Source organism: Nitrosococcus watsonii C-113 (assembly GCF_000143085.1).
Taxonomy (GTDB): domain Bacteria; phylum Pseudomonadota; class Gammaproteobacteria; order Nitrosococcales; family Nitrosococcaceae; genus Nitrosococcus; species Nitrosococcus watsonii.
Window position 1 is genome coordinate 2673179 of sequence record NC_014315.1, and the last position, 55612, is coordinate 2728790.

Annotated in this window: 65 protein-coding genes and 1 pseudogene (2 of these 66 cut by a window edge); 30 read left to right on the forward strand and 36 right to left on the reverse strand. The window is 50.3% G+C overall.

Features of this window, described 5'->3' with window-relative positions:
* Window positions 1-1118, reverse strand: partial view of an IMP dehydrogenase gene (gene guaB / locus NWAT_RS12110; protein ID WP_013221348.1) — the 5' portion only. The gene continues 343 nt to the left of window position 1, outside the view; 1118 of the gene's 1461 nt are visible here — the first part of the coding sequence; the start codon lies at window positions 1116-1118; its stop codon lies off the left edge, out of view.
* 85 nt (window positions 1119-1203) lie between these two features.
* On the opposite strand from guaB, the gene xseA reads away from it, so the two are divergent.
* Window positions 1204-2562, forward strand: coding sequence for an exodeoxyribonuclease VII large subunit (gene xseA / locus NWAT_RS12115; RefSeq protein ID WP_013221349.1), 1359 nt, complete (start codon window positions 1204-1206; stop codon window positions 2560-2562).
* A 163-nt stretch (window positions 2563-2725) separates the two neighbouring features.
* On the opposite strand, the gene NWAT_RS17805 is transcribed toward xseA, so the two are convergent.
* The 8 genes from NWAT_RS17805 to NWAT_RS12150 all read right to left on the reverse strand — a co-directional run bounded on the left by NWAT_RS17805 (window position 2726) and on the right by NWAT_RS12150 (window position 8743).
* Window positions 2726-2857 (reverse strand): hypothetical protein, encoded by a 132-nt coding sequence (locus tag NWAT_RS17805; protein WP_013221350.1) that lies wholly within the window; start codon window positions 2855-2857, stop codon window positions 2726-2728.
* Window positions 2858-3186: 329 nt separating this feature from the next.
* Window positions 3187-4461 carry a tetratricopeptide repeat protein gene (locus NWAT_RS12120; protein WP_013221351.1) on the reverse strand — a complete coding sequence of 425 codons (1275 nt, stop codon included), beginning with the start codon at window positions 4459-4461 and terminating at the stop codon, window positions 3187-3189.
* 26 nt (window positions 4462-4487) lie between these two features.
* The gene (locus NWAT_RS12125; protein ID WP_013221352.1) at window positions 4488-5141 is read right to left on the reverse strand and encodes an energy transducer TonB; all 654 of its coding nucleotides are present in this window, start codon (window positions 5139-5141) and stop codon (window positions 4488-4490) included.
* Window positions 5138-5548 (reverse strand): ExbD/TolR family protein, encoded by a 411-nt coding sequence (locus NWAT_RS12130; RefSeq protein ID WP_013221353.1) that lies wholly within the window; start codon window positions 5546-5548, stop codon window positions 5138-5140. The genes NWAT_RS12125 and NWAT_RS12130 overlap by 4 nt, the downstream gene beginning before the upstream one ends.
* A 5-nt stretch (window positions 5549-5553) precedes the next feature.
* Window positions 5554-6078, reverse strand: coding sequence for a MotA/TolQ/ExbB proton channel family protein (locus NWAT_RS12135; protein WP_013221354.1), 525 nt, complete (start codon window positions 6076-6078; stop codon window positions 5554-5556).
* Window positions 6062-7507, reverse strand: a complete 1446-nt coding sequence (locus NWAT_RS12140; RefSeq protein WP_013221355.1) for a MotA/TolQ/ExbB proton channel family protein — start codon at window positions 7505-7507, stop codon at window positions 6062-6064. Before NWAT_RS12140 ends, NWAT_RS12135 begins: the two co-directional genes overlap by 17 nt.
* Entirely contained in the window at window positions 7504-8280 is a 777-nt protein-coding gene (locus tag NWAT_RS12145; RefSeq protein WP_013221356.1) for a DUF3450 domain-containing protein, read from the reverse strand. Before NWAT_RS12145 ends, NWAT_RS12140 begins: the two co-directional genes overlap by 4 nt.
* Window positions 8281-8578: 298 nt before the next feature.
* Entirely contained in the window at window positions 8579-8743 is a 165-nt protein-coding gene (locus NWAT_RS12150) for a rubredoxin (RefSeq protein WP_002812546.1), read from the reverse strand.
* Window positions 8744-8893: 150 nt separating this feature from the next.
* Between NWAT_RS12150 and thiE the strand changes: the two genes are divergently transcribed.
* From thiE to NWAT_RS12185, 7 genes are all read left to right on the forward strand, one after another.
* Entirely contained in the window at window positions 8894-9547 is a 654-nt protein-coding gene (thiE, locus tag NWAT_RS12155) for a thiamine phosphate synthase (protein WP_013221357.1), read from the forward strand.
* An 18-nt stretch (window positions 9548-9565) separates the two neighbouring features.
* A complete protein-coding gene (gene trxA, locus NWAT_RS12160; RefSeq protein WP_013221358.1) occupies window positions 9566-10429 on the forward strand; it encodes a thioredoxin in 864 nt (287 codons plus the stop codon).
* Window positions 10430-10487: 58 nt separating this feature from the next.
* Entirely contained in the window at window positions 10488-12194 is a 1707-nt protein-coding gene (locus NWAT_RS12165) for a mechanosensitive ion channel family protein (RefSeq protein WP_013221359.1), read from the forward strand.
* Between the two features lie 31 nt (window positions 12195-12225).
* Window positions 12226-12555 carry a DMT family transporter gene (locus NWAT_RS12170; protein ID WP_013221360.1) on the forward strand — a complete coding sequence of 110 codons (330 nt, stop codon included), beginning with the start codon at window positions 12226-12228 and terminating at the stop codon, window positions 12553-12555.
* Between the two features lie 169 nt (window positions 12556-12724).
* Window positions 12725-14017, forward strand: a complete 1293-nt coding sequence (gene hemL / locus NWAT_RS12175) for a glutamate-1-semialdehyde 2,1-aminomutase (protein WP_013221361.1) — start codon at window positions 12725-12727, stop codon at window positions 14015-14017.
* Between the two features lie 114 nt (window positions 14018-14131).
* Window positions 14132-16285, forward strand: a complete 2154-nt coding sequence (gene uvrD, locus NWAT_RS12180) for a DNA helicase II (RefSeq protein WP_013221362.1) — start codon at window positions 14132-14134, stop codon at window positions 16283-16285.
* 88 nt (window positions 16286-16373) lie between these two features.
* Window positions 16374-17468, forward strand: a complete 1095-nt coding sequence (locus NWAT_RS12185) for a TRAP transporter substrate-binding protein (protein WP_232420121.1) — start codon at window positions 16374-16376, stop codon at window positions 17466-17468.
* Between the two features lie 44 nt (window positions 17469-17512).
* Here NWAT_RS12185 and NWAT_RS12190 read toward each other — a convergent pair whose 3' ends face one another.
* A complete protein-coding gene (locus NWAT_RS12190) occupies window positions 17513-18127 on the reverse strand; it encodes a tetratricopeptide repeat protein (RefSeq protein ID WP_041351006.1) in 615 nt (204 codons plus the stop codon).
* Window positions 18128-18243: 116 nt separating this feature from the next.
* Between NWAT_RS12190 and NWAT_RS12195 the strand changes: the two genes are divergently transcribed.
* The 3 genes from NWAT_RS12195 to NWAT_RS12205 all read left to right on the forward strand — a co-directional run bounded on the left by NWAT_RS12195 (window position 18244) and on the right by NWAT_RS12205 (window position 20909).
* On the forward strand, window positions 18244-19050 hold the full coding sequence (locus tag NWAT_RS12195) for a hypothetical protein (RefSeq protein ID WP_013221365.1): 807 nt from the start codon (window positions 18244-18246) through the stop codon (window positions 19048-19050).
* Between the two features lie 176 nt (window positions 19051-19226).
* Entirely contained in the window at window positions 19227-20123 is an 897-nt protein-coding gene (locus tag NWAT_RS12200; protein WP_013221366.1) for a cation diffusion facilitator family transporter, read from the forward strand.
* Between the two features lie 144 nt (window positions 20124-20267).
* The gene (locus tag NWAT_RS12205; RefSeq protein WP_232420122.1) at window positions 20268-20909 is read left to right on the forward strand and encodes a metallophosphoesterase; all 642 of its coding nucleotides are present in this window, start codon (window positions 20268-20270) and stop codon (window positions 20907-20909) included.
* A 41-nt stretch (window positions 20910-20950) separates the two neighbouring features.
* On the opposite strand, the gene NWAT_RS12210 is transcribed toward NWAT_RS12205, so the two are convergent.
* A complete protein-coding gene (locus tag NWAT_RS12210) occupies window positions 20951-21808 on the reverse strand; it encodes a sulfurtransferase (protein ID WP_013221368.1) in 858 nt (285 codons plus the stop codon).
* A gap of 213 nt (window positions 21809-22021) precedes the next feature.
* Between NWAT_RS12210 and NWAT_RS12215 the strand changes: the two genes are divergently transcribed.
* The 4 genes from NWAT_RS12215 to NWAT_RS12230 are packed head-to-tail and all read left to right on the forward strand — an operon-like array spanning window position 22022 to window position 25423.
* Window positions 22022-22597: an ATP-dependent zinc protease family protein gene (locus NWAT_RS12215; protein WP_013221369.1), complete on the forward strand. Its 576-nt coding sequence runs from the start codon at window positions 22022-22024 to the stop codon at window positions 22595-22597.
* Between the two features lie 58 nt (window positions 22598-22655).
* The gene (gene pgeF / locus NWAT_RS12220; protein WP_013221370.1) at window positions 22656-23405 is read left to right on the forward strand and encodes a peptidoglycan editing factor PgeF; all 750 of its coding nucleotides are present in this window, start codon (window positions 22656-22658) and stop codon (window positions 23403-23405) included.
* 45 nt (window positions 23406-23450) lie between these two features.
* Window positions 23451-24359, forward strand: coding sequence for a glycosyltransferase family 9 protein (locus NWAT_RS12225; RefSeq protein WP_013221371.1), 909 nt, complete (start codon window positions 23451-23453; stop codon window positions 24357-24359).
* Window positions 24356-25423: a glycosyltransferase gene (locus NWAT_RS12230; RefSeq protein ID WP_013221372.1), complete on the forward strand. Its 1068-nt coding sequence runs from the start codon at window positions 24356-24358 to the stop codon at window positions 25421-25423. The genes NWAT_RS12225 and NWAT_RS12230 overlap by 4 nt, the downstream gene beginning before the upstream one ends.
* Window positions 25424-25451: 28 nt before the next feature.
* On the opposite strand, the gene NWAT_RS12235 is transcribed toward NWAT_RS12230, so the two are convergent.
* From NWAT_RS12235 to NWAT_RS12250, 6 genes are all read right to left on the reverse strand, one after another.
* Window positions 25452-26078, reverse strand: coding sequence for a glycosyltransferase family 9 protein (locus tag NWAT_RS12235; protein ID WP_232420123.1), 627 nt, complete (start codon window positions 26076-26078; stop codon window positions 25452-25454).
* Between the two features lie 384 nt (window positions 26079-26462).
* Window positions 26463-26741: an IS630 transposase-related protein gene (locus NWAT_RS18095; RefSeq protein WP_013221373.1), complete on the reverse strand. Its 279-nt coding sequence runs from the start codon at window positions 26739-26741 to the stop codon at window positions 26463-26465.
* Window positions 26728-26928 (reverse strand): IS3 family transposase, encoded by a 201-nt coding sequence (locus NWAT_RS18100; protein ID WP_013221374.1) that lies wholly within the window; start codon window positions 26926-26928, stop codon window positions 26728-26730. Before NWAT_RS18100 ends, NWAT_RS18095 begins: the two co-directional genes overlap by 14 nt.
* A 9-nt stretch (window positions 26929-26937) precedes the next feature.
* The gene (locus NWAT_RS16775; protein WP_157679914.1) at window positions 26938-27150 is read right to left on the reverse strand and encodes a hypothetical protein; all 213 of its coding nucleotides are present in this window, start codon (window positions 27148-27150) and stop codon (window positions 26938-26940) included.
* 192 nt (window positions 27151-27342) lie between these two features.
* Window positions 27343-27660: a hypothetical protein gene (locus NWAT_RS16780; RefSeq protein ID WP_157679916.1), complete on the reverse strand. Its 318-nt coding sequence runs from the start codon at window positions 27658-27660 to the stop codon at window positions 27343-27345.
* Window positions 27661-27736: 76 nt separating this feature from the next.
* The gene (locus NWAT_RS12250; protein WP_013221375.1) at window positions 27737-28405 is read right to left on the reverse strand and encodes a class I SAM-dependent methyltransferase; all 669 of its coding nucleotides are present in this window, start codon (window positions 28403-28405) and stop codon (window positions 27737-27739) included.
* 210 nt (window positions 28406-28615) lie between these two features.
* Between NWAT_RS12250 and NWAT_RS12255 the strand changes: the two genes are divergently transcribed.
* Window positions 28616-29011: a glycosyltransferase family 4 protein gene (locus tag NWAT_RS12255; RefSeq protein WP_232420267.1), complete on the forward strand. Its 396-nt coding sequence runs from the start codon at window positions 28616-28618 to the stop codon at window positions 29009-29011.
* 28 nt (window positions 29012-29039) lie between these two features.
* On the opposite strand, the gene NWAT_RS12260 is transcribed toward NWAT_RS12255, so the two are convergent.
* The 13 genes and pseudogenes from NWAT_RS12260 to NWAT_RS12310 form a co-directional block, all read right to left on the reverse strand.
* Complete coding sequence (locus NWAT_RS12260; protein ID WP_013221376.1) at window positions 29040-30035, reverse strand: glycosyltransferase family 9 protein; 996 nt, start codon at window positions 30033-30035, stop codon at window positions 29040-29042.
* A gap of 120 nt (window positions 30036-30155) precedes the next feature.
* Entirely contained in the window at window positions 30156-30410 is a 255-nt protein-coding gene (locus NWAT_RS12265) for a helix-turn-helix domain-containing protein (protein WP_013221377.1), read from the reverse strand.
* Between the two features lies 1 nt (window position 30411).
* Entirely contained in the window at window positions 30412-30693 is a 282-nt protein-coding gene (locus NWAT_RS16295; protein WP_013221378.1) for a type II toxin-antitoxin system mRNA interferase toxin, RelE/StbE family, read from the reverse strand.
* Window positions 30694-30832: 139 nt separating this feature from the next.
* Window positions 30833-31174 (reverse strand): addiction module antidote protein, encoded by a 342-nt coding sequence (locus NWAT_RS12270; protein ID WP_013221379.1) that lies wholly within the window; start codon window positions 31172-31174, stop codon window positions 30833-30835.
* 54 nt (window positions 31175-31228) lie between these two features.
* Window positions 31229-31345: a hypothetical protein gene (locus NWAT_RS18105; protein WP_269724285.1), complete on the reverse strand. Its 117-nt coding sequence runs from the start codon at window positions 31343-31345 to the stop codon at window positions 31229-31231.
* A gap of 4 nt (window positions 31346-31349) precedes the next feature.
* A complete protein-coding gene (locus NWAT_RS18110) occupies window positions 31350-31475 on the reverse strand; it encodes a hypothetical protein (protein WP_269724288.1) in 126 nt (41 codons plus the stop codon).
* Between the two features lie 57 nt (window positions 31476-31532).
* Window positions 31533-31829, reverse strand: a pseudogene (locus tag NWAT_RS12280) (integrase core domain-containing protein); the annotation flags it as partial.
* A complete protein-coding gene (locus NWAT_RS12285) occupies window positions 31748-31966 on the reverse strand; it encodes a hypothetical protein (protein WP_083781439.1) in 219 nt (72 codons plus the stop codon). The pseudogene NWAT_RS12280 and the gene NWAT_RS12285, both read right to left, overlap by 82 nt.
* A gap of 67 nt (window positions 31967-32033) precedes the next feature.
* A complete protein-coding gene (locus NWAT_RS12290) occupies window positions 32034-32693 on the reverse strand; it encodes a hypothetical protein (protein ID WP_157679918.1) in 660 nt (219 codons plus the stop codon).
* Window positions 32648-35923, reverse strand: a complete 3276-nt coding sequence (locus tag NWAT_RS12295) for an AAA family ATPase (protein WP_013221381.1) — start codon at window positions 35921-35923, stop codon at window positions 32648-32650. Before NWAT_RS12295 ends, NWAT_RS12290 begins: the two co-directional genes overlap by 46 nt.
* 11 nt (window positions 35924-35934) lie before the next feature.
* Window positions 35935-37191: an exonuclease SbcCD subunit D C-terminal domain-containing protein gene (locus NWAT_RS12300; RefSeq protein WP_013221382.1), complete on the reverse strand. Its 1257-nt coding sequence runs from the start codon at window positions 37189-37191 to the stop codon at window positions 35935-35937.
* A gap of 158 nt (window positions 37192-37349) precedes the next feature.
* Window positions 37350-37814: a hypothetical protein gene (locus tag NWAT_RS12305; RefSeq protein WP_013221383.1), complete on the reverse strand. Its 465-nt coding sequence runs from the start codon at window positions 37812-37814 to the stop codon at window positions 37350-37352.
* Window positions 37811-38122, reverse strand: a complete 312-nt coding sequence (locus NWAT_RS12310) for a nucleotidyltransferase domain-containing protein (RefSeq protein WP_013221384.1) — start codon at window positions 38120-38122, stop codon at window positions 37811-37813. The genes NWAT_RS12305 and NWAT_RS12310 overlap by 4 nt, the downstream gene beginning before the upstream one ends.
* Before the next feature lie 213 nt (window positions 38123-38335).
* Between NWAT_RS12310 and NWAT_RS12315 the strand changes: the two genes are divergently transcribed.
* Entirely contained in the window at window positions 38336-38686 is a 351-nt protein-coding gene (locus NWAT_RS12315) for a nucleotidyltransferase family protein (RefSeq protein ID WP_013221385.1), read from the forward strand.
* The gene (locus NWAT_RS12320; RefSeq protein ID WP_013221386.1) at window positions 38674-39090 is read left to right on the forward strand and encodes a nucleotidyltransferase substrate binding protein; all 417 of its coding nucleotides are present in this window, start codon (window positions 38674-38676) and stop codon (window positions 39088-39090) included. Before NWAT_RS12315 ends, NWAT_RS12320 begins: the two co-directional genes overlap by 13 nt.
* A 28-nt stretch (window positions 39091-39118) precedes the next feature.
* On the opposite strand, the gene NWAT_RS12325 is transcribed toward NWAT_RS12320, so the two are convergent.
* Complete coding sequence (locus NWAT_RS12325; RefSeq protein ID WP_013221387.1) at window positions 39119-40417, reverse strand: TerD family protein; 1299 nt, start codon at window positions 40415-40417, stop codon at window positions 39119-39121.
* Between the two features lie 203 nt (window positions 40418-40620).
* Between NWAT_RS12325 and NWAT_RS17575 the strand changes: the two genes are divergently transcribed.
* The 6 genes from NWAT_RS17575 to NWAT_RS12355 all read left to right on the forward strand — a co-directional run bounded on the left by NWAT_RS17575 (window position 40621) and on the right by NWAT_RS12355 (window position 46820).
* On the forward strand, window positions 40621-40737 hold the full coding sequence (locus tag NWAT_RS17575) for an AbrB/MazE/SpoVT family DNA-binding domain-containing protein (protein ID WP_232420125.1): 117 nt from the start codon (window positions 40621-40623) through the stop codon (window positions 40735-40737).
* A gap of 303 nt (window positions 40738-41040) precedes the next feature.
* Window positions 41041-41292 (forward strand): type II toxin-antitoxin system VapC family toxin, encoded by a 252-nt coding sequence (locus NWAT_RS17580; RefSeq protein WP_232420126.1) that lies wholly within the window; start codon window positions 41041-41043, stop codon window positions 41290-41292.
* A gap of 357 nt (window positions 41293-41649) precedes the next feature.
* Window positions 41650-42867: a glycosyltransferase family 4 protein gene (locus NWAT_RS12340; RefSeq protein ID WP_013221389.1), complete on the forward strand. Its 1218-nt coding sequence runs from the start codon at window positions 41650-41652 to the stop codon at window positions 42865-42867.
* A 15-nt stretch (window positions 42868-42882) separates the two neighbouring features.
* Window positions 42883-44811 carry an asparagine synthase (glutamine-hydrolyzing) gene (gene asnB, locus NWAT_RS12345; protein WP_013221390.1) on the forward strand — a complete coding sequence of 643 codons (1929 nt, stop codon included), beginning with the start codon at window positions 42883-42885 and terminating at the stop codon, window positions 44809-44811.
* Window positions 44798-45931, forward strand: a complete 1134-nt coding sequence (locus tag NWAT_RS12350; protein ID WP_013221391.1) for a glycosyltransferase — start codon at window positions 44798-44800, stop codon at window positions 45929-45931. Before asnB ends, NWAT_RS12350 begins: the two co-directional genes overlap by 14 nt.
* Before the next feature lie 4 nt (window positions 45932-45935).
* On the forward strand, window positions 45936-46820 hold the full coding sequence (locus NWAT_RS12355; RefSeq protein WP_013221392.1) for a lysylphosphatidylglycerol synthase domain-containing protein: 885 nt from the start codon (window positions 45936-45938) through the stop codon (window positions 46818-46820).
* An 87-nt stretch (window positions 46821-46907) separates the two neighbouring features.
* Here the strand turns inward: NWAT_RS12355 and NWAT_RS12360 are convergent, their stop codons facing one another.
* The 5 genes from NWAT_RS12360 to NWAT_RS12380 form a co-directional block, all read right to left on the reverse strand.
* Complete coding sequence (locus tag NWAT_RS12360; RefSeq protein WP_013221393.1) at window positions 46908-47633, reverse strand: TylF/MycF/NovP-related O-methyltransferase; 726 nt, start codon at window positions 47631-47633, stop codon at window positions 46908-46910.
* A gap of 89 nt (window positions 47634-47722) precedes the next feature.
* Entirely contained in the window at window positions 47723-48490 is a 768-nt protein-coding gene (locus tag NWAT_RS15740; RefSeq protein WP_013221394.1) for a class I SAM-dependent methyltransferase, read from the reverse strand.
* 59 nt (window positions 48491-48549) lie between these two features.
* The gene (locus NWAT_RS12370; protein WP_013221395.1) at window positions 48550-49419 is read right to left on the reverse strand and encodes a glycosyltransferase family 2 protein; all 870 of its coding nucleotides are present in this window, start codon (window positions 49417-49419) and stop codon (window positions 48550-48552) included.
* Between the two features lie 87 nt (window positions 49420-49506).
* On the reverse strand, window positions 49507-51456 hold the full coding sequence (locus NWAT_RS12375; protein ID WP_013221396.1) for a tetratricopeptide repeat protein: 1950 nt from the start codon (window positions 51454-51456) through the stop codon (window positions 49507-49509).
* Between the two features lie 106 nt (window positions 51457-51562).
* Window positions 51563-51991 (reverse strand): pilin, encoded by a 429-nt coding sequence (locus NWAT_RS12380; RefSeq protein ID WP_013221397.1) that lies wholly within the window; start codon window positions 51989-51991, stop codon window positions 51563-51565.
* 446 nt (window positions 51992-52437) lie between these two features.
* On the opposite strand from NWAT_RS12380, the gene NWAT_RS12385 reads away from it, so the two are divergent.
* From NWAT_RS12385 to NWAT_RS12410, 6 genes are all read left to right on the forward strand, one after another.
* Window positions 52438-52686, forward strand: a complete 249-nt coding sequence (locus NWAT_RS12385) for a type II toxin-antitoxin system ParD family antitoxin (protein ID WP_013221398.1) — start codon at window positions 52438-52440, stop codon at window positions 52684-52686.
* Window positions 52686-52982 carry a type II toxin-antitoxin system RelE/ParE family toxin gene (locus tag NWAT_RS12390; protein ID WP_013221399.1) on the forward strand — a complete coding sequence of 99 codons (297 nt, stop codon included), beginning with the start codon at window positions 52686-52688 and terminating at the stop codon, window positions 52980-52982. The genes NWAT_RS12385 and NWAT_RS12390 overlap by 1 nt, the downstream gene beginning before the upstream one ends.
* Before the next feature lie 423 nt (window positions 52983-53405).
* On the forward strand, window positions 53406-53783 hold the full coding sequence (locus NWAT_RS17590) for a hypothetical protein (protein WP_232420127.1): 378 nt from the start codon (window positions 53406-53408) through the stop codon (window positions 53781-53783).
* Window positions 53732-54229 carry a helicase-related protein gene (locus tag NWAT_RS12400; protein ID WP_041350739.1) on the forward strand — a complete coding sequence of 166 codons (498 nt, stop codon included), beginning with the start codon at window positions 53732-53734 and terminating at the stop codon, window positions 54227-54229. Before NWAT_RS17590 ends, NWAT_RS12400 begins: the two co-directional genes overlap by 52 nt.
* A gap of 43 nt (window positions 54230-54272) precedes the next feature.
* Window positions 54273-54848: a transposase gene (locus NWAT_RS12405; RefSeq protein ID WP_013221400.1), complete on the forward strand. Its 576-nt coding sequence runs from the start codon at window positions 54273-54275 to the stop codon at window positions 54846-54848.
* Window positions 54812-55612, forward strand: the 5' portion of a protein-coding gene (locus NWAT_RS12410) for a TDT family transporter (RefSeq protein WP_013221401.1). The gene runs 354 nt beyond the window's last position; the window shows 801 of its 1155 coding nt (coding positions 1-801); its start codon is at window positions 54812-54814; the stop codon falls past the right edge of the window. Before NWAT_RS12405 ends, NWAT_RS12410 begins: the two co-directional genes overlap by 37 nt.

Genomic DNA, 55612 nt, shown 5'->3' on the forward strand with positions numbered 1-55612 from the left:
TCCACCTCTCCCGGCGCCTCCTCGGTGCCAGCAAGCATGCCCCCCACCATGACCGAATGGGCGCCTGCGGCAATGGCTTTGGCAAGATCGCCCGAGTAGCGAATACCCCCATCCGAGATGAGAGGCACATCCATACCCTCCAGAGCTTCAGCTACATCCGTAATCGCCGTGATCTGGGGAACGCCTACGCCGGCAACCACCCGGGTGGTGCAAATAGAACCGGGGCCAATGCCTACCTTGACCCCATCCGCGCCCGCATCCACTAGGGCCCGGGCAGCTTCTCCGGTAGCGATATTGCCGCCAATGACCTGAATTTCAGGGTATTCTGACTTAACCCAATGCACCTGATCCAAAACTCCCTGGGCGTGACCATGAGCCGTATCCACCACCAGCACATCCACCCCCGCCTCAACCAGGGCAGCACTCCTTTCCTGACCGGCGGGACCAATACCCACGGCCGCGCCAACACGCAGCCGTCCATGTTCATCCTTGCATGCCAAGGGATATTCCTTGGACTTCTGAATATCCTTGACCGTAATCAACCCCCGCAGTTTGAATTGGTCATCCACGACCAATACCTTTTCAATGCGGTATTGATGTAAAAGATCAACCACCTCGTCCCGTTCCGCGCCTTCTGGCACCGTGATCAAACGGGGTTGGGGAGTCATGATAGCGGATACAGGACTGTCGAAGCGGGTTTCAAAGCGTAGATCCCGGCTGGTCACAATGCCCACGAGCTGTTTCCCCTCGACTACGGGAACACCGGAAATGCTGTGGGCACGGGTCAGTGCCAGCACTTCGCCAATACTGGTATCCGGAGCGACGGTAATCGGCTCTTTGATGACCCCACTTTCAAACTTTTTAACTTTCCGCACCTCAACTGCTTGGCGTTCCACACTCATATTCTTGTGGATAATCCCAATACCACCCTCCTGAGCGAGGCTAATCGCCAACTGAGCCTCGGTTACAGTATCCATTGCTGCGGAGACAAGGGGAATATTAAGCTTAATAGCGCGGGTCAGTCGGGTTTCCAGATTGGCGTCTCGCGGCAAGACGCGAGAATGGGCGGGAAGGAGTAAGACATCATCAAAGGTAAGGGCTTCCTGAATCGGGCGCATAGCAAACTTGTGGTTCAATTAATACAATTAAAATCTTTTAATTATACGATTTCTCACCCTTAGGTACATAGTCCATTATAAAAGAATGGAAAATACGTCCTATAATTTAAATCCTGCCCGGGAAATCTACACCATATCACGCTTAGTGCGCGAAGCCCGCCACCTCCTGGAGGGCAGCTTTCCCCTGCTCTGGATCGAAGGAGAAGTATCCAATTTATCACGCCCTTCTTCCGGGCATTTTTATTTTACCCTTAAAGATAAAACAACCCAGGTACGTTGTGCCATGTTCCGCGGCCGCAACCGTTTGCTGGGGATTACGCTTGAAGAAGGAATGCAAATTCTGGCGCGGGTCCAAGTAGGACTCTACGAAGCCCGGGGCGAGTTCCAATTAATCGTCGAATACCTAGAGAAAGCGGGAGATGGAGCCTTACGCCGAGCCTTTGAAGCACTCAAGCAACGTCTCTCCTCCGAGGGTCTATTCGCTACGTCCCATAAACGATCCCTGCCCATCCTGCCACGGCAAATTGGAATCATCACTTCTCCTTCAGGCGCCGCTATCCGAGATATCTTAAGCGTTCTTAAGCGGCGTTTCCCCACTGTTCCGGTGCTGATTTATCCCGTCCCCGTCCAGGGGGAAGGGGCCGCGCAAAAAATCGCCACGGCAATTGCCAAAGCCGAACAACAGCATACTTGTGATCTGCTAATCTTGGCTCGCGGCGGCGGTTCTCTGGAAGATCTCTGGGCCTTCAACGAAGAGGCACTAGCCCGTGCCATCTACCATTGCCCTATCCCGATTATCTCTGGTGTTGGCCATGAAATAGACTTTACTATCGCCGATTTTGCCGCCGACCAACGGGCGCCTACGCCCTCAGCAGCAGCCGAAATGGCGGTTCCTGATAGCCGTGAATGGTATCGAAATGTTCTAAATCTTGAGCAACGGCTGGGATCTCTATTCCAGCAACGCTTGCGCTACCTCCGGCAATCGCTGGAAAGCCTGACTCAACGTCTCCGCCATCCCCAGGCCCGGTTACAAGAAGGCGCCCAACGGATCGATGAATTAGAACAACGCCTCGACCGAGCCTGGACTCACCTGAAGAGAGAACGGCTCCATCAGCTAGGTGGGTTGTCACTCCAATTACAAAGATTAAATCCAGCACAGTATTTAAAAGCCTGCCACTTGCGCTTAGGAGAGCTTAACCAGCTGCTCCATACTTACCAGCAACAGCACCTGGAAAAGCAGCGAATGCAGCTTGAAATGGCCCAGCGATCCCTCCAGGCGATAAATCCCCAAACAACCTTGGAGAGAGGATATGCCATTGTTACCGGACCTAAGGGAATTGTGCTACGTAAAGCCAGCCAGGTACAGCCTGGAGCAAGGATCGAAGTCCAGCTCGCAGAGGGCCATATTCGTGGTGAGGTAACGGAAACCCTAGATAAACCTTAGAAGCCGTTTTAAAAACGGCCCTTGGCAATAGGGCTGCCGCGAGGAACTTTTGTAAGGAGCGGGGGGGGGATAATCCCGTGGAAAATCGTAAAGAGAGGGAGCCTAGCTCGAAATTCTAGACTCCCTGCTAGCTTAAGAAAGTTCTCCTAAGAGAGGCGACATCCTAACGGTTAAGCTGCTCCAAAAAAGTTGTTTCATCTGGCGCCATATCTGACTTTGGCAGATCGCATCCTGCTACTCCCAGCATAAAGGCCAGGGTACATAGCAATAGCAGGCAACGGCTCGTTAGTTTCATAAATTCTCTCCTTAATATTTATAAAAATTTATAAGCTAAAAATACTACTCCCGTCCAAAGCTTTTGCCCAAACCTACCCTCCTCTCGGGGAGGGGCAGCTTCCCATAAGCGTCTGTCCAGGAACTCTTTATGCGAAGAGTTTTCCCGATTCTCAAATTATCTGTAAAGAGTCAGGTTCCTAGCTTCCTGGCATATTATTTTTAATTCCCTTAAATCAATATATAAGCAAAATTTTAGCGGAAAGCAAGCCCTCTCAGAGAATAATTTTTTCCCACAATATTAACGAGATGAAGGGAATAAAAAACAAATTTCCAAGCAAAGGGAATAACTTAACCTTTGCCGTCAGCTCCCTGCTTCCGGACTACTTGCAAATGCTTTAACCATTGAGCGGCCTGTTTGCTATAAGCTGAGGAAGCCTGAATTAACTTTAACGTCTGAATAGCATCCGCAAGGCGCCCTTGCTCATACCTCGCCTGACCCAAGAAAAAGCGGACCTGCCCAGGATCATCCAGTCCCCCTTTGCGCAAGGCTTGCCCAAAGGCTTCCTCTGCTTGCTCCCAGTCTTGCAGCTCGATGAAAACCTGGCCACGGCGAAAGGCCATTTTGCCATCCTGCCTCAGCCGCCCTGCCTCTTTAAAAGCAACAGCGGCCCGTTCCCATTCCCGGGCGGCAAGCCAAGCATTGCCAAGAGACTCCCAGTGTTTGCTGCTTGTTTGGATAATTTCATCCTTTAAACCCTGCTGCAAAACTTGCGCGGCTTTATAGGGAATATGGAGGTAACGATAAAGATTAGCAAGATGAATGAGACTTTTACTATCAAGAGACTCCATACGTGCTACTAGCGCCTCCACGGCTAACGCCCGATGCTCTTTATTCATCTCCATATATACCGCCCCCAACTGCTTCCAATACTGCTCCTTTTTAGGGAAGTAGCTTATCAAGGTTTCCAACACTTGGGCCGCCTGGGAATATTGCTTCAGCTCTAACCGGGCAGCAAGATGCAGTTGATACCAATCTTCCTGCGGCGCTTTGGCAAGCTCAATCGCTGCCTCAATATGAGGAATGACTTCGGCATACTGCTTCAAATGGTAGTAGGCACTAGCAGCCAATACATGGGCTTCCGCCGGAGGAGATTCCGCAGCCTTAAACCATGCTTCCAGGAACTGGAGAGCTTTTCCATACTGCTCCGTGACCATATAAAGTTGCGCCAGACTATAACGCAAATCATGGGCGACCCGGGCAGGCAATGCATCTAGGGCAAGGCTAGCTTTAAACGCTTGGATCGCCTTGGGATATTTTTCTAAAGAAGAATATACATAGCCGAGGGTTTGGAGTACCATCGCCTGCTCGTAAGCCTTACCGTTCACCTTGTCTTGTAAGGCGGTGAGTTGTTGAAGAGCAGATACATACTGCTGCTTGTCCATGAGCTTATGGACAGCGCTCAGAGATTCATAAGTAGCAGGAGTCAGAAGGTACTGCTCAGCCGCTTGGGCATTCAGCGATAACCCTCCCCCTAAGAGCAATACCTTCGCTAGCATAAAAAGCGGTAACCGCCCAGCCCACACTCCCGCAAGCGTACGGCTACGCTTTCTTAAGCACTGCATAAACCCTTCCACGCTTTGCAATCCCCTTACCTTGACAGATTAAACTCAATTTCCTGCGTAGCTCGTTGCTCTACCAATTGTCCCTCTATCTGTTTAGGCTTGAACTTCCAGCGCTTAATGGCCTGCAGGGCAGCTTGCTCAAAAATACCTGAGGGATGGGATTCAATAACCTCCGGATCACGGACCGAGCCCTCCTTCGTAATAATAAACGCAACGGTGACTGATCCCTCCAGGCCGCGGCGAGCCGCACGCCGTGGGTATTGAGGAGAAATCCTTACCAGAGGAAGCAGATCGCCCTCGCCCGCTGGCACGATGCCGGACCCTAAAGACGTTCCCGGCGTTTGTCCATAGTCCCCTAAATAAGGACCGTTACTCTTAAGGTTAAGTGGGAGTTCAATATGAGGAGTCACTTTGGCTAACGCCGACGGCTTGGGTTGAGGCGCTTGAACCCGAGGCATCATCATGGGCGGAGGTTCTTCTGGAGGCGGAGGCTTCTTAGGTAACTGGCGCTCCTTAGGTTGGGGGGGAGCCGAATCGCGCTTTAAGCGCACAAAATCCACTACGGTCGCTGTTTCAATCCCTTCCGGGCCCCGTTGCTGCCCAGCCACCATAAACGACATAAGCAACAACAATCCCAGATTGACTAGCCCGGCAATAGCAATAGCAATTAAGAATCTCACTGATCTTTAGCAGCAGCGATAGAAACGTCCGTTACCCCAGCCAACCTGACCTGATCCATCACATGGATCACCAGTCCGGTTTTGGAATCCTCATCAGCCACGATAACCACGGCCCCCTCCGGATTCTCGGCATACAAGCGTTCCACATTGGCCCGCACCGCACGAACATCGATCTGCCGCTGATCCATCCAGATCTCATTATTAGCGCGGATAGCAATAAGAATATTGCCGCGTTCCTTACGTACTGCCGTCTTTGCCGAAGGACGATTGACCTCAACCCCCGTTTCCTTCACAAAAGAGGTGGTCACAATAAAAAAAATCAGCAGAATAAACACCATATCGATCAAAGGAGTAAGGTTGATATTTACTGCCGATCCGCTTTGGCGTTGGCTATACCGTTCTCTCATCGTTTCTATTCCCGGCGCAGGGAGTCGCTAGTGTACTGAATGGCCCGCTGGACCCGATGCTCCAGATTAGCGCTAAAATAAAGTCCTGACAGAGCGGTCACCAAACCGGCCATCGTTGTGATCAAGGCAATAGAAATACCTCCCGCAAACCCGCGGGCATTACCCGTACCAAAAACCGTCATTACATCAAAAACCTGAATCATCCCCATCACCGTACCTAATAAACCCAGCATGGGCAGCACCGCCGCCAAAGTCTTTATGAGTAGGAGGAAGCGGTGCAGGCTAACAGAGATCTCGGCAACCATTCCTTCCCGAATACGCTGGGCATACCAAGACTGACGATCTTGCCGTTGCTGCCATTGCCCGAGAAATTGCCGTAAACGCGCAGGGTAAATCAAAAATAAAAAATAATACCGCTCAACAATCAACGCCCACATTAATAAAGAGGCTATAAGAATGAGCCACAAAACAATACCGCCCTTCTCCAGCAATAGCTCAATGCGGAATAAGCTATCAGACAGCACTCCCATCCCTTTCCCTGTTCTCCTCCAGTAACCCCTGTTTCTCTTCCGCTAACCGGGCCACAATAGCCGCGCTTTCCTCATCCAACACTTGTACTAGGCGGTTACTCTTACTGGAAAGACTACTATGAATCAGCAACACGGGAATAGCCACTGCCAGCCCTAATTCCGTAGTTACTAATGCTTGGGAAATACCCCCAGACATCAACTTGGGATCACCCGTTCCAAACAGCGTAATCGACTGGAAAGTTTCGATCATACCCGTGACCGTGCCCAAAAGACCCAAAAGCGGTGCAATAGCCGCCAGGATTGCCAGTGTCGGCAACCCCCGCTCAATACTTGGAATCTCTTTTAGAATAGCTTCATCCAGTTTAAGACTCAGCGTTTCCACATCCTCCCTGCCACCAGTATAGGCCCCTAGTATCCGCCCTAGAGGGTTATTTTCACTAGGCGTTTTTTGCTGGCGCTGACGATCGATGCGCCGCCCGATAATCAGGAGGAAAATAAACCGTTGCAGAGCGATGAGCAGTGCAATCGCCCCAAGACCCAGTATTAAATAACCAATCCATCCACCCTGCTGGATTCGCTCTAACAGGCTGGGATTCCGTACCAAAAGCGAAAGGATAGCGCCCCGGCTCGGGTCCACCGCCATGGGCACAACCTCGCCGCTTTCCGCCTTCTCGAACTCAGCCGCAGCTTCAAGAAAGCGGGAGGGGGGCTGCCGATTAAGCTCCACCAGCCCGGAAACAGGCTCGGCAAGATAGCGCAGGTATTTACCCTCAGAAACAGCGGTAAAGGTCCCTATCCGTGAAACTTCCCGTGTCTCAACTGCTCCGCCTGCCGTAATCACGGGAGCCGAAAAAGTGACAACTTTTCCCGATTCTGTCATCTGCTCCTGCAAGCTCAACCACAATTGGCGCAGTTCAGCGATGGTTGGTAACGCCTTGTGCGCTACCATGGCTGACAGATCCTCGGCACGTCCAGGAAATTGGGCCGATACGAGAGAATGGTTAATAATTTGCAGGAGGTCATTGGTTGCTTGCCGAGCTACCCCAAATAGCTCTCCCAGAGAGGCAGAATGCTCCTTGAGTTGAGTCTCCCTTGACGCCAAAGCTTTTTCATTTTGTTCAAAAGCTTGCCTCAACTTTTCTTCTCGCTGCTCAGCGGCCTGAAGCTCTGCTTTTGCCTTTGCTAGCAATTCCTTTTGTTGGTTGCGGGCAGCAAGAAAACGCGCTTCCCGCTTTGCATTTAACTTGCGATCTTGAAGGCTGTCCTGGCGGACCTGCTCCAAGAGCTGGTCCAATGTTTTCGGCGCCTGAGTACCCCAAGCATTCAGCGGGGTCCACCATGAGATCACGCCAAGGAGAAATATTAAGCCTTTTACCCCAAGCAATACCTGCTTGCCCTTAAGTAGGGCATAAAACTTGGCCGTTCTCACTGCCTGGCCTCCGGCGCTTGAATGGGGAGCAATAATAGATCCGGCGGGGCCTGCTTACGGGCAATGAGGAGGCCCTCAGCGATGGCAGCCCGATAGTGATCAGGCAAAATCGTCCAGCGTTGCTCATGAGCATTCCAACGCCCAGAGGTCTTACCATCCAGAGTGTAAAAAAGCAGAGCCGTGCGCCCAATCCGAAGAAAATCGACTGTATGAGGTTTTCCATCCATATCCAACGTTCCCCGGTAGGCTTCAATGGTCCGTCCATATTCCACTTCTACTTGATAGGCCTCTATAAGGCGCCGGTACTTCTCTGACAAGCTTACGTCCGCTCGATCCATGAGAAGCTGAAGCTGCTCGATACGAGTCTGACGCTCTTCCGGAAGAAAAGGCAGGTCCAATGCCACAAATTGCTTCAAGGATGAAACCATGCGCAGCATCAAAGGTACAATTTCCCGCTGAGTAATTTCAATATCGGTTAGCTGTTGTTGCAGAGAAGTAAACTCTTCCTTTTGAGAGCGAATTAATTTCTCTAACTGACGGTTATAAGTACGAAAACTGTCAAGCTGGGTTGTTACCTGGCGATATTCCGCCAAAAGCCCCGCCGTCTCCTCAGATAGAGCATCGATTTTGCGCTGTGATCTCGAAGCCGCCTGATCCGCCTTGACCTGCGTGTCAATAGCACTCTCCAGCGGAGCCCCTATCCCCTGCATGGTAACCCCCATGCCAAGGGCCAAAAATATATAGAAGCTTAATTTAGCTAACTTCTGAGGCATAAATTTTTTCAACTCTCAAATAAATAAACTGCTTCATTGCCCTACCAATATTTGCAAAAAAGCACTATATAATTCTGGGTCCACCGACAGCGGAAAAACATCCCTCTGAAATAGCTAAAATCCAAATTAAAGATAATTCTTTCTTGATAAACGGACCACATAATAATTTAAATACAAACTATTCTCAATAAATTCTTGTTAGATAAATTTACTAGAGAACCCTTTCACTAAAGCCCCACATATCCCCCATGGAACCCATACCAACCGCTGATATTCTCCAATTTAGCCCCTCAAAATCTTAAATCTCCACCATTTCAAAATCGTCCTTACCTGCGCCACAATCGGGGCAAAGCCAAGTTTCAGGAACATCTTCCCATTTGGTGCCGGGGGCAATGCCATCCTCGGGCCAGCCTTCCGCCTCATCATAAATAAAGCCACAAATAATACACATATAGCGCTTCATAAGCCGTTCACTCAATCTATATATAATGAAATCCATGGGGTACGATGAAGCGGATTCTCGCATGTTTTTTCAGCATGGGAAAATCGCATCTCAGCCAGGAGATTGATAAACTTTTATATTTATTTATATCTTAGTTATCCACGCATACCCATGAGCAGTTCCATTCGCGGCCTTTATGCCATCGCTGACACCCACCTATTGCCCCGTCAAGATTTAGGCAATGCCGTTGCCCTAGCATTACAGGGTGGCGCTTCTCTAATCCAATATCGGGATAAAAGCCAAGAGGTAGCACGGCGCTATGAAGAGGCCGAGTCCTTGCACCAAATCTGCCGCCAATATCAAGCACCGCTGATTATTAATGACGATGCTTTGCTTGCTGCTGAAATTGGCGCAGAGGGCGTTCACCTGGGACGGGATGATTCTTCTATTAGGTCAGCCCGAAAGATTCTGGGTGCCAAGGCAATTATTGGTATCTCTTGTTATAATGAACTGGCGCGGGCAATTGCAGCGGAGCAAGCCAGCGCCGATTATGTGGCCTTCGGCCGGGTATTTCCATCCATTACAAAACCAGAACCCGTTTGGGCTTCCCTGGCATTGCTGCGAGAAGCCCGAAAGAGTTTAAACCTGCCGATTGTAGCCATTGGCGGCATCACACCGGAAAACGCGCCACAAGTTATTGAAGCGGGTGCCAGCGCGGTCGCCGTGATCGGCGGACTCTTCAGAAGCCAGGATATCCGCGCCACCGCCGCTGCCTATCAGCAACTTTTCCCAAGCTGGCGTTTACCTAAACCCCGTCTTTCCTAACCTTTTCCGTAACGTCCGATGAGCGAAAACAACTATATTTTTGATGTCACCGAAACCAACTTTGCCGAACAGGTGCTGGCGAAATCCCACCAAGCCCCTGTCCTCGTGGATTTCTGGGCAGCTTGGTGCCAGCCTTGCCAAATGCTCATGCCTCTTTTAAAGCAGTTAGCCGAAAGCTACCAGGGCCAATTTTGGCTAGCCAAGGTAAACGCTGACGAAGCGCAAAGCTTAACCCATCAGTACGGAGTGCGCGGTCTGCCCACTTTAAAACTGTTCCGCCATGGCGAAGTCGTTGAAGAATTGGTGGGTGTCCAACCGGAATCGGCTATCCGCGCTGCCATTGATCGCCATCTCATCCGCGAATCCGATCGGCTGCTGGAGCAAGCCCAAACAGCACGGGCAACTGGACAAAAGGAGCGGAGCCTTGAGCTCTTGCATAGGGCTGCAGAAATAGACCCCAAAAATCAACGTGTCTCCCTAACCCTAGCAGAAACCCTCCTCCAACAAGGAGAAATAGCAGAAGCCGAACAAATTCTAACGGCACTACCCCGCGAAATACGGGAGGAAGAACCCGCAAGCGGCCTACTGGCGCAGATCGAATTTACTGCCCTTGCCAGCCATGCCCCAGATATCGCGCTTCTAAAGCAACGTCTCAAAGCAAGTCCGGAGGATTCCGAGGCCCGTTATCTCCTTGGCGTACAGCAAGCGTTTTCTAGGGATTACCAGGGCGCCTTGGAACAATTCCTGGATCTGCTCAAGCGGGATCCCAAGTATGGAGACAGCGCTGCCCGCAAAGCTCTACTAGCCGTGTTTAACATACTCGGCTCCGATCACGAGCTCGTTCCCCATTATCGGCGACAAATGTTTCGTTGCCTGCACTAAGCCGGGCGAAAATTTCCCCAAATAATTCAAAATTTCAGATAAAAGGAGAAGTTTTCCAATGGAGAATTGGCGCCTCTTATTATTTTTTTTAGCTATTGTCACCTCCGGAAACACCCACGCCGAAGAAACTTTAACACCGCAAGAAACCACCACAAAAGATTCAGCTTCGCCAACGATTACGGCGGTTAAACCCAATCCTGTTCCAGGAGCCCAGCAACGGCAATGGATCAAGCTAATCGGAGAAGGCTTTAGCGCGAATTCAAAAGTCATGTTGCGCCTTGGGGAGCGGATTTTCCCCATCCCCTCCGAACGGACCCGGTTCACAAACGGCCAAGCACTGGAAATCTATGTCAACGTTTCCACGGGACCCGCTACCTGGCAGGCGCAAGTGAGCAACCCGGAGGGGCAGAAGTCTAAACCCATTAGCTTTGAGGTCAAGCCGCCAGCCGCAATTGCCTCGCAGCAACAAGCAGCAGAAAAACAAGAAAGAACGGCTGAAGTAGAGGCCCTGGAAAAAAAAGCGGAACAAACCAATGGAAAAATAGATCAGGCCAAGGAAACCGCTGAAAAAGCTAAACTGGAAGCAGTAAAAGCTTCTGCCGAAAAAGCAGCAGTACAACAACAAGTGGAAAAAACAGCTCAGGCAGCCAGAACGGCCCAACAGCAATTAGAGGCCGCCAAAGCCCAAGCCACGGGAAATCCAGCCGGCCAAAAAAAAGTTCAAAAGCTAGCAGAAGAGGCAGAAAAACGCGAACAGGCGGCTACCGCTGAGAAAAACAAGCTTGCCGCCATCGAAGCTAAAGAGCAGGCCGCGAAAGAAAAAGCAACCGTCACGGAAACTAAAATTGAAAAACTTCAACAAGAATTTGCCGAATTAAGAAAGCAGCGGGCAACAAAGCGGACTTTCCTAGAGCAAGCCACGACCGCAGTTTGGATTAGTTTAGCGGGCTTTATTATTTGGTTTATAAAAAGGCTTGCCGTCAATAAGTTTGAAAGTATAACGGTAAAAAAAGAGGAGGTCCGGGAAGGCAGCACCAGGCTAAGAACCCTGGTGTTACTACTCAACTGGCTCGGCACCATTCTAATTGTGCTCACTGTGGGCTATCTCATCCTGGATGAATTTGGCATTAACATGGCGCCGATTTTAGCCAGCGTGGGAATTGCGGGCCTTGCCCTAGGTTTCGGGGGACAATACCTCATCCGGGACATCATCAGCGGCATTTTTATTCTGATAGAAGGGCAATACAATATTAATGACATCGTCCAGATCGGAGAATTTTCAGGAGTGGTCGAGACAGTCAACCTGCGCCATACCCAATTACGGGACCTCAATGGCCGCGCTATCTATATCCCTAACGGCGAAATCAAGGCAGTCATTAATTTTACCAAGGGCTATGGACAGATGGTCCTCGATATTAGCGTCGCCTACAAGGAAAATATCGACCATGTCATGGAGGTGATGACAAAAGTCGTGGAGGAAATGCAGCAGGCGCCAACATGTGCCAGGTCCATTAAAGGCTTTGAAATGTTTGGGGTGGAGGATTTTGGGGAGTCAGCAGTCACCATTCGCTGCCGTTTTAAAACCAGAGCCGGTAAACAATGGGAAATTGCCCGGGAGTACCGGCGGCGACTGAAAAATCGTTTTGATGACCTAGGGATTGAAATTCCATTTCCCCATCGAACCTTAAACTGGGAGAAGCCCCCACAAAACTGCCAGACGGAGGAATGTGAGCCAACCACCAGGAGCGCCTCTGCCCCTAGTTAGCCCCCCTAAAGCTTTTAATGGAAAATAGACAATGCAGTGGGTTTTTCTGTCACTGGCTATCCTAGCGGAAGTGATTGCCACCTCATCTCTGAAGGCCGCGGCTGGATTTACCCGGCCCGGCCCATCGCTAGCCGTTATTCTCGGCTACGGCGCAGCCTTTTATTTTTTATCCCTTACCCTGCGCACTCTCCCTGTTGGCGTTGCTTATGCGGTCTGGTCAGGGGTTGGCGTAGCCTTAATTACCCTCATTGCCTGGCTTTTTTATGGGCAGAGCTTGGATGCACCCGCGCTCCTTGGGCTCGCGCTCATCATGGCAGGCGTGGTGGTACTCAATGTTTTTTCAAAATCCATTGCCCCTTAATGGGGGTCCCGCGCAACAAGCACCTTATTCGCTGGTGGAGAAATCTAGCCTCACCTTATGATTATGATATATTGCCCCTGGAAAATAAAAAGCGCCCTTAGCCATTTCGAGTGCACAAAATACCCAATTTTTTACCTAACGCCGTGATACAAATAGCAGAGGTTTTCTCATGACCCAGATCCATTCAGATGACTTGTTTCGACGGGCCCAAGCTCATATTCCCGGCGGGGTCAATTCTCCCGTGCGCGCCTTCAAGGGCGTTGGCGGGGAGCCCGTGTTTTTTACCCGCGGCGAGGGTGCTTATCTCTATGATGTGGACGATAACCGTTATATCGACTACGTCAACTCCTGGGGGCCTTTGATTGTCGGTCATACCCATCCAGAAGTGGTTACAGCGGTCCAGGAAGCGGCAGCTCAGGGACTGGGCTTTGGCGCTCCGACCGCCACTGAAATCGAAATGGCTGAAACTCTGTGCCGTCTCGTCCCTAGCATGGATCTGGTCCGCATGGTCAGCTCAGGCACGGAAGCCACCATGAGCGCTATCCGACTCGCCCGTGGTTTTACCGGGCGGGACAAGATATTAAAGTTTGAAGGTTGCTACCACGGTCACGCCGATTCTCTGCTGGTGAAAGCCGGCTCAGGCGCCCTGACCCTAGGGGTACCCACCTCTCCCGGTATTCCCCTGTCGGTAGCCGAGCATACCCTGACCGTTAGCTACAATAACCTAGCGGAGGTCCAGGAAGTTTTTAACCATTTTGGCGAGCAAATTGCCGCCATCATTGTCGAGCCTGTTGCCGGAAATATGAATTGCGTTCCGCCTGTTCCAGGTTTTTTAGAGGGATTGCGGACTATCTGCGATAATCACGGCAGTGTTCTAATTTTTGATGAAGTCATGACCGGTTTCCGGGTCGCCCTGGGAGGCGCTCAGGCATTGTATGATGTCACCCCGGATTTAACCACCCTAGGCAAAGTGGTGGGTGGCGGCCTGCCGGTAGGTGCCTTTGGTGGCCGCCAGAAAATTATGGAGATGATCGCCCCCCTAGGACCCGTCTATCAAGCCGGTACTCTCTCTGGCAATCCAGTGGCCATGGCGGCTGGATTGGCCACTCTCAAACTGATCCAGGCCCCTGGGTTTTACGAGCATTTATCCCGCCAAACCCAAAAGCTGGTGAATGGTATCCTAGGCCGGGCCCGTGACGCGGATATTCCCATGACGGCCAATCAGGTGGGAGGCATGTTTGGCCTCTTCTTCACCGGAGAGGAAGAAGTCACCTGCTACGAACAAGCAACCCACTGCCATCTGGATCGTTTTAAATCCTTCTACCATGGCATGTTGGAGCACGGCATTTACTTTGCTCCCTCTGCCTTTGAGGCAGGTTTCGTCTCCAGTGCCCATAACGACGAACACATAGCGGCCACCCTGCAAGCAGCAGAACAGGTGCTGGCTAAACTATCGCTCTAGCAGATGAAATTATGTAAATTTATGAAAATCCGCCCTGCTGCCGCACCCAGCCCATACTCTTTAAGCTAATGCCTGTATCCCCTAGCAGATGCGCAATTTGTTAAAATTGCGCCCATGGATATTTCCTCTTTACTCAACCCGCTAAATAAAGCCCAACGTGAGGCCGCCGCCGCCCCTCCAGGGCACCATTTAGTACTTGCTGGAGCAGGCAGCGGAAAAACCCGAGTCCTGGTCCATCGGATGGCTTGGCTGATCCGCAGCCAAGGGATTGCTCCCGTCAATCTCCTGGCCGTCACTTTTACCAATAAGGCCGCCGGAGAAATGCGGGGGCGCATCGAGGAATTACTGGAAACGCCTGCGGGTGGCATGTGGGTGGGAACCTTTCATGGCATTGCCCACCGCTTGTTACGGGCCCATTGGCAAGAAGCCCAGCTTCCCCAGGACTTTCAAATTCTGGACTCCGAGGATCAATACCGCTTGATCCGCCGGATTTTGCAGAATCTCAATCTGGATGAAAGCCGCTGGCCGCCACGCCAGGCCCAATGGTTTATCAATAGCCATAAAGATAAAGGGCTCCGCCCCCAGTACCTTGAAGAGGGCACTAATCCCCATGTTCGGCAGCAAATTCGTATCTATCATGATTACCAAAGCCATTGCGAGCGCAGCGGTTTGGTGGACTTTGCCGAGCTTTTGTTGCGGGCTCACGAACTATTACGGGACCATGCCCATGTACTCCAACACTACCAAAACCGTTTTACCCATGTTTTAGTGGATGAATTCCAAGATACCAACGCCATTCAGTACGCTTGGCTGCGATTATTAGCCGGCCATCAGGGAGAACTCTTTATTGTCGGTGATGACGATCAATCCATCTATGGCTGGCGGGGAGCGCAGATTGAGAATATTCAGCAGCTAAGCCGGGATTTTCCCACTATACGGACACTCCGCCTGGAACAAAATTACCGTTCAACGGGTGTTATCCTCGCTGCGGCTAATGCCGTCATTGCCAACAATACGGAGCGTCTAGGGAAAAATCTTTGGACGGAGAGCGAAGATGGCGAGCCTATTAAAATCTACCAAGCCTCTAACGAACGGGATGAAGCCCATTTTATAATCGAACGTATCCATGCCTGGAAAGCCCAAGGAGGAGCGGGTTCCGATATCGCCGTACTCTACCGCTCCAATGCCCAATCCCGAATAGTAGAAGCCGCCTTGGTCGAGGCAGGCATACCCTATCGGGTCCATGGGGGACTGCGATTTTTCGAGCGGGCTGAAATTAAGGATGCCCTGGCTTACCTGCATTTGGTAACGCATCAAAATAATGATTCCGCCTTTGAGCGAATTGTCAACACCCCGCCACGGGGTATTGGCGAAAGGACACTCTCCCAAGTCAGGGAATATGCCCAGCAGACGGGGGTTTCTCTGTGGCAGGCCACCATCCAGCTTGCCGCTCAGCAGCAACTCCCCGCGCGCAGCGCCACCGCCCTGCGGCACTTTCACTCACTGATAGAGCACATGGCCACGGATATCATGGAGCTTTCCCTGCCCGCACAAATTGAGAGCGTACTCGACCATAGTGGTTTGCTCAACCACTATCGCAAGGGCCGTGGCGAAAAATCCCAATCACGCTTGGATAACCTAAAAGAACTCATTAATGCTGCTTCCCAGTTTAAATCCGAAGATCCAAGCCTGGAAACACTATCAGAGTTTTTAGCCCACGCTGCCCTAGAGTCGGGGGGGACTCAAGCTGAAGGCTGGGAGGACTGTGTGCAATTGATGACTTTGCATGCAGCAAAAGGACTGGAATTCCCCCTAGTATTTATGATCGGCATGGAAGAGGGCCTCTTTCCAAGCCCCCAAACCCGCCATGAACCGGAGCGATTGGAAGAAGAACGCCGCCTCTGCTACGTGGGGATGACTCGGGCTCAGCGCCACCTCTACCTCATTTACGCAACACGCCGCTGGCTGTATGGTTCGGACAACTATCCCCAGCCCTCCCGTTTTCTCCATGAGATTCCCACTGAACTGACCTCCGAGCAGCGGCCCCGCATCGATATCATTCATTCCGGCAGTGTTCCCCGGCCTACCGCGCCTGTTTCTTCGATAGATGGATTTCGAATCGGCCAGCGGGTCAGTCACCCCAAATTTGGCGAGGGAGTCGTATTAAATTTAGAAGGAAAAGACAATCAGAGACGCATTCAAGTCAATTTTACTCAAGGAGGAGCTAAATGGCTGGTGGTGATCTACGCTAATCTCCAAATCATTTAAATCCCCTACTATCATTGGCTGCTTTTCCACTTTCTGGCGTTGGCGCAAAGCGGGCACTCAAAATTTGAAGGTAACAGGCATGGTCCAAATGACGAAACGGGTTTCAACATTCCTCTTGTTCTTGGTATTGCTCAGCCTTAGCGCCTGCCGCTCCGAATCCCCAAATACCACTATCGAAGGCCCCTCAACCCCAATCATTCACTGGCGAATGGTGACGACCTGGCCGCCTGGCTTCCCCGTTCTCCAGGAAGGAGCGGAACGCTTTGCCCACGATATCAAAGCCATGAGCGGAGGACGGCTTAACATCAAAGTCTTTGCGGGCGGGGAATTAATTCCACCACTGCAAACCTTCGAAGCAGTTTCCCAGGGAGCGGTACACATGGGCCATGGCTCGGCCTATTACTGGGCCGGCCGGATTCCCGCCGCGCAATTTTTCTCCACCGTCCCCTTTGGTATGACGGTCAAGGGCATGAATACCTGGCTTTATGAGGGTGGCGGACTGAAGCTATGGCGAGAAATTTACGCTCCCTATCATGTGATTCCCTTTCCACTCGGCAACACTGGGGTCCAAATGGGCGGATGGTTTAATAAGAAAATTGAATCTACTAAAGATCTGGAAGGTCTCAAAATGCGTATTCCCGGTCTCGGTGGCAAGGTTTTCGCCAAGGCTGGCGGTAATCCGGTGCTTCTAGCAGGGGCGGAGGTCTATACCGCTTTGGAGCGTAATACTATCGATGCCACCGAATGGATCGCCCCCTTCCATGATTTACGCTTGGGCTTGAACCGGGCCGCCCAGTATTACTATTATCCCGGCTGGCATGAACCAGGCGCGGTGCTGGAATTGACTGTCAATAAAAAAGCCTGGGAATCTCTGCCTGAAGATCTCCAAGCTATTATTTCCACAGCTGCCCAAGCTGAAAACTTGCGAATGAGCTCGAAAATGGAAGCAAGAAATGCACAAGCACTGAGTGAACTGCAAGCGCAGACGCACACCAAAATTCTAGCTTTCCCCCACGATGTGCTCACCAAGCTACGTCAGCTTACCCAGCAAATGCTAGCAGAACATGCGGCTAACGATCCCCAATTTAAGCAAGTCTATGAAGCCTACAGCGCTTTTAGGAAAAAATTTGATGCCTGGGATGCTATTTCAGAGCGCGCCTATCAACGTGCATTAGAGAAATAACACTTTTTCGAAGCAACACTTGGCAAGCTGCTGAATATTATTCTTTAATAATGGTGCCAACCGCCCCTTCGCCAATAGAACCGGTAAGGGTAATTATAATACCAGCGGCGATAAAATAGCGGCTGCCAGCGGTTACGCCATTTGAAATAGGCATCTTCTGCCTGCCGGGCTTCTCTTGCCTCCACCAAAATCGTTTGCGCTTCTTCATTACCACGGCCCGCCGCAATAGACAGCCATTTTTCAGCCTCACGGGGGTCCGAGCCTAGCTCTTCAAGACCTGTTAAGTAGAGCTGTCCCAAGGCTACTTGAGCGTCGAGATTACCCCTTTCCGCCGCACTGCGCATCCATTTGAGCGCACGGTAGCTATCTTGCGGCACCCCATCACCACGGAAAAACCGCAGCCCTAGATCGTACGCAGCCTGGGGATCCCGTTGCGCAAGTATTTCCAGGGCTGCAATACGCCCCTCTGGGTCTTCATCGGGTACCGCGGCAGAGGAATCGTAGGTAGCGGAATCACTAGGACGATAGGAACAACCTTTAGAATCACAAACACGTATCATTGCCGCAGGGGGGGCTTGAGTACAGGCTATTAGCATTGCACACAACATTAGTCCACATAAAAGCCCTATGCCTAGCTTCTGAATGCTTATTCTTTTCATTGCTGGTACAGCTAAATTCCACGTAGATAAAAAATGATACATCATGATAAGGTTATGCTCGCTTATAGTAGTGTTTTTCAATAATTAGCGAAATTTAAGTAGAGAATAAAAATATTATGTTGAATTTCCTCAGATTACAGAAACTACTTTTCATAGGTTGTAGTTTTCTCTTTGCGGGCTGTGTAACCACCGGAGACCAGCACACAGCAGTATCCGGAGCCGCAGGGGGAGGCGCCAGCGTAGATGCCAACACCTCGTTAGAACGATGCGAGCAACCCTTAGGAACACTGGCGGTAGACGATGGCCGGGCGGCAGATTGGTATGGTCGCTTTGGCAGTACCACCCACGTCACCTCCATTGAGCCATTACTCCGGCTTGCAGTACAACAGTCGAACTGTTTTGTCATTACCACTATAGGCAACCTGCGCACCGACAGCCGCCTAACCCGAGTCACCGATTTACAGCGTAATTCCGGGGAATATCGTGCTGGCTCAAAACAACACAAAGGACAACGGGTAGCCGCCGATTATTATCTGGAGCCACAAATTATTATTGATGATTCATCCCTGGGCCAAGTGGGTGGGGCACTCGGCGGATTAGTTAACAGCACGGTGGGATTACTCGCCGGCGCGCTTGAAACAAAAGCATCGGTCGTAACCCTTTCCTTGTATGATATCCGCTCGGCAGTACAAATTTCAGCCTCCGAGGGGAGTTCGACCGCTACCAATTATGGCGCGGCCTTGGGTGCATTTGGAGGAAGCGCGGCAGGTGGCCTAGGTGGCTTTTCAAAAACACCGGAAGGCAAAGCAACTGTCGCTGCTTTTATGGATGCCTACAACGGCATGGTACAAGCCCTAAGAAACTACGAAGCACAAGACGTGAAAGGAGGTTTAGGCCGTGGCGGCACGCTGCAGGTTAAGTAACTCAAACAACAATGTTTATTAATTACGCTATTGTATCTTTAAGTTACTAAAAATCTGTGGGATTTTATTCTAAAATATAGCCAGGATAGGTGACTCAATATTTAATAAGCCGGGTCTGGAGCAAGATTCAGAGAAGCGGTTTGCAAGAGCCGGGAGCACAGTAGCAGAGCAGCCGGATGCCCATTACCCCCGCTTCTAAGCAACAGCCTTCGCGAAACGAGAGGCGCGTCTTTTGGGCTGCGCTAGTCACCGGCGTTTTTACAATTATAGAGACCATCGGTGGAATACTCTCCGGCTCTCTCGCTTTGCTAGCCGATGCGGGGCATATGCTGGCGGATACCGCCGCCCTAACGCTAGCCTGGCTCGCTTTTCGAGTGAGCCGTAAACCCGCCGATGCTCGCCGTTCCTATGGCTATCAGCGATTTCAGGTGCTTGCGGCTTTAATCAATGGACTAGCCCTGTTTTTCATCGTCATCTGGATCTTCCTTGAAGCTATTGCCCGGTTCCTGGAACCCGTTGAGATACTAGCTGGTGTCATGCTAGCAGTCGCGGTAGCAGGTTTAGTTATTAATCTCCTAACCTTCGCTATTCTTTATGGCGCCGATCACCACAATCTTAATCTCCGCGGCGCCCTATTACACGTATGGGGAGATTTACTGGGCTCGGTAGCTGCCCTAACCGCCGCCGCCGTGATTCTCGTAAGCGGCTGGACCTTTATCGATCCCTTGTTGTCATTATTTGTCGCCCTACTCATTCTCCGCAGCGCCTGGATACTGATGAAGAAATCAGCCCATATCCTGCTAGAGGGTAGTCCAGAATGGTTAAATGTAGAGGAGTTACGCACCCAACTAATAGAGACCGTTCCTGATGTAGAAGATATCCACCATGTCCACGTTTGGTTACTCACCTCTGAGAATCCGCTCCTCACACTCCATGCAAACATCTGTCAAGGCGGCAACTACGATCAAACTTTGATGGCTATCAAGGAATGTCTTCACCAACAATTTGGGATCGAACACTCCACCATCCAAATCGAAACTCATCGCTGCGCGGACAAAACGCCTAGCCCATGATCGCCTGCCGCCCGATTGGGTGAGGGTTTACGCCGGATTTTGCTCAACAAAATAGTCTATATTTTAATGAGGAAAGTATCCTGAAATATCAATAATACAGTGCGGTTCAAACGCTTTTCTAAAAATCCGGTTGGCAAGGACTACGTGGTTGGCGATATACACGGTACCTATAGCTTACTGGCGCAAGCGCTAAAACGCGTGAACTTTGACCCCAACCAGGATCGGTTATTCGCCGTTGGCGATCTGGTAGACCGGGGCCCCGAATCCCCTGACGCCCTCACTTGGCTTGAATACCCCTGGTTCCATTCCTGCCGAGGCAACCATGACGAGTTTGTTATTAACGCCCAAAACCCTGACTTTGATGGGGCCTGGTGGATGCTGGTTAACGGCGGAGAATGGTGGTTGGACCTAGATCCAACGACCCGACATCTTTTTTCGGAACGTTTCCAGCAGCTTCCTCTCGCCATGGAGGTTGAAATAGACCAGGGCAAGGTTGGAATCGTTCATGCTGACGTTCCTTCCCAGCTCAATTGGGCGCAGTTCACGGCCGCCATTGAGCGGGGCAGTCCCGCTATCCAGCAATATGCCCTTTGGAGCCGCAATCGCGCTACCGGCAAGTGTACTGTCCCGGTTGAGGGTATTGAGCGAGTCTACTGTGGACATACCGTCATCAAAAGCGGCACTATTAAAATAGTAGGCAATGTGTACTTCATCGATACCGGCGCTGCCTATGCCTTTCCCAGTGCTAGACTGACCCTCCTCCCTTTAACTGACCAGCAAAGCTAAGTTGCTTTTATATAAAGGGCAGCAAACTTCGTAAGATTAGTTTAATCATGGGTTTCATCCCCCGTGGCCACAGGCCGGGTTCCATCGGTGATCCACTGGCTCCAGGACCCAGGATATAACCGTGCCCCCTGAAACCCCGCAATTTCCATGGCAAGTAAATTATGGCAGGCAGTGACGCCGGAGCCACACATGCACACCACTTGCTCTGACGGTACCTCCCCCATCTGCTTTCGAAAAGCGCCTGCCAGCTCTTGGGAAGGCAAAAATCTTCCCTGCTCATCCAAATTTTGCTGGAAAGGGTGGTTTTTTGCCCCCGGGATATGGCCAGCAACCCTATCGACGGGCTCAAACTCACCCCGAAAACGTTCTGGCGCCCGTCCATCCAAGAGAAGATATCCAAGCAACGAGGCATGCTCTACATCTTCCACGGTGATCGTCATGGAGGGTTGGACCTGACCCTCAAAACGAGCCGGCGCTGGTTCAGGCACTATACTATTCAGTGGATACCCTTCCTCCCGCCAGCGGTGTTCTCCCCCATCTAAAACAGCTACGGCTTTGTGACCCAACCAACGCAGCAACCACCATAAACGTGCCGCAAAGGCACCCGCAGCGTCATCGTAAACAACAACCTGAGTCGTCGAATCCACACCCCAACCGCCCAATTTATCCGCCAACCGCTCTGGCTTGGGGAGAGGATGACGCCCGCTGCCGGGAGTCACTGGATCTGACAAATCCTCCTCTAGGTGGACATAACATGCCCCCGGAATGTGATCTCGTTGATAGGCGTACCAACCGGCTGATGAATCCATGAGATTAAAACGGCAATCAAAAATAACCCAGTTAGGCTTGCCGAGAACTTGAGCCAGCTCAGCAGGACTAATCATCGTAGAATAAGACATCTGATTCCCAACTATCCGCTTGTTAACAATACTAACAGGATAGAGGGTACTTACAATTTTACAAAAACCATATCCAACCCCAAGAACTTTTTAAATTTGGGGTTCTTGATAGATCCGCCTACCCTAGACAAGCTACTTGAAAGCTTGAATAAAAAGAAGCTGACTATATACTTTGCTGAATTCTAAAATCCCCCGATACTTAAGGAGAAACAAATGTTCTTGCGTCACTTTATCCTGACTGCGCTTGTCCTTTCTCTTATGCTTAACGCTGCTGCTTCAGCTCAAGAGAAAGAGCAGCCACCTATATTTGGATGGCTCGAACTGGCCAAATTTGTAAATTGGCCGGTAGTCGCCAAGGTCAAAATGGATACCGGCGCACTTAGTTCCTCACTCCATGCCACTAACCTGGAATATTTTCAACGAGATAATACCGAATGGGTGCGCTTCACGGTAGACATTGAAAATCAGCGCGGCCAGAAAGAAAAAGTTCAGGAAATATTTGAAGAACCAGTCTACCGTTTCGTAACGATCACTAGCTCGAACGGTGAAAGTGATCGCCGGCCCTCCGTTTTGATGAGGCTTTGTCTAGGAGGTGAAATTTACGAGGAACAATTTACTTTAAATGACCGCAGTGATTTGACTTACCCTATCCTATTAGGCCGGCGCACCATCGAGCACCTGGGGTTAATCGACGTTACGCGCACTTTCACGAGACAGCCCCAATGTAGCAACAAAGCCCCGGTGCATACCATTGAAGACCGAGAACTCAACAAAAATATCGGAATCTAACAGCTCATCCAATTGCAGGTACCCTAAATTGCAAAGGCAAAGCGATTAGATAATTAAGATGGGAAATACGGTACACCCTCCAATCATCACTCCCCACTGGCCCGCTCCAGCCAATGTTCGCGCCTATACTACGACTCGCAACGGTGGAGTCAGCCTCCCTCCCTATCACTCATTTAACCTTGCTGAACACGTAGGCGATACCCCGGAAGCGGTTAAAAAAAACCGCTTTCACCTTCACCAGTTCCTTTCTTTGCCTAGCGAGCCAAGCTGGTTAAAGCAGGTCCATGGCGCAAGAATCGTCTCCGCGAGCCATGGTCCAGGACAGCAAGGCGATGCCAGTATTGCCTATGGACCCGGCCCTGTATGCGCCATACTCACCGCCGATTGTTTGCCACTGCTGCTCTGCAACCAGGAGGGAACGCGGGTGGCGGCGGTGCATGCAGGCTGGCGGGGGCTGGCTGCAGATATTATTGAGGTCACCATTAGCGCTTTGGGCACTCCTGGAGAACATTTGCTGGCCTGGCTGGGACCAGCGATTGGCCCCCAGGCTTTTGAAGTTGGCCCCGAGGTAAAACAAAGCTTTTTAGAACAGGATAATGGCCATGCCCAGGCTTTCAATGCTGGCCGTCCAGGACGCTGGTTAGCGGACATTTACCAACTTGCGCGCCTTTGTCTAACAAGACAAGGAGTCCGATCTATTTATGGCGGCGAATACTGCACCGTTGCTGATCCGGAGCGTTTCTATTCCTATCGGCGGGAGGGGAAAACAGGGCGCATGGCAACGCTCATTTGGCTAGCGGCTGCTTAGGCTAGTCTGGTATGATCCGCCATTCTTCCAAGCTCCGATCAAAACGTGCACCGGATATTGTTTTTCACGCTCAGCAACATTGGCGATGCGGTGCTGACCACACCGGCTCTCGAAGCCTTACAGCAATGTTTTCCCGAAGCCGCTATCGATCTTGTGGCGGACCCGCGTTCGGCACAGCTATTTGCCCATTGCCCTTATCGGGGTCGCATCTTTCATAAAAAAAAGAAAGCCGGCTGGCAAGGACTGCTCAGCCTGGTGTATCAGCTACGCCGCGTTCCTTATGATCTGGTGGTTGACCTCCGCACTGATGGTCTGGCCTATCTGCTCAGGGCGCAAAAACGCCTGACCAAACGAGGAATTAAACCTGCCGGTCCCCATGCCGTAGAGCGCCACATGGCGATAGTGGCGTCTCTGCGGTCTCCCGCTGCGCCTATTCCTCCTTGCCGGGTTTGGCTGCAAGCTAAACAGGTGCAGTTTGCCAAAGCGCAGTTATCCCCCCTGCCGGGGCATCGCTGGCTTGCTTTAGGGCCAGGGGCGAATTGGCTCCCCAAAATCTGGCCCGCATCTGCCTTCACCGCACTAGTCAATACAGTCAAAAATCACTTTGATGGCGTAGTTCTTGTCGGCGGCCTCCAGGATCGGGAACGCAGCCAAGCCATCAGTGCCCATTTGCCATTGCCCTATGTTGATCTGTGTGGAAACACTGATTTACTGCAAGTGGCCGCAGTACTCCAGCAAGCCAGTATCTTTGTAGGAAACGACTCGGGGCTTGGGCATTTAGCGGCGGCAATGAATATTCCGACCCTAACTCTCTTTGGCCCCGGACAACCGGAACGTTATCATCCCTGGGGGAATCGTAACGCCTATGTATTAGCGCCCAATCGTCAGCTTGCGCAACTGCCAGCAACTACCGTTGCTCAGCGCCTCCTTCAACTTCTGGAGAAAACGCCATGATTCGTTGCCTACATCTTATAGGAAGTAAGCAATCAGGCGGTGCGGAGCGTTTTTATTGCCGGTTAGTTAACGCTCTGCACGAAACTACCGGAACTATCCTGGCGGCTTTACCTCCCCAAAGTACACTCAGAGAGGCGCTAAACGCCCAGGTTCCCCAGAAACCAATCTCCATGAGAAATGTCTGGGACCCCTGGGCTCGTTGGCAAATTAGGCGACTTATCCGCGACTATCAGCCTGACATTATACAAACCTATATGGGCCGGGCCACACGCCTAACTCGTATTCCAGGTAATGTTGGACCCATCCATATTGCCCGCCTGGGCGACTACTATAACCTTAAAGGCTACCGCCATGCCCACGCCTGGGTTGGCAACACCCGCGGGATCTGCCAGTACTTGGTGCAGCAAGGAATGCCTGCGGCGCGGGTATTCCATATTAGTAACTTTGTCGATCTTCCCCTGCCAGCAAAACTAGCTTTACTTCATCAACTCAAAGCAGAACTGACCATTCCAGAGGATGCCTGGGTGCTCCTTGCGGTTGGTCGTCTTCATCCCGTTAAAGGTTTCGAGGATCTTCTGGCTGCTTTCGCTCTTCTGCCCAAATCTATTGCCGGCCGGCCAGTGCATTTGCTCATCGCTGGTGACGGTCCCCTCAGACAGAAACTCCAGATCGAAGCTGCCAACCTCCGTCTAGAAGGGCGGGTTCATTGGGGTGGTTGGCAACAAAACCCTAGCGTTTTTTACCAACTGGCTGATATTTTCATCTGCCCTTCCCGACACGAACCCCTGGGCAATGTGATCCTCGAAGCCTGGAGCCATGGCAAACCGGTTATCGCCACTAACACCCAAGGCGCCCAGGAACTCATGACCCCCACTGAAAATGGATGGATCACTCCTAATGCCGATCCCAAAGCTCTCAGCAAAGCCATTTCCGCCCTTCTCACGGATGAGACTTTGCAAGCCCAACTAGGGAAAAATGGTTTCGCCACCCTCCAGCGTCATCATTCCCAGGAAGCCATCGTCACCGCCTATCTGAATCTCTATAGCCAGCTACTTGGCCATTAAGAGGAGAGAATATCCGGGCAAACCAGCCTTATCCCAGCATTCCGTCCTGGTGCAGGCGCGCCAGCACTTCCCCCGGCTGCAACTGTGCCAGACAACGGTGAGCATTCCGCGGGGGACACTCAGGAAGATAGCACGGGCTGCACGCTACCGGATGGACGAGAACACGCTGTTGCTGACCAACGGCATGGCTGCGGCGCCAATCGGTGGGTCCAAACAAAGCATAAACGGGGATAGCGGCAGCAGCGATAGCATGCATGGGCGCCGAGTCGGTGGTCACCGCAAAACGAGCCTGATGCGCTAAGGCAACTAGCTCCAGGAGAGAAAATACGCCCGTTGCATCCATACCGATATTTTGGGAGAGGGTTTGGTTTAATGCAGCATCTTCCGAGCCGCCCACCCAGATGACCACTATCCCCTGCTGCTCCAGAATCGTCCCCAGGGTAACAAAGTGAGCAGCCGCCCACCGCTTACTCTCCCAACGGGCGCTGGAACCGGCATGGATGAGGGCGAGCTTTCTTCCCAGCAGCCCTTTTCCTGCCAGCCAATCCTCCACTTTTTGGCGCTGCCCGCCGCTGGCTTCAAGATAAGGCCCCGCCTGCGCCAGTGGCAAACCCGCCGTTTCTAATAGCCGGTTCAAGCGGCTAAAATTATGCACGTCCTTGCCCACAATTCCCTTGTTAGGTGGGCAATGGGTATAAGGAAAACCCGGGCCTACCTTCGGTCATGAAATCGCGGCAGTCTGTTCTCGTTCAGGGAATCTGGGGTGGGGAGCACCCGAAGTGAAAGCGCGCGGGGCGGTAAAATACCCAAGGACCGTAATCTGGCCACCGCCGAGGACTGCGGGGAAGCGCGAATTCTCTAGGCTGGCAAGGCGAGGAGGGAACGAGCCAAAGCTAGTCATGGCAAATGCCCAAGTGTTTATAAGGCGTTCAAAACAATAGCGCGGTGCGATTAGCGCGGAATCCCTCCCGTAGCGCCAAACAGCCCAATCAGGAATAGCCTAATCAAGGCTTGGCCTGAAAACGTGCTAGGAATAGCGTTATTTTTCTAATGCACGTTGATAGGCGCGCTCTGAAAGTAACACATCAGGATACGTCTGAATACACCGCTTAAGCGCGTCTTTATCCATTTTGCGATGCCGCGGTCTGTGAACCTTGGGATGAAGGTCATCACTGCTGCGCCAACGGTAAATTGTATTGCGGAATTCTTGAATATGCGCTGCACTTCTTTCTGGCTTCCGCTCTCTTTGATAAAGGATACAACGCGATTTAATGTGGCAAGAGTTTTCCGGGCACATAATCACGCTATTTCTCGGCATTGTTTTTCATAGTCCACTGAGGTCTGATAATAGCTGCGGAGTAACACCTTTGGCGGTTATAAAACGCTTCAAGATATTCAAAAGTCTCTTGCTGGGCTTCTACCCGGGTCAGGTAACGCTGGTGGTGGGTGGGTTTGGTTTTGAGGGTATTAAAAAGCTCTCTGCAGAGACATTCTCCCAACAACATACCTAAGACTCATACTACACACGAAGCCATGCTCCCTGAGGGTTTTCTGATAAAGGTCGGAAGACTATTGACCGCCGTGATCATTAGCTCGGGGACAAGTCGGCGCTTCCAAAGAGCCATCATCAGCGCATCATGGGTAAGATGAGCGTTGATTCGCGCTGACATCATCCAGCCCACCACACACAGATCGGGAGTAGAGCTCGGGCAAAATGGCCAAGTCAAGCCAACCTTCCTCCGTGGGGATAAAGGTGATATCACCCACATACCCCCTATCGGGCTAGATGGTGGCCTTCTTCAAGCAATGCCTCCCGGATACCCCTAGCACCGTAGGCATAGGTCTTGCGGCCTTTCTCGTGGCTTACCTTGATCTTCTCTCCCAAACGACGGTTTGCTGTCTCTGGTTCTCAGGCCGTTCTAACGAGTCATAATGCGTACTTCATCTGCTTTGCCCCCGAAGCACTTAATCACGGCTTTGGCATTGCTGCTGTATCGACGCCGGAGCACTTCAATGGCAAACGAAGCGCTCTTATCCAACACCATATCATCAAAAACTATATAGCCTTGAGCCGTGGTGACCACCTGACCGCACGCATTCTCCCCGAACAGCCGCGGGGTAATTCGTTCACCCCGCCCGCAAGTAGCTATTTGATGGTATCGTGGTTCAATCTCTCGCAGTGACCGGTAAACTGCGTCAGCGTATAGTTGATCTAGCGGACTAACAGATATTGGCAATAATCCAAGCGCGTTACCGGTGCTTTCATGCCATAAGCCCTACCGCCCTTAAAGACGTTTTGCGTAAGCCCCGTCCTTAAATTATTTTGCCTTCGATTAGATAGAACGTCTTGCCACGATCATTTGCAAGAAAAACATCTACTCTTAAATCCTGAAAACATTTCCTATACCTAGCAAGCACCTCACTCTCGTTCTTAAAATGCCTTACATGTGATTCAAAAGGAAAATTCGGCACTGTACCATAGAATTTTGCCCCCGACCTGATCCGGTTTAGAACACCAATGTCATCCTCAACGTGCTCTAAGAACTCGGTACAAACAACAGCGGAATAGTCGCATGTCGTGAACAGATCTGTTTTGAAGGCATCTTGCTCGCTGAAGTTAAATTCAGGGCAAGCATTCTCTGCTTGAATGATACGCTTTGGACTGAAATCAAATCCATGATACTCCTTAACCCCTTTATCCCTTATTAAACAGGCTAGTTGCCCCGAACCACATCCAATTTCAAGTATAGAGTCGATTTTTGCCCTTACTATCCGATCTGATATTACTGTCCATAAAAAATAGTAATGTGATAGAGAATAATGGCATTTCCAATAGTCATCTTTCTCGAAGGATGCGTCATACCATGACGAATCCTTCTCTTCCTCTTCCTTTTTATCTTTCGATAGGAATACAGCCTTGACTCCACTCAGTATAATCGGCGGGGTAATAGCTTTGATTATATTCTTGATATCGTGTGTCATATAAATTCCTCTTGTATAATAATTTATTCTCAAGCAGATAGACCCTCATAAAGTGATTAAAATAGTACTCAATTTATTGGGACATCCTCGTAAAAATGAGAGATTATTCTTGCCACCACCAAAACTTGACGGTGGCCGTTTGCATATTAATACAAAGGTAGGGTTGTTATCAGATGCACTTTCTATGACCCCCATTGCAGTCACCGATAAATCCCTGCGGCCAACCTCCGCCTAGAAGGGCGGGTTCATTGGGACGGTTGGCAACAAAACCCTAGCGTTTTTTACCAACTGGCTGATATTTTCATCTGCCCTTCCCGACACGAACCCCTGGGCAATGTGATCCTCGAAGCCTGGAGCCATGGCAAACCGGTTATCGCCACTAACACCCAAGGCGCCCAGGAACTCATGACCCCCACTGAAAATGGATGGATCACTCCTAATGCCGATCCCAAAGCTCTCAGCAAAGCCATTTCCGCCCTTCTCACGGATGAGACTTTGCAAGCCCAACTAGGGAAAAATGGTTTCGCCACCCTCCAGCGTCATCATTCCCAGGAAGCCATCGTCACCGCCTATCTGAATCTCTATAGCCAGCTACTTGGCCATTAAGAGGAGAGAATATCCGGGCAAACCAGCCTTATCCCAGCATTCCGTCCTGGTGCAGGCGCGCCAGCACTTCCCCCGGCTGCAACTGTGCCAGACAACGGTGAGCATTCCGCGGGGGACACTCAGGAAGATAGCACGGGCTGCACGCTACCGGATGGACGAGAACACGCTGTTGCTGACCAACGGCATGGCTGCGGCGCCAATCGGTGGGTCCAAACAAAGCATAAACGGGGATAGCGGCAGCAGCGATAGCATGCATGGGCGCCGAGTCGGTGGTCACCGCAAAACGAGCCTGATGCGCTAAGGCAACTAGCTCCAGGAGAGAAAATACGCCCGTTGCATCCATACCGATATTTTGGGAGAGGGTTTGGTTTAATGCAGCATCTTCCGAGCCGCCCACCCAGATGACCACTATCCCCTGCTGCTCCAGAATCGTCCCCAGGGTAACAAAGTGAGCAGCCGCCCACCGCTTACTCTCCCAACGGGCGCTGGAACCGGCATGGATGAGGGCGAGCTTTCTTCCCAGCAGCCCTTTTCCTGCCAGCCAATCCTCCACTTTTTGGCGCTGCCCGCCGCTGGCTTCAAGATAAGGCCCCGCCTGCGCCAGTGGCAAACCCGCCGTTTCTAATAGCCGGTTCAAGCGGCTAAAATTATGCACGTCCTTGCCCACAATTCCCTTGTTAGGTGGGCAATGGGTATAAGGAAAACCCGGGCCTAGACCATAGCGCCGGGTAGCCCCAGAAAGAGCCACCATGGTTTTGCTACGGTCGCTCCCTTGCAAATCAAAAACTATTTGGAAACCCTGGCTGCGTATCCATCCCAGGGGAGGGAACAGAGACTGGATACCTTTTCTCGGGAAAGACTTCACTTTTAGATTAGGATAGCCTGCAAACAGGCCAGCAAACCCCGGCGCTGTAAGCAGCCAAACCTCGGCCTCAGGATAGCCCTCCACGATTCGTTTGATATGGGGGGTCGCCATGATGATATCACCGAGTGCCCCTAATTTAATGATCAGTATTCGCTGCATTTTTTATACAGTAGCAAAATTCACTGAGGTATGCTGTAAATAGATGTGGGGCATCTGATGATGCAGGAGGTTCTTCCCGTCGAACGGCTGCCCGCGGTGCGAACGCCTCGCATGCGATTGTTATGCGGCATTGTGCACATCCCATCCTGGGAACACTAACACAGCTGGATGGCACTTGAGTGCTAGCGCCAACTGCTTCGCCCTTTCCACTCCCAAGTTAACTCGATCATTTTCAATAGCGGAGATAGTGGATTGGGGAATTCCAGCCAGCTTTGCGAGTTCATTCTGACTCATTTCCTGAAGTTCTCTGATTATCCGAACTGATTCGCCAACACTAACGTCAATTTGTCTTTTTGCAATTTTGTAATTTTTCATACTATTTATTCCTGTAGTCGTGTGCAGTTATGTTGACAACCTGAACTAGTATCTGATCTTTTTTGATTCGATATATCACGCGAAATTGTTTGCCAAGTCTCGATGATCGATGGCCCTTCCATTCACCTCTTAGTGACTCATCGTGAAAACCTTTAATCAACCTAAGACCCTGAGGCCCTGATATAGATACGATATCTTTCCATTTTTCGTATCGTTTCAATATATCGGTAGGAATGGTTCGTAACTGTTTTGGAACATTCCGGTGTTCATAGATCGTCCACATACTAAAAATAGTATATATACTAAATATAGTATGACAATTTGTGCCGCCTAATCTGGGAGTTAACTGGTGGGTTTTCTCCTGGGTAATAGATATCTGGCATCTGATGATACAGGAAGTTCTTCCCGTCGAACGTCAAAACTCAGCCCCGCGAGGCACGAGCGTCGGCTGGAGCGCTTTGTTGGGCCGTTGAGTCAGCCACGAGAGCTGCTTCAGCATGCAATTTTAAGCCTAAGGCTCGTATGACCTTGAGAATTGTGTCAAAGCCTGGACTTCGTTCGCCAGAAAGTGCCTTGTAAAGACTTTCGCGGGACAGACCAGCATCACGTGCTACCTGAGACATGCCCTTGGCGCGGACAATATCGCCCAGAGCCTTGGCAACGAATGCAGCGTCCCCATCAGCCTCCTCAAGGCAAGCTTCTAGATAAGCAGCCATTTCCTCAGGCGTGCGAAGGTGCTCGGCGACATCGTAAGGGGTAGTCATGGTCCGTTCCTACAGGTTCCGAGCAAGGCGCAAGGCCGTCTTGATATCGCTAGCCTATGAACGTTTGTCGCCGCCAGCTAGTAAAATAATGACCTTTTTGCCTTGCTTTTTGTAGTACAGCCGATAGCCGGGTCCGTAATCGATCCGCAACTCTGAAACACCTTCACCCACAGGCTTAACATCCCCCGGGTTTCTGGCCGCCAAGCGCTCCCCCCGTACTTAAGATACGAACTCGGGCTTGGACATCGCGTAAACCATCGAGCCACTTGGCATAGGCTTCGGTCTTACGAATCTCAAGCATGATCAAACTGTAACATATCGTCAATCCTGATGTGGCAAGGGTTTTCCGGACACAAAATTACACCGCCTTTTGGTTCTGCGCCTCATAGTGAGCTGGCGTCTGATAGCCACTGGAGGAATGGCGGCGCTGGCGGTTATAGAACACCTCAATATACTCAAAGACTTCCTGCCGGGTGAGGTAACGCCGGTGATGGATGAGTTCGGTTTTGAAGGTATTAAAAAAGCTTTCTGCGGGGGCATTATCGTAGCAGCAGCCTCGACGGCTCATGCTACCTATAAAGCCATAATCGCTGAGAGTCTTCTGGTAGAGTTCGGAAGCGTATTGACTGCCACGATCACTGTTTTTAGAATATCCCGCTCCTCCTTTAAGCGGGCATTCTCTTTTCTCAGACGCTTGAGTTCATCATAAAGGTGTTCTTCACCCACCTTCTCCTCCTCCTGGTTAGCACGATGATACTTGCCAATCCAGGTAGGCAGGGTATGCTTGTTCACCCCTCACTCTTCGGCAGTCTTGCTGAACGGCTGCTCACTCTCTACTGCCAGCTTCACCGCGCGCGCTTTAAATTCCGCGGTAGTCTGATTCGCTCTCTACTTGGTATTCATCACAACACACTCTCCTCATTTTGCCTTTAAAATGACTTGAGTTCGTGTGTCCGCAATCGTCTAGCCACTTCACTATTGAACTCTCCAGCCCCGCAATGACCGGCATCTCGATTTGAAAACAACTCCTTATCGCCTCGAAATCAATGCCCGCCATGAGCCGTTCCGTGGCGGCAAGCCGCAAGGAGGTATCACACAGAGCCAGTCTGGCAGAGGTCTGGAGCTGGGAAAGGTGCGAGAAGTCGTGTTGGACAGGCTTAATATGCTCAAGCCATGACCGGTGTGAAGCAGCAAGGCTCTCGGCAATGCGGCTTGTCACGGTAGTCTGCTTTACCAACTCCTGCCAGTGTTGGTTGGCATTGGCTATCTCCCGTATTCGAGCCGCTGCTCCAGACATTTCGAGAGCACGGCTGATTTCCAACTGCTGACGACGTATCGGTTCCAGCGTGCGTTCCATCTGCTCGATCACGCTCAGATAGGACGGCTTGGCCAGCCGGTTGATGGCCTCCATATCCTGATGGAATTTAGCGAGAGCGGTTCTGGCTGTTTTGACAACCGTCCGACATTGCCGAGTTAACCCGCTTCTTTGGCCCGTTTTGCAGCACTCAACCCACCGCATCCAGGCCCCGCTATCTTGCTCCTGCCACCGGTTTGAGGTATTACCCGAATTTGGGAGCTGATCCGCTCCTTCAGGGCCGGCACGTGTGAAATCACGCCGATCAGCTTGCCGTCCTGCTGCAGGCCCGCGAGAGTTTCCAGCGCGGTATCCAGAGCCTCCTCATCCAGGGTGCCGAAGCCTTCATCCAGGAACAGCGAGTCCACCCGAACATTCCTGCTGGCCATGTGGGACAATCCCAGCGCCAGGGACAGGCTGACGATAAAGCTCTCGCCGCCGGAAAGGTTCTTCGTGGACCGAATCTCCCCAGCCTGGTAGTTGTCAACCACGCTGAGCTCCAGGGGCTGAGCATCGTCGCGGATCAGCAGGTAGCGATCGGTCATTTGCTGGAGTTGCCGGTTGGCGTGACCAAGCATCACTTCAAAGGTCAACCCCTGGGCAAAATTGCGGTATTTCTTGCCGTCTGCAGAGCCGATTAATTCGTGCAGGTTCTTCCACCTGCGGCATTCTTTTTTCTGGGCTTCGATAGCCCCTTGCTTCTCCTTTATCCGCTCTTTGGCGGCAGCATTTTCATCAAGCCTGTGCTTGAGACCGGCAATGATGTCTCGCAGCTCTTTCAGAGATTCCTCCTGTTCCTTGAATTGGGGCTCGAGCTCTTCCAGCGATTTGTCGGTAACCTTTTGGGCCATTGCCGTGGCCAGGCGCGTTTCCCGATCCTTTTGTCTGGCCTTCAGGTCGGTTTGACGCTCATCCAGCGCTCTAGCCTTATCCGCCAGCTCATCCCTCTGCGCAGAGGGCAGTCTGGCCACCAGCAGTTGTGCTTCAGTTGCAAAGCCCACGGATGCAAGCGCTGCGGAGAATCCGGCTTCCAGCCTACTCAGTTCCGGTGCTCGCTGCTCGATGCCTTTCTGCAGCGATTCGACCCGGGCCTGCGCGGTATTCCACTTTTGCTGGAGCGCATTGTGCCCTTCTCTGGCCCGCCTTTCGGCAGCTTCGGCATCAGCAACCGCCCTGTTCAAACGGCGCTCCTCATCATCGGGCTTCTTGTCGCCGTACAGCGCCTTGCGCTCTTCACTTGCGGCGGTGAGTGCCTTTTTCAAGCTCTCCAGGCGTTCCCGCTTTTCGGCCAGGGCGGTGTTTTGGGTTTCGATCACCGCACCCAGCCGCTTCATCTCGCTGTCGAGGTCGGCAATCTGTTTCTCGCTGTCCGCCTTTTTCCTGACCTGGGCCTGCCACGCCTTCAGCCGCGCGCTGAGGGTTTCGAGCAATGATGCAATGTCCGTTTCAGGGAGATCCGTAATACCCAGCGGCAGCAATTTGGCAGTAACGGCCTGACGGCGTTCGGCAAAATCGGCACCGAGTTTCACCAGGCCATCCTTCACGTCAGCCAGAGCTTTCTCGGCAGCCTTCTTGTCATTAGCCGCTACTGACTCCAGCTTGTCAGCCTCCGCCAGGTTTTTACGGGCCAGGCTTTCAGCTTCTTCGAGTGTCCTGATGGCGGCTTCCTGATTCTCGGCTTGGCTGATCAGTCTGGTCAACGCGTCGATCTGCTGTTCGGTTTCATCGGGAACAGGGACATTGCCTGACGCGAAGGGATGCTCGGTGGCGCCGCACAGTGGACAGGGCTTGCCGTCTTCCAGTTTTGCCCGGTGATCTTCAAGCTCGGCAATCTTGGTCAGGAAGGCCATTTCCCGCAGCAGGGTTTCCTTCTCGGTGCGGTATTCCCGCAGTAGACGGTCTCCCAGTAGCCGGTTCAAGGCCTCTTTGCCCCGCTGCAGTTGCCTGGAGGCGTCTTCCAGCTTCTGTTTGCCAATGCCGGATTGCTTCTGCCAGCTGTCGAGTAACTGTGTCGCCTGTTCCAGAACCTTCGCGGCCTTCTCTTGAGCAGCCTCTTCGTGAAGGATTTCATTTTGCCGGGAAAACAGCCCGTTCAGTTGTTCTTCCACCCCGGCCAGACCGCCGATCAGCCATTCATCTTGCGCATGCTCCTTGAGGTAGTCGTCTGCAAGTTCCAGCGTCTCCTGTGCCCTGGCACGTTTTTCCTGCTCGCCAAGCTTGGCTTGTTTGTCCGCCGCAATCCTGGCCGCCGCCTTTTTGCAGCCCGCATCACCCTCGGTAACCGCCTGCTGCTGATCAGCAAGTTTCTGATCGAGGGAGCGAATCGCCTGCAATCTCGGTGCGGCTACTTGCAGCTCATCCTTGGCCCGGGCGGTTTGCTGCTCGGCTGATTTCAGTGCCTCGGCCTGTGCCCTGGCGGCGGTCTCCAGTCCGGGAAGCGCCTCTTCCCCGGTTTGCAATGCGGCTCGGTCATCCACCTGCTGTTTGCGGGTGACGGTGAGCGTTGCGTAGACGCCATCCAGTGAGGCGGCGCTCAAAGCCCGGTTGAGCTTTTCACGCTGCGGCTTGAACGCCTCGACATCGGCTTGTAGCCTGCCCGCCTCGTCAGCGAGGTCGGCGATTTCCTGCTGCAGGCCACCGATGGTGACGAGCCAGGCAATGGCTTTCCCGGTCTCAGCGAATCTGGCGGCACAGTCTGCCGCTTCCTTGCGCCTTGCCTGCAGTGCCTGCCCGAGCTCCTGTTCCTGCTCCGGCTCAAGAATCAGGATGCCTGCCGTTTCAGCCTGGAGCAGGTTCAGTTGCTCCCTTTCTTCGCGCTGGCGCTCATGGACACGGATGGATATCCGGCTGTAGATCCCGGTGCCGGTGATCTGCTCCAGGATCGGCGCCCGCTCATCCGGTGCCGCCTGCAGGAAGGCGGCGAAGCCGCCCTGGGCCAACAGCATGGAACGGGTGAAACGGTCAAAGTCCATGCCGGTAGCGGATTCGATCCGATCAGCGACCCCTCTGATTTTGGATTCGAAAATCTCGCCGGAATCGGCATGGGCAATTTCGTGTTTCGGGGCCTGGAGTTCGCCATCCGGCTTCTTGCGGGCGCGGTGCTGGCTCCAGTGGCAACGGTGACGCCCGGCCTGGGTTTCGAAGGTCACCTCGGCAAAGCATTCGCCGGTCTGGCGGGACATGATTTCGTTTCCGCTCTTGGTGACCCTGTGCAGACGAGGCGTCCGCCCGTAAAGGGCGAGGCAAATGGCATCGAGGAGGGTGGACTTTCCCGCGCCGGTGGGGCCGGTGATGGCGAAGATGCCGTCAGACGCGAAAGCCGGATGCGTCAGGTCGATTTGCCATTCGCCAACCAGCGAGTTCAGATTCTTGAAACGTACCTGCAGTATTCTCATCGCCGGCCTCTCTATTGCGCCTGCACGTCGTCTTCAGTGAGAGACGAGACCGTTTCCCGGTAGGCCGCAAGCAGTTCCGGCCGCTGGTCTTCAGGCACCTCATGAGCGGCGAGGCAGCGTTCGAACACATCGTCCACGTTCAGGTCATCGAGCGTTTCCTCTGCATGGATTTGCCCCAGTACGCGGTCGATGATGCGGTTGTTTTTGATGCGGAGAATTTCCATCCGGGTGCCGGAAATTGCAGCCTCCAGGCGCTCACGCAGGTCGCCAATGACTGCCTCGCCTGCGTAAATGACTTCGAGCCAGATTGCCGATTCATCCGCGGAGCCGCTTGCCGACAATTCGCGGAGGCAGCGAGCGATGCCATCCCAGTCTCCCGTGACGCGCTCGAGCTTTTGAAACACCGGCACGTCGATCAGTTGCACGGCTGCAGCCCTGCTGTCGCCCGCGTCCCGGTCAAAGGTAACCCGGCAAACGCTCTTCTGCTGTTTTGCCTCGCCAAACCCCATGGGCAGAGGCGAGCCGCTGTAGCGTATGGTGTCGGAGCCGCTCACCCTTTGCGGAACGTGAAGGTGTCCAAGCGCCAGGTAATCAAGACTGGTGGGAAAAATCCCCGCCGTCACATGGGCCAGGGAGCCAACATAGAGCTCGCGCACGCCATCGCCGTCGAGGGTTTGTCCGCCAGCGGTAAACAGATGCCCCATGGCGACGATGGGAATATCAACCCCGAGTTCCTCGCGCTTGCCTTCGGCCAGGGCGGCGACGGTGGCGTAATGGGTGCGGATGCCGGCAATCAGCTTGCGCTCCTTGTCCTCGACGCTCTCACCCGCTTCCGCCACGCGGATGTCCCGGTCGCGCAGGTAGGGCACGGCACAGACAATCAGCGCCGGCGTTCCCTGGGCATCGGCGAGCACCAGAATCTCGTCCCGCGGGTCTTCGCACCTGCTACCGATCACATGGACATCGAGCGCCTTAAGCAGTTCCCTGGGAGCATTGAGAAAGGACGGTGAGTCATGATTGCCCGCGATAATCACCACATGGCGGCAGGAGGAAGCGGCCACCTGGCATAGAAAGCGGTAATAGAGCTGCTGCGCACGGTTGCTCGGGGCGCTGGTGTCAAAGACATCGCCTGCCACCAGCAGGGTATCGATGCCTTGCTGCTGAATCGTCTCCGCCAGCCAGGCCAGAAAGGCCTCGAACTCCTCGTAGCGTTTTCTGCCGTACAGGGTGCGCCCGAGGTGCCAGTCGGATGTGTGGAGGACTCTCATTGGGTAATCAATGCCTTCATTGGATCAAAGCGGCGGTCATCATCTTTTTGTATCAAGCAAAGCAGGATATTGAATACCCGCCTTTGATAGGCGGCATGTTTATTGGAGTTTCGCCATCGGTTCTGGTAGTAAGAGGGATTGAGCTTTTTTCACCCAAATTAGGCCATTCCTCGCGCTTGAAGAAAGGTCCGCCAATGGCGGTACAGCCCAGCCAACGCACCTGCCGCCTCCACCGCGGCAAGCAGATTGGCTAAACGGCGCTGAGGCCGGTCGGGATATTCATGGGCAAGCCGATTGCGGATTTCCCTCCAGGCGAACCAATCGGTGGCATTGAGCACATGCAATTTTTCCAAGCGGTCGAGCCGGTCACGCATGGGCCACTCCTCGAAAGGTTCGCCTAAAGCAGCCAAAGTCGCCGGCACGAGGCGCATCCCCAAGGCATCCTGGAGCTTCATGAAACGAAATAACACCTGATCCGCAACCCTCAAGCGGTGGGGATCTCCTTCAACCTCATTGAGGCTGGCTACCTCACCATAGACCGCCCAACTTGCCATTGCCTGCTCCAGAACCACTAGATGCCGATCCGCTTCCCAAAGCGCCGCTTCCAGCCTCGTCCTCGTCACGCTACCTCCAGGGGCAGGGCCTGCGCCCGCACCGTTTGCACGAATTCGTCCTCTTCGCCAGGCTCGGCCAATACCACATCTAGTTTGCGCTCTCCCAATCGACGCCATACCTCCGCCACGAAGCGCGCGCGGATTCTAGCGGTTTCCTCGGCAGACAACGATTCAGGAAGTTCGATCAATAAGTCAATATCACCTCCCCGACGCAAGTCATCCGTTCTCGAACCAAACAGAAACACACACGCCTCGGGACCAAAACATTTCCGCGCCGCCTCGATAAGTGCTCGTCGTTCAGGTATGGTCAGCCGCATCCTTAACCCTGCCCCCACACTATCTTTTATCACATCACAGTTTTAATTGCCGGTTCAATTATGAGAATAGCCCTGTTTCTCATTCATCTCACCCCGAACTTCAAGAGCCAAGGCCCATCTATTCGCATCCTACCCCCCAATAGGCCATTGGCTAAAAAAGTACTGATAACTTATCCTAGCAATTAAAATATGCGGATATAAACTTTACCTCTGATGAATACAAAATTTTTAAACTCTACCCACAATGACCATATATATCCCCTGAAAAAAGCCCCCCAATGGGACATCGCGGAATCTCAGCGAATCGTGCGAGAAAAACTAGGGGGGATAAAGGCGGATATCTACTTATTTGGTTCTAGGGCAGATGGAACCATGGGCCGCTATTCAGACATCGACATTGGCATAGATCCCTATGAGCCGCTGCCCGTAGGTCTCCTCGCGGAAATTCGAGAAGCTCTCGAAGAAAGCCAAATCATTTATCAGGTGGACTTGGTCGATCTGTCACAGACATCCCAAACATTCCGCCGGCGTGTCCTTGAAAAAGGTATTCAGTGGAAAGACTAAAGCAAAGAATTGGTACCGCTCGCAAAGCACTATTACGTTTTGGAAAACTAGCCAATTTATCTCAGCCTAACGATATTGAGCGCGATGCCAGTATACAACGCTTTGAATTCAGCTTCGAAGCCGTCTGGAAGGCCGCTCAGCGACACCTCCAGATTATAGAGGGAATAGATGCGGCATCTCCAAAAACCGTCATTAGGGCTTCCTTACAAACAAATCTTTTCGATGAGGACGAATCACGCCTCGCGCTGCAAATGGCGGACGACCGTAATCTCACATCTCATACTTATAACGAAGCGCTTGCCAAGAAGATCTTCTCCCGCTTAGGTGCCTACCATAAGCTCATGGGCAACTGGCTAAACCGCATGGAAGAAAGACTTGGCAAAAGTAGCGTCCCCCGCGCATGATCGCTAAATGCAAGTACGGTTATTCTAGCTAATCCGATTGCAGCAGCCATCGTTCCAAGACGGCATACACCTCCTGATCGGTCAACTTGCAATCCGACTCCTTATTCAAGAAAATTCTAACCTTTGAAAAGACCTCTTCGGAGAGAAGCGCGTTAATCAGGCTTTCTTGAGTGAGCGAGCTTGCTTTGACCCAGAGTTGCTCCAGCAAGCCTTTTCTTTTTATGCCATAACGGGAAATGAGGTAAAGACAATGAACGGTCTCATCATCCAGGCCGTTTCGTATGTCCACATCAAAAACGAGATGTGATTCTATTTTGCCGTCACACGTGGTTATCCTGTAAAGTTGCCAAGAGATCACGTTCGTCAGAATAGCCCACTTTATCCCCGAGTGGGCGCCATAAGAAGTCGCCTGAAATATTTGTCTATCCCGGAGCTTTGAGTTGATACGTTTGGCTTCAATAACGATGACATCCTCTTCTTGAACGGAGAGAACGTAATCAGCTTTCTTACCTTTGATTGACTCCTCATTTTTTATTTCATCCATTTTATAGCCTAGGGCATCCTGCAAGAGACGATCGAGAATCATCCGGGTACTGCTTTCATTCTGGTTCTTTTCCAGAGCGCTGTTAATATAAGGCAAATAGGTTTGTAGTCCCTTTTTAATCAGCTCTTTTTGTTCATCGATCACCGCTTGCCGGGATCGTCGAGTTGCTTTTTCCTGGGGCGCTACCTCATCTTCCGCCAGATCGTCCATGTTTATAGGGACGCCAAAATGCTCGGCCAGGGCTTTCAAGCCGCCCGAAAATCCTTGCCCGATAGCGCGGAACTTCCAGCCGGTATGATGGCGATAAATTTCCCCCAGCATCAGCGCCGTTTCATTGCCAATATCGCCGGTCATATTATAGGCGGCCAAACTATGATTAGAGGGAGTACGATCTACTAAACTTATACTGAGCAATTCCAGGACATCTTTTAGGTTTTGACGATGCTCCTCCCAGCCATGAATCGTCAGGCAACACACCAGTTTTTGTATTTCCTGGGAAATTTTCTTTAAGTGAATAATAAAACCCGTACTCTTATTATCGTTGCCTTCGCTGCTAATATGAACAACCGACTTATCTTCATCAATGCCATTATTGTAAAAGATAAAATCCTGGTCTTTTCTTACTTTTTCATTAGCATTGACAAGGAAAATACTGGCATCTATGTCCGCTTCTATTGAAACGTTATTTTTCATTCTCCACTTGATTTGAATATATAGATCCCTTGATTGATTAAGATCTTTGGATAGCCATACATTCTCGCCTTTCCTGATTGAAGCAGCCACGTTAAACTCCCCTGCTATTTTAACCCTATGGAAAGTTCATCGGCCTAACCGCGCCTATCTTCAGCGCAGTCAAGAAAAAGGTTGTAGTCTGGCTGATAGCTAATGACTGTATGCTTCTAAGCCACGGACAAAGCTCTCAACTGCATTGCAATTTTCTAGGTATTACAATACCTTGATTAAGTAATACTGAATGGAGGTTAACTATGGCCACGATCCTTACCCGTAAAGGCCAAGTTACGGTGCCAAAGAAGATTCGTGATTATCTCGGCTTGCGCCCAGGATCAGCGGTTGATTTTTCCCTAGGCCCCATGGCAAAGTGATTCTGCGTCCGACGGAAAATGCCCCACCAGAACGCCGTAAGGATCGTTTCGGCAAGCTGCGAGGCACGCTCGATACCGGCAGGACCACCGATGAATGGATGCATTTGCTGCGTGGCTACAATGCTGACGTCAACGACCCTGGCCTGAAATAATTCTGGTCGACACTTGCTGCTGCTGGATGTAGTGAAAGGCGATCCACACTGGGCGGACTGGTCGCTGACACAGCTAGAATGGGCTGCGGAACACGGCAAACTGGTGATCAACCCGGTCGTGTATGCCGAGTTCTCGGTGTGGTATGACAACATGGCAGAATTAGAGCGGGCCCTTACCAACTTCGATGCTACTCTTGAGGCATTATCCCGGGAAGCCCTGTTTCTGGCCGGCAAGGCATTCCGGCAATACCGCGCGCGGCGGGGAACACGGGCCAGCGTGTTACCGGATTTCTTTATCGGCGCGCATACGGCGGTACGGGAAATGCCGGTGCTGACACGGGACACTGCCCCCATTCGCGCCTACTTTCCGACAGTAGCGCTGCTGACGCCGCAACGGAGCTAGCCTTCCTTTACAAACGCCACTATATAATCACGTAGGGCGGGATGCGCTACGCTTTCCCGCCCTACCTTACCATACTGATTATCTGAGACGGGTTTTGCATTTTTTTTAGCCTAGCGACATCTATTTCCCAGTATAATTTCTAAAATCGGGTTCCATATGGTATTCAAGCTTTGTAACCCCATGCCGTTAATTGCACTATGCGGAATTATTGCAATACACATTGAACTAATGGCCTAAAGTAGCACGATTCTTTAATAGCTAAAATTACCACCTAAGCGTAATCCCCAAAATTAACGGTTTAGGCTCATGTATATTGCAAGCTGCTGCACAGCATAACTTAAGGAGATAACTGCTTCAATGCCTTCTTTCCCTCTGTCTTCTACTTTGCAAGAACGAGCTCTCCGTGTCGCTGTGCTCACCACTTCCTTTCCGCTTACAACAACGGCGGTAAGCGGCACATTCGTAAAACGTTTAATCCAAAATTTGCCCCCCTCAGTGGAGGCAACTGCCATTGCCCCCAGCGGTATTGAATCGGAGCAACTACCAACGAATGCCAATTACCAAATCCGCTGTTTCCGCTATGCCCCCCGTTCTTGGCAACAACTTGCTCATCAACCAGGCGGGATTCCGGCGACCCTAAAACAGCGGCGGATTTTCTACCTTCTCCTCCCAGTGTTTTTAGGATCAATGTTTTTGGCTTGCTTGCGTACTGCTAGGAACGTTGATCTTATTCATGCCAATTGGTCTATTAATGGTGTCATCGCAGGCATTGCCGCTTGGTTTACAGGAAAACCGATCATTACCACACTTCGAGGACAAGATGTTAATCGTTCTCGATCATCGCGGGTTTATCGAATAATACTAGGACTTTGCCTACGGCTAAGTAACCATGTGGTAGCAGTCAGCGACTCCATTCGGTTTTTGGCAGTACAGCAATTTCCAACCCAAAATAATAAATTTACCGTCATCCATAATGGTGTCGATCAATGCTTTCTAGATATCGGCGCTCGACGCCAACAAACGGATTCGCAAACATTGAGGCTGATCACCGTTGCAAGTTTGATCCCATTAAAAGGGGTTGAGCAGATTATCCAGGCAGTGAATCTATTGAAAAATGAGATTGATCTAAACCTTACTATTGTCGGCAATGGCCCAGAAAAAGAAAAACTGCAAAACCTAACAAAATTGTTTGAATTACATAAAAAAATTAGCTTTACCGGTAATATAGCTCCCAGTGAAATTCCAGCATATCTCGAAAAAGCAGACATATTTATTTTAGCAAGCCACAGCGAAGGACGTCCCAATGTTCTATTAGAAGCCATGGCAGCGGGCTTGCCTATTATTGCAACCAATATTCCAGGCACCCAGGAAATAGTGCAGAACGGTAAAACAGGAATTTTATTTCCGCCAAAATCTATCGAGAGACTTGCAGATGCGCTGCGGCGGCTATCTCAAAACGCTTCCTTGAGACAACAACTCGCCAAGAATGCTAGACGGTTTATCCTTGACCAAGGGCTTTTTTGGACTCATACGAGTTCCCGCTATGCTGAGCTTTACCGGCAGATCCTTTCTTAGAGACCTTGCAATTCTATGTGCGGCATAGTTTTTACCTACTCTCCTCAGCTAGAGTTATCCGAACGAACTAAAAGAGTACATCGGGGGCTTACTCGAATTGCCCATCGAGGCCCCGATGACCAAGGTATTATTGCCGATAAACAGTGGGCTATGGGACACCGCCGACTTTCTATTATCGGCCCCACATCCGGTCATCAGCCCATCAACGATCCCAGCGGACGTTACTTTCTCACTTATAACGGTGAAGTCTATAATTACCAGGAGTTGCGTACTGGTCCATTGAAACACTGGCCGTTTCGCACTCAAAGCGATACTGAAGTTGTGCTTGCAGGTCTTATCACCTATGGCCCAAATTTTTTCCATCAAATGGAAGGAATGTGGGCCGTGGCCTTCTGGGATCAGCAGGAACGAGAATTAGTATTGGCCCGGGATAGAATGGGCAAAAAGCCTCTATATTATCAACTATACGAAGAAGCTATCTGCTGTGCCTCCGAGTTGCCTGCATTGTTCTCTCTTTCCGCTCAACCATTGACTGAAGACTTAAATAGTACTGCTGATTACTTCCGCTACGGCTACTATCTTCCTGGCACTACGGCTTACAAAGGCATTTGCGAAGTACTGCCAGGGCATCTTCTCACCTGGTCTCCTGAGAGCAAACCCCATTCCAGGCCCTATTGGTCTCTCTCCACTACTCCATTTACCGGCACTCATCAACAAGCCCAAGCACTGTTACAGGATAAATTTATCCAGGCCATACAACGCCGCCTGGTAGCAGACGTGGAAATCGGCGCTTTTCTTTCTGGTGGTATTGATTCCTCACTTATTGTGAGTTTGCTAAGCAAAAAACTAGACTTTACCCCTAAAACTTTCACCTTAGGGTTTTCAGAAACCGCTTACGATGAACGCTCCTATGCCCGCCTCATTGCAAAAAAACACCAAACTCAACACTATGAGCGCTGCCTGGAACAGTGGGATGTCACCCAACTGCAACAGCTAATACAAGATCACATCGGCCAACCGTTTGCCGACTCTTCCCTGCTGCCCACGGCTTTGGTTTCCGAGCTTGCCTCCCAGCATGTCAAGGTGGTCTTGTCAGGGGATGGGGGCGATGAACTCTTTAGTGGCTACCAGCGCTATCAGGCCCGCGCCATCTTGCGCTGGTACACGCGCCTGCCCAAGGGGCTTAGAAAAGGGCTTGGCCGCATGATACGGGCCTTGCCGGAACCCATGGCTCATCATAGCCGCAGCCTGTTGAAAAAGGCCCATCTGTTTGAAGATATCGTGCAGCGCATGGGTACTGAAACCCCTTACCTTGCCCCACTGTTCTATTCCCAGGCAGATTTTCAACGGTTGGCTCCCGAATTAGCAGGGTATGGTCACACTCCACCTCATCTGCCTGAAGAAAGCCGCCTGGATGATATCCAAGCCATGATGGCCGCAGACGCCCTTATCTACCTGCCGCAGGATATCCTTACTAAAGTTGACCGGGCCTCCATGGCCTATGGTCTCGAATGCCGGGCTCCCTTTCTGGATAAAGAAATTGTGGAACTCGCCTTCTCTCTGCCCCGCCGTTGGCATCGGCAGGGCTTAAAGGGCAAATGCTTTTTGCGGGAAACCTTTGGAGAGTATTTTTCTGCCGAGATCTGGCATCGCCGAAAACAAGGTTTTGCTGCTCCCATCCATAATTGGTTTCGAGGGACCATGGGCACGGAGCTAGAAATACTTCTGCAAGAGGGAGATAGCCCATTGCATCCTTCCCCATTCCTAGCTTTACTCACAGCCCACCGTAAAAAGCAACGGGATCATGGTTATCGCTTGTGGCAAATCTATGTTTATTTGCTCTGGCGCTCTCGGCATACCCAACAACTTAATAGCAAGCCATACACCCCTAATGATTTAAGCTGTAGTAATGGGCACCTGGGAAAAGTAAGTGTCGGCGCATAAGTCCATAAAACCGAAGCTGGCGATTTTTCTGCCTGATCTTAATGGGGGCGGAGCAGAACGGGTAATGCTCACCCTGGCCAAGGTGTTCATGGAAAAGAATATCCAAGTGGATCTCCTGCTGGCACGCGCCCAGGGATCTTTACTTAACTTAGTGCCTCAGGGTATTCACTTGCATAGTTTAACCACGGGTTTATCACGCTCTGGCAGAACAGGGTTAGCGCTTAGCGCTTTATGGGGACTCATCCGCTATCTACGGCGGGAGCAACCAACCACTTTGATGAGCACCCTCACCGGGGCAAATCTAATCGCTATTTTTGCAAAGATTTTTGCACGGTCTCCTGCTCGCCTAGTGTTGCGAGAAGCCAATACCGCCCTTAACCATCGCAGCTTTCTAACGCAATTAGCGGTACAAGTTCTTTATCCCCTAGCAGATGCAGTGATTGCAGTTTCGCAGGGGGTGGAGAAGGATTTAATCAACATAATTGGTCTTACGCCGGATAAAATAACGTTTGTTCCTAATCCGGTAGATATGGCTACCCTCACCCGCCTGGCAGAGGAAAAAATTAATCATCCTTGGTTTGATAAAGATCAACCACCAGTCATTATCAGTTTAGGACGATTAACGGAACAAAAAGATTTTGCCACACTAATTTGTGCCTTCGCCTGCTTACGGCGGAATCGACCTGCACGCCTTATGATTCTAGGAGAAGGGAAAGGGCGCAGTAACCTTGAAGCCTTAGTTCACCGCTTTGATCTCGTTGATGATGTCGCATTGCCTGGTTTCAAAGTTAACCCATATCCCTACCTAAAAAAAGCATCACTGTTTGTCCTATCCTCTCGCTGGGAAGGAATGCCCAGCGTAATCCTTGAAGCCTTAGGGTTTGGACTCCCTATTGTGGCAACTGATTGCCACAGCGGGCCGCGAGAAATATTAGAAGAAGGCCGCTTTGGGTGCTTAGTGCCAGTGGGCGACATACAAGCACTATCTACAGCCATATTACAAACCTTAGACCATCCTCCTGAAGCAAGCACATTACAAGCCCAGGCGAAGGTTTTTTCCCCTGATTCCATAGCCCTACGTTATCTTACCGCTATGAGGCTGTCAAAGATTGAGCAATGATTTAATGTTTAAATTAAAGAAAATCATGCGGTGGGTGCTTTACCTAATCATTATAACGCTACTTGCATTCTTGTTTTATACTCATCGAGTGGAGGTAATAAACACCTTTATCTACCATCGATGGGTATTATTATATGTTACAGGAATCACCATTCTCGGTTTTTCAGCGCAGGCTTTAAATTTTCTGCAACTTATAGAGACGCTTAACAAACCTCCTTTCCAGGATACTTTACGCGCTTGGGCTTTAGCCAATATCGCTAATTATCTGGGGCCGTTTCAGCCGGGAATCGCCGTGCGAATGGCTTTTTTTAAACGGCATGGGATAGAAATCCCCACTACCATACGTGCCACATTGCATCAATTACAACTTAGCTTTTGGGTTGCAACCGGCATAGCCGCAATTGCCGGGTCTATTAGTCATTACGAACCGATTCGTCCCCTTGCATTTGTCAGTGGAATTTTATTTATATCATGGCCTCTAGGGCTGCGTGCTTCCCATTTAGCAATTCTTTGGTCATCCGCACACATTAAGTTTATTGATAGGCATAAAGATATGCTGGCCTTTTTCTTCATATTGCCTCCAGCACGCACATTGCTTCTCGTTGCTATCCAGTACATTCTAGGCGCACTTAGCTTATATGTGGTCTACTGGTCTTTTGATACGCAAATCAACATTCAAGATGCATTCTTGCTTACTGTGGTAGTATTTTCATCAACATTCATTGCAATAACACCCAATAACCTGGGAGTCCAAGATGCCATCTACGGATATAGCGCTTATCTCTATGGGTTAACCGTAAGTGAAGCACTGAGCCTCGCCTTGCTTTTGCGCTTAGCCCATATCTTGGCCTGTGGATTGATCGTTTTGCTAATACGTCCTTGCCGTTGATATTTTATCTATTTAATCGCTCACAATCAGTAAGCAACATCTCTGGTATATGTAAAAAATAATATTATTTCTATCTGTTCTTATTAACTACTTCTTAATTATTATTCCCTGACCCGTAGTAAGCGATATCACATATTCAGGTTTATTTGACATAAATTCTTGTACCGCAGAATAGGCTCCATGGCATACAGTTGAACCATAATCGTCAAGGACAAGCACGCCTCCAGGATTCAAGCGGGGATAGAAAAAGGCAAGACTATCTAAAGTAGGCTGATAAAGATCAACATCAATGTGTACAAGTCGAAATTTTTTGTTCCTAACTTCTTCGAATCTTGACGGTATCCAGCCTTTATAAATGATTATATTTGAAAACTCCTGTAATACTTCTCTCACTCTATCTTCCGCTGCGTACAGATTACCTTGAGACCATTCAAAGTGGTCATTCTTAAGGGGGCGATCAATCTCCTGAGGCTGGGAAAGACCGGCAAAAGAATCAAATAAATATAAAGGGGTTTCAGGAGAAGACGCTGCCATAAACCATGCCGAAGCGCCTTGGTAGCAACCGCACTCGGCCATCGCTCCCGGAATAAATTGGGTAAATTTACAAAATTCTCGAAGAGTGTATTTTCGATCTTCAGAATAGAAATTCTGAGGTGAAAGACGCTTAAAATTAGCTAGAAAAACTTTATCCTCACGCCATAGCTTGTAATCATCGCTTATAGGAAAATCACCAAAAGCAGATGCTGATATTCTTGCAAACTCCTGGCGCACACGCCTACGCTGTGCTGGAGTTCCTTTTATAATCCACTTCATCGCTTTGCCTATGCGGCTAACAGTATACATTCTTATTAATCAATTCCCATTTAGAGTAAAGCTTGCTATAAGCTAGTTTAATTAGCCTTTTAATCATCGTTGTTTAGAAAAAAAATATTGCTTGAACTTCCTAATGCATAGCTTAATCTTGCCCGTATTTTAGGAGATAAATTGCAATGAAAAATAGCATTTCCAGTATAGAATAGCCTTGTACGATAGGTATGCTTTATTATCCACCCACCTCGCTTAAATAAGCGTCTCCAACCATAGTAACTAAAAAGATATAGCTCTGATAACGAATTGCCGTGTTCTCCATGACGATGAGGCCAAAGTATTATACGAATCAGATTTGCTAGATTTAAACGTCTAGTTATTAGGGGTGCAGAGTTTTTCATAGTAGAAAACTTAAAAACAGAATATTTTAATGCACGAAAACTAAGCTTAGCAATGTAGACATGGTGCGTCAGGAAAGTCCAAAATCTCCATGTAGATGTGGGAACGATATGAATTGCTGAACCACCGGACTTTAATACACGTTTAATTTCATCCTGGAATTTATCTAAATGAGGTATATGCTCTAGAACGTTAGAGCTAAATACAATATCAAATGTATTATCAGCAAAAGGAATCTTATAGCCATCATAAATTTTCACAGGAAATACAGCCTGTGATAAATAGCGGCTTTCTTCCACATCAATCGCATTGACGTGATAGCCATGCTCAGAGAGAAGCTTGGCCTGCCAACCAGCGCCAGCACCAATCTCTAAAATCCGAGCGCCCTCAGGAAGGTAATTCATTGCTACCTTGAGTTCATGGGTTCTGATACTTGCTAGATAACAGTTGTTCTCCGCTGTCATATGTAAATCTCAATTTGCTATAACTTCGACACCATTACCGTCCTTTGAATTTGTTAAATTCATTGCCTAGCTGTATTTGCATATAGCAAATTAGCAATTTGCTCCGAGATAAGGCCCATCAAAAAAACTAGAAGGGAAGTAATCAATAGCAAGGCGCTCATATTGGTGAACTGCCCAGCAATCATATAAGTATATAAATAGTTACTAACACCGAGAATAAAAAAAATAAAACTAATAGGGGTAAATACTTTCAGGGGCGAATAAAGCGTCGCCACTTTCAATATAATTAAAAAAAACCGCAGTCCATCCTTAGCCAGCTTGATATGACTTTTCCCCTCTCGTTTATGGGCGCGAATAGGGATATAACTCACTAGGTAGCCAGCTCGAAAAAAAGCCATGGTGCTGGTGGTCGGATAGGAAAAGCCATTGGGTAACAGATAAAGAAATTCACGAAAGCGCTTGGCCCGCACCGCCCGGAAACCCGAAGTCAAATCCTCAATCCGGTGCCCCGTAACCCAACTGGCAAGACGGTTATAAAAGCCATTACCCAGCCGCCTGCTTAAAGAAGCCTGGGAGGCGGAATCTCGCGCCCCAACCACCATGTCAAAGCCTTCCGCGAGACGTTTCAGCAAACGGGCAATATCCGCCGGATCATGTTGCCCATCGGCATCCATGAACACAATCACTTCTCCCGTAGCGGCGCGGGCGCCATGTTTGACAGCCGCGCCGTTGCCCATGCTATAGGCATGGGTAATCACCTTGGCCCCCGCAACCTGGGCCACCTCTACGGTATGATCACTCGAGCCATCATTAACGACGAGAATCTCCGCATCGGGATAACCTTGACGCAATACCGGCAAAAGTCTTTCAAGACTATTGGCTTCATTCTTAGCTGGAAGAATAATACTCAAAGAACCTATTTCTTTCATAATCTTTCCAAAGATAATTTTATAACTTATGGGATTGTTACCTGGTGATTCATCTTTGTTTGTATATGCACTGCATCTGAGTAAATTCTATATCTTATTATTTTTCTTATAAATCTGATCTTCCATGCTTTCTATTTGTAACGTGAAAGCGCCTTTAGTATCCAATTTCTTTACTTTATTTAATTCGGCTATTGCTAATGAATAATTATCAAATTTTACAGCAAGGTCGGCTAGGCTAAGGTGATGAATGGGTTCTCTCGGATTCTCATTTATGGCGGCAATAGCAAAATTTACTGCATCCTGTAATTGACCAAGAGAATTTAAATAGTATCTACTTAAAGTGGAAAATAGTGCGGCACGTGTTCCATGACTAGCGCTACCATTACCTAAAGCCGCTTCAAACAAAGAAACGATTTCATCTTCATCCAAAGAGACTACTCGTTTTTCAGTCCAATCCACTAATCCTCTGAAAGGCTCTATCACAGTTCCATTTAATGGCATACTTGCTAATCGTAGCTCTAGCTTTTTAAGCAAGTTATGATCAACCGGCCTTCCGTTCGTTTGATCAAGCAAGATAACGGCAAAAAGTCCATTTATATAAGCATTACTTAAGCTTGTGGAGAGCAGGAAATATTGCCTTGCTTTCTCATAATACATTTTCTCAAGTTCAGGGCTTTTTAAAATCACATTTGCATAAACCAGCCCTGCCTCATAAGTTGCGCGAGGCGACTCCGGGTGATGCTCTGCCATGATGATTCTTAGCCGATCAACATCGCGCCATTCATCTACACGCAATGCGGTTACAGCTACAAAAAGTGAAATGATAGAAACTGCTGTGACAGCGCGCAGCTTTATTGATTTCTGCGGCCATGGCCCTAGTATTAAATAGGATATAGCTAAAATTGGGCCATACATTGGAAGATAATTACGGTGTTCATGAACTAGTTCAAGGCCAATTACGGAAGATTCTAAACTGTGCCCTGCTAAAAACCAAGCGACTGAAAACAATAACAGAGGGATACGATTTCTCAGATAAAAGGCGGATGCCCCTATTAAAAGAAGACCTATAACAGCCAACACTGTTGTATAAGGTGTGAACATTCCATGTGAAATGATAATATCGTCATGAAATAAGCTTAATTGAATGGGGTTAGGAAGAAAGATCCAAGATATATAGAGCCATAACACTCGCGCTTCTGTCAGGAGACGCTGATATAGCGTGAAATCGCGTGTCTGATAGCCTGACAATAACCATTCAGGATAGACTGCAACATAAACAAAAAATGCTAGCGCTGGTAAACCCACGATTATCGCAAAAAAAATATTAAGCTTAATCCGATCCTCCCTTCTCTTTAGGGAAAAACGATATATTGTAGCCTCAATAACCAGCATAAAAAGAGGTAACAATGCGCCATTTTCTTTGCTCAACACCGCCAAAAAACCAAAACCTAGTCCTCCGAGCATTAGGCCGAAGCCATTATCCGCACGATCCAAACGTTCCCTTCCCGCCATATAGCAAATTAACCCAGCCAGAACAAACAATGAAGCCAGGCTATTCATTCTCTGAACCACAAATAAAACACTAGTAATGCCTAGCGGATGAAGAAGCCATACGCTAACTGCTATTATTGCGATCCAGTAAACTCGCTGATCGGATAAAGATGAATTATGCCGGCTACGACGATACGCAAATAGAATCTGTAAGGTCAAACAGAAAAGAAGAATGCCGTTGAGGATATGAATGATCAAGTTAGTAAGCTTAAAATAGAAAGGATCTAAACCATTACAATAATAATTTACCCAAAAACTTAATTGGCTTAATGGCCGACCTATGCTGCTTGCAATACCAGAAAATGCAGCCTGGCGCACCCCCTCCAAGGTCAGGGTATCTACTTGCAGACGGCTATTTTGGACAATATTGCTGATATCATCAAAAATGAATCCGCCAGAAAGCCCAGGAAAATAAATTATTCCGACTAGGAGTAGGATAAGAAAAAAAGGCAGGAAGGTACGGAGGCTAGAGCGATTTTTATTCATGATTTTTAAAAAAGAAAAATATCCCTTTCCATTATCCAAAAGCACAAATTAAAAAAGGGCGTTCCTTAGGAACGCCCTGATTTTATATAGCCACTTAAACTAGACCTCAGCGACAATTCGCGGGTAGGTATTTTTTGGCAAGAGTGCTATTCGTACAAATCCAAGTAACCGTGCCATCTGTCTTGCCTGTACCATCCAGTACAATGTTACCCGTAACACTATTTCCTAAATTCTTCGTGGCCACAGTAATCGTTGCTCCCACAGAACCGGTGTTAGTGTAAGCTATACTACTAATGTATGGTGAACTCACACTAGAAATGCCGGCAGCGCTCATAGTTGTTGGCATCGCACCCACAGCTTGAAAGTATTCACTTACAGATACCTTGGCTGAATCGCCAAAACTCAAGGGCTCAGAGACCTTAGCCCGTATTGTGTAGTCTTGATAGGCCGGAATCGCCACAGCGGCTAAAATACCGATGATCGCCACCACGATCATGAGTTCGATCAAGGTAAAACCCTGTTGTACTGTTCTCATGTATACGTTACTCCAAAATGAATATAATAAAATCCAAACTTTATACGGTTGGCAGTTCCATGTTTTCCCTGCCTGCACCCTTCATAAGGCAATCCATGTGCCATGCTTCTGTTTCGGCCAAAAACGCCAAGGCTTTATGGGAAGGAGTTCACAAAGTTAGGAGAAAACAATGTAGGGAAAGGCGCGGAGTCGCTATTCGGAAGTGGGCAATCAACGGGAAGGGACGCTTGGATATGCCCAAGACGGACCAAAAGTGACGCGCTGGGTCACCTTTTCGCGCTATTCTAAAAAGGGGGCTCCTCAACCCGTCCCCCATTCAATGCGCGTCCCTTTATCATTACGGAGTAAATGCTTACTTTTGCAGGGCAACCCTTTTTTTATTGGCAAAGCATGGCCAAAAAAGATATATTAATATTTGGTAAATATGAATATATGAGGTGGCAATCATGGCCAATACCAGCCTAAGCCTTGGGGAGCACTGGGAAACTTTTATCAAGAATAAAATGGCCAGCGGGCGCTACGGTTCCGCCAGCGAAGTCGTGCGCGATGCGCTGCGCTTGTTGGAAGCACGGGAAAGCAAGCTGGAGGCATTGCGGGCGCATTTAGGGCAGGGGGCGGCACAGGCACAGCGCGGTGAGTTTGTTGAAAACTATTCCATCGAGGCGGTGATCGCCGAGTTAGATCGGGAACGCTAATGCCTGATTATAGAATTACACCACGGGCAAGCACGGATTTAAAAAATATTGGGCGCTATACGCTCAAAACCTGGGGCCGGCAGCAACGCAATATTTATCTAAAAAACCTTGATAAACGTTTTGCCTGGCTGGCGGAAAATCCGCGCCTAGGAAAGCACCGGCCTGATATCCAAGAAGGTTATTATTGCTTTCCCCAGGGGGCGCATCTGATTTTTTATCTCCTGCGCGAGGGTGGCATTGATATCATCGGTCTCCCTCACCAGGATATGGATATTCTGAATCATTTTAACGGCTGACACTCCTCGCCCGAGTGGGCGAGGGCTCTTGGGTCACCCCAGGAACCTTCCTGCTTCGATATGCTTTCCCTAGGCAGCACGTAGGGCAGGAAAGCGTAGCGCATCCCGCTCTGCCTTAATAACCTGCCGTGGGTTTTTTTATTGAGTCGTCTCGTGCCAAGATCTCTCTCTACATACCATCCTGATCGCGGGTATCTACAAGATCATCGATATCCACCCCAAGTACCTTGGCGATCTGCTTGAGCGCTTTGACGGTCCCCTCCGCATTTTCAATGCTTGTGCTCGATTTTTTCCTTCTTTCCTTCCATCATAAGCTAGCTAATATCCGCTCTAGGCCCAGCCCACCGTATCTTCAGTCCGCTTGCTTCTCGTCGATAGCTACAGCATATCAATTTGCAGAAAAGTGCTTATCAGGGAAAACCCATGCTGAAAACCATCCGCGACGCTTGCCAGCTTCATCCCCTGGCGCTCGACTACACCATGACCGACGCCATTGAGAATTTGGCCGATCTTATCGGCGACGAAGGCGATGGAGCCGCCTTCTTTGAAAAAAACCACATCACCCGGGGCATGGAGGAACTCTTCCGAGAGGGGCTGCTACGGCTGGGGGGGAAATCCGATCAAGCGGTCTTCGAGTTGGCCCAGGCCATGGGCGGGGGTAAAAGCCATCTGATGATTGCCCTCGGGCTGCTGGCCAAGCATCCGGCGCGGGCAAAAGCCGTCTTTACCACCAGCAGGAGACTGTTCAGATGGAGCGCGAAGCCCTCAAGCGGCTGGTGGCGGAGCGGGAAGTCCGGCTGATGATAGCCACCGACGCGGCCTGTGAAGGACTCAATCTCCAGATGCTCGGGACCCTTATCAATGTGGACTTACCCTGGAATCCCACCCGGCTGGAACAGCGCCTCGGGCGCATCAAGCGGCTGGGCCAGATCAGGGAAAACGTGGACATGCTGAATCTGGTCTATCAGGGCACCGTGGATGAAACCATTTACGAGCGGCTCTCCGAGCGCATGCGCGACCGCTACGATCTGCTTGGGGCGTTGCCCGATACCATCAGAGACGAATGGATCGAGGACATCGCCCGGCTGGGGGAGGAGATGGATCGCTATATCGAGGCGCGCCGCCAGACGACCGGTTTCGACCTTCGTTACAATGCCACCCTAGAACCGGGCGAGGATAGCTGGCGCAACTGCGCCAAGGTTTTTGCCCGCCGGGATTTGGCCAATCTCATGGGGCAAGGATGGTAAATAAAAGGGCATGTGCCGGCAATCTGCCGCACGAGACAGAGGGATGACCTATAATCCGGAAATCCATCATCGCCGATCCATACGGTTACAGGGATACGATTATAATCAGGCAGGGGCGTATTTCGTGACGGTCTGTACCCAAAACCGCGCGTGCCTGTTCGGCAACATCGTGGCCGGCGAAATGAAATTGAATGATGCTGGTTTGACGATCCTGCGATGGTACGCCGAATTACCCAACAAATTCCCGGATATTGAAGGTGATGAATTCATTTGCATGCCCAACCACGTTCATTTCATTGTGGTAAACGCCGTAGGGGCGGACCTATGTGTCCGCCCTGACCTGTGTGTCCGCCCGGATGCCGTACCCGCAATCAACAAGGGCGAACACACAGGTTCGCCCCTACATGGCGTGGTGCAATGGTTCAAAACCATGACGACCAACGAATATATTCGTGGCGTCAAACGAAATGGATGGCCATCATTTCCCGGCAAATTGTGGCAGCGTAATTATTGGGAACACATCATCCGTAATGAAACAGAATTGGACCGTATCCGCGAATACATCCGCAACAATCCTGTCCAATGGGAATCCGACAAATTATTCGTAAACCCGGCCTAGCGGGAATCTGGCAAATTATTTGTAGGGGCGGACCTGTGTGTCCGCCCTTCCAGAATATCCTTAGCCGCTTTGATATCCACTGGTTTATGGCCTCCATGGCGACAGGCGCAACGGGTATTTTTTCCTACCTTATCGGGCAATATCTCCAGTTTATTTTCCTCGACTATCTTGCCGTGGAATTCATTTTGCTGGCTTTTTTTATATTCATGCTTTGTTCCGTCTTTTTTCTGCTTCGTCTCCTATTTTTTTACCGGGAAGTCATTCATGATATTCACGATTCCATGCTCTCGGTCTTTTTTCCCGCTATCAGTATTTCCGCTTCTATCCTAAGTACCGCCATATCCAACGTGATGTTTCCGCTTGGACTCTTTAGTTTCGATCCTCACTTAGGATACTTGTTAGCTCTAATTTTTTATGGTTTTGGAATGGCAAGCGGCATGGGCTTTTTGCTGATCATTTCTTATGGTTTCTCCGTTTCACAAACAATCGAAATAACCCAGGCAAATGGTGCCTGGCTGTTACCGCCCGTGGGTCTTTTCGTCAATATTTTTGCCGGCAATTTTTTGATTGCCCATTTTCCAGGCTTTATCGGCCACTCCCTGCTAATATTCCATGTCTTCGCGCTAGGTATAGCCTTTTTTTCTTATTTTCTGATGCTCTCTTTACTTTTTCACCAGCTCTACTGTTGTCCTCCTCCCCTGCGGGAAATGGCCCCCGCTCTGGCGGTACCATTAGCGCCACCAGGCGTTTCCGTGATTGCCTTA

Coding starts and splice junctions, on each gene's coding strand:
- xseA (WP_013221349.1), top strand. CDS start 1,204: ATGGAAAATACGTCCTATAATTTAAATCCTGCCCGGGAAATCTACACC.
- NWAT_RS17805 (WP_013221350.1), bottom strand. CDS start 2,857: ATGAAACTAACGAGCCGTTGCCTGCTATTGCTATGTACCCTGGCCTTT.
- NWAT_RS12120 (WP_013221351.1), bottom strand. CDS start 4,461: ATGCAGTGCTTAAGAAAGCGTAGCCGTACGCTTGCGGGAGTGTGGGCT.
- NWAT_RS12130 (WP_013221353.1), bottom strand. CDS start 5,548: ATGAGAGAACGGTATAGCCAACGCCAAAGCGGATCGGCAGTAAATATC.
- NWAT_RS12135 (WP_013221354.1), bottom strand. CDS start 6,078: ATGGGAGTGCTGTCTGATAGCTTATTCCGCATTGAGCTATTGCTGGAG.
- NWAT_RS12145 (WP_013221356.1), bottom strand. CDS start 8,280: ATGCCTCAGAAGTTAGCTAAATTAAGCTTCTATATATTTTTGGCCCTT.
- NWAT_RS12150 (WP_002812546.1), bottom strand. CDS start 8,743: ATGAAGCGCTATATGTGTATTATTTGTGGCTTTATTTATGATGAGGCG.
- thiE (WP_013221357.1), top strand. CDS start 8,894: ATGAGCAGTTCCATTCGCGGCCTTTATGCCATCGCTGACACCCACCTA.
- trxA (WP_013221358.1), top strand. CDS start 9,566: ATGAGCGAAAACAACTATATTTTTGATGTCACCGAAACCAACTTTGCC.
- NWAT_RS12165 (WP_013221359.1), top strand. CDS start 10,488: ATGGAGAATTGGCGCCTCTTATTATTTTTTTTAGCTATTGTCACCTCC.
- NWAT_RS12170 (WP_013221360.1), top strand. CDS start 12,226: ATGCAGTGGGTTTTTCTGTCACTGGCTATCCTAGCGGAAGTGATTGCC.
- hemL (WP_013221361.1), top strand. CDS start 12,725: ATGACCCAGATCCATTCAGATGACTTGTTTCGACGGGCCCAAGCTCAT.
- uvrD (WP_013221362.1), top strand. CDS start 14,132: ATGGATATTTCCTCTTTACTCAACCCGCTAAATAAAGCCCAACGTGAG.
- NWAT_RS12185 (WP_232420121.1), top strand. CDS start 16,374: ATGACGAAACGGGTTTCAACATTCCTCTTGTTCTTGGTATTGCTCAGC.
- NWAT_RS12190 (WP_041351006.1), bottom strand. CDS start 18,127: ATGAAAAGAATAAGCATTCAGAAGCTAGGCATAGGGCTTTTATGTGGA.
- NWAT_RS12195 (WP_013221365.1), top strand. CDS start 18,244: ATGTTGAATTTCCTCAGATTACAGAAACTACTTTTCATAGGTTGTAGT.
- NWAT_RS12200 (WP_013221366.1), top strand. CDS start 19,227: ATGCCCATTACCCCCGCTTCTAAGCAACAGCCTTCGCGAAACGAGAGG.
- NWAT_RS12210 (WP_013221368.1), bottom strand. CDS start 21,808: ATGTCTTATTCTACGATGATTAGTCCTGCTGAGCTGGCTCAAGTTCTC.
- NWAT_RS12215 (WP_013221369.1), top strand. CDS start 22,022: ATGTTCTTGCGTCACTTTATCCTGACTGCGCTTGTCCTTTCTCTTATG.
- pgeF (WP_013221370.1), top strand. CDS start 22,656: ATGGGAAATACGGTACACCCTCCAATCATCACTCCCCACTGGCCCGCT.
- NWAT_RS12230 (WP_013221372.1), top strand. CDS start 24,356: ATGATTCGTTGCCTACATCTTATAGGAAGTAAGCAATCAGGCGGTGCG.
- NWAT_RS18095 (WP_013221373.1), bottom strand. CDS start 26,741: ATGCCGAGAAATAGCGTGATTATGTGCCCGGAAAACTCTTGCCACATT.
- NWAT_RS18100 (WP_013221374.1), bottom strand. CDS start 26,928: ATGTTGTTGGGAGAATGTCTCTGCAGAGAGCTTTTTAATACCCTCAAA.
- NWAT_RS12250 (WP_013221375.1), bottom strand. CDS start 28,405: ATGACACACGATATCAAGAATATAATCAAAGCTATTACCCCGCCGATT.
- NWAT_RS12260 (WP_013221376.1), bottom strand. CDS start 30,035: ATGCAGCGAATACTGATCATTAAATTAGGGGCACTCGGTGATATCATC.
- NWAT_RS12265 (WP_013221377.1), bottom strand. CDS start 30,410: ATGAAAAATTACAAAATTGCAAAAAGACAAATTGACGTTAGTGTTGGC.
- NWAT_RS16295 (WP_013221378.1), bottom strand. CDS start 30,693: ATGTGGACGATCTATGAACACCGGAATGTTCCAAAACAGTTACGAACC.
- NWAT_RS12270 (WP_013221379.1), bottom strand. CDS start 31,174: ATGACTACCCCTTACGATGTCGCCGAGCACCTTCGCACGCCTGAGGAA.
- NWAT_RS18110 (WP_269724288.1), bottom strand. CDS start 31,475: ATGCTTGAGATTCGTAAGACCGAAGCCTATGCCAAGTGGCTCGATGGT.
- NWAT_RS12290 (WP_157679918.1), bottom strand. CDS start 32,693: ATGCGGTGGGTTGAGTGCTGCAAAACGGGCCAAAGAAGCGGGTTAACT.
- NWAT_RS12295 (WP_013221381.1), bottom strand. CDS start 35,923: ATGAGAATACTGCAGGTACGTTTCAAGAATCTGAACTCGCTGGTTGGC.
- NWAT_RS12300 (WP_013221382.1), bottom strand. CDS start 37,191: ATGAGAGTCCTCCACACATCCGACTGGCACCTCGGGCGCACCCTGTAC.
- NWAT_RS12310 (WP_013221384.1), bottom strand. CDS start 38,122: ATGCGGCTGACCATACCTGAACGACGAGCACTTATCGAGGCGGCGCGG.
- NWAT_RS12315 (WP_013221385.1), top strand. CDS start 38,336: ATGAATACAAAATTTTTAAACTCTACCCACAATGACCATATATATCCC.
- NWAT_RS17575 (WP_232420125.1), top strand. CDS start 40,621: ATGGCCACGATCCTTACCCGTAAAGGCCAAGTTACGGTGCCAAAGAAG.
- NWAT_RS17580 (WP_232420126.1), top strand. CDS start 41,041: ATGGCAGAATTAGAGCGGGCCCTTACCAACTTCGATGCTACTCTTGAG.
- NWAT_RS12340 (WP_013221389.1), top strand. CDS start 41,650: ATGCCTTCTTTCCCTCTGTCTTCTACTTTGCAAGAACGAGCTCTCCGT.
- asnB (WP_013221390.1), top strand. CDS start 42,883: ATGTGCGGCATAGTTTTTACCTACTCTCCTCAGCTAGAGTTATCCGAA.
- NWAT_RS12355 (WP_013221392.1), top strand. CDS start 45,936: ATGTTTAAATTAAAGAAAATCATGCGGTGGGTGCTTTACCTAATCATT.
- NWAT_RS12360 (WP_013221393.1), bottom strand. CDS start 47,633: ATGAAGTGGATTATAAAAGGAACTCCAGCACAGCGTAGGCGTGTGCGC.
- NWAT_RS15740 (WP_013221394.1), bottom strand. CDS start 48,490: ATGACAGCGGAGAACAACTGTTATCTAGCAAGTATCAGAACCCATGAA.
- NWAT_RS12370 (WP_013221395.1), bottom strand. CDS start 49,419: ATGAAAGAAATAGGTTCTTTGAGTATTATTCTTCCAGCTAAGAATGAA.
- NWAT_RS12375 (WP_013221396.1), bottom strand. CDS start 51,456: ATGAATAAAAATCGCTCTAGCCTCCGTACCTTCCTGCCTTTTTTTCTT.
- NWAT_RS12380 (WP_013221397.1), bottom strand. CDS start 51,991: ATGAGAACAGTACAACAGGGTTTTACCTTGATCGAACTCATGATCGTG.
- NWAT_RS12385 (WP_013221398.1), top strand. CDS start 52,438: ATGGCCAATACCAGCCTAAGCCTTGGGGAGCACTGGGAAACTTTTATC.
- NWAT_RS12390 (WP_013221399.1), top strand. CDS start 52,686: ATGCCTGATTATAGAATTACACCACGGGCAAGCACGGATTTAAAAAAT.
- NWAT_RS17590 (WP_232420127.1), top strand. CDS start 53,406: ATGCTGAAAACCATCCGCGACGCTTGCCAGCTTCATCCCCTGGCGCTC.
- NWAT_RS12400 (WP_041350739.1), top strand. CDS start 53,732: ATGGAGCGCGAAGCCCTCAAGCGGCTGGTGGCGGAGCGGGAAGTCCGG.
- NWAT_RS12405 (WP_013221400.1), top strand. CDS start 54,273: ATGACCTATAATCCGGAAATCCATCATCGCCGATCCATACGGTTACAG.